The sequence below is a fragment of the Ruegeria sp. G10 genome, from assembly GCF_056533645.1.
In genome coordinates this window covers 55236-112906 of the sequence record NZ_JBQFOQ010000007.1, presented here as the reverse complement: position 1 = coordinate 112906, position 57671 = coordinate 55236, and the positions used below count along the sequence as shown (strand labels likewise).

Annotated in this window: 52 protein-coding genes, 3 tRNA genes and 2 pseudogenes (1 of these 57 only partly in view); 38 read left to right on the top strand and 19 right to left on the bottom strand. The window is 57.1% G+C overall.

The window, feature by feature from the left end; translation table 11 throughout:
* The first annotated feature begins 267 nt into the window (after window positions 1-267).
* The 3 genes from ACR0KM_RS13320 (at window position 268) to ACR0KM_RS13310 (ending at window position 4125) form a co-directional block, all read left to right on the top strand.
* Entirely contained in the window at window positions 268-2211 is a 1944-nt protein-coding gene (locus ACR0KM_RS13320) for an AMP-binding protein (RefSeq protein ID WP_480859273.1), read from the top strand.
* Window positions 2212-2290: 79 nt separating this feature from the next.
* Window positions 2291-3109, top strand: a complete 819-nt coding sequence (locus ACR0KM_RS13315; protein WP_480859105.1) for an ABC transporter ATP-binding protein — start codon at window positions 2291-2293, stop codon at window positions 3107-3109.
* A 29-nt stretch (window positions 3110-3138) separates the two neighbouring features.
* Window positions 3139-4125 (top strand): branched-chain amino acid ABC transporter permease, encoded by a 987-nt coding sequence (locus ACR0KM_RS13310; protein ID WP_480823916.1) that lies wholly within the window; start codon window positions 3139-3141, stop codon window positions 4123-4125.
* Between the two features lie 15 nt (window positions 4126-4140).
* Here ACR0KM_RS13310 and ACR0KM_RS13305 read toward each other — a convergent pair whose 3' ends face one another.
* Entirely contained in the window at window positions 4141-4479 is a 339-nt protein-coding gene (locus tag ACR0KM_RS13305; protein ID WP_480823918.1) for a hypothetical protein, read from the bottom strand.
* A gap of 108 nt (window positions 4480-4587) precedes the next feature.
* Between ACR0KM_RS13305 and ACR0KM_RS13300 the strand changes: the two genes are divergently transcribed.
* The 7 genes from ACR0KM_RS13300 to ACR0KM_RS13270 all read left to right on the top strand — a co-directional run bounded on the left by ACR0KM_RS13300 (window position 4588) and on the right by ACR0KM_RS13270 (window position 11649).
* On the top strand, window positions 4588-4845 hold the full coding sequence (locus ACR0KM_RS13300) for a hypothetical protein (RefSeq protein WP_480823920.1): 258 nt from the start codon (window positions 4588-4590) through the stop codon (window positions 4843-4845).
* 3 nt (window positions 4846-4848) lie between these two features.
* A complete protein-coding gene (locus ACR0KM_RS13295; RefSeq protein ID WP_480823922.1) occupies window positions 4849-5925 on the top strand; it encodes a branched-chain amino acid ABC transporter permease in 1077 nt (358 codons plus the stop codon).
* 73 nt (window positions 5926-5998) lie between these two features.
* The gene (locus ACR0KM_RS13290; protein ID WP_480823924.1) at window positions 5999-7282 is read left to right on the top strand and encodes an ABC transporter substrate-binding protein; all 1284 of its coding nucleotides are present in this window, start codon (window positions 5999-6001) and stop codon (window positions 7280-7282) included.
* Between the two features lie 107 nt (window positions 7283-7389).
* Window positions 7390-8223: an ABC transporter ATP-binding protein gene (locus tag ACR0KM_RS13285; RefSeq protein WP_170470807.1), complete on the top strand. Its 834-nt coding sequence runs from the start codon at window positions 7390-7392 to the stop codon at window positions 8221-8223.
* Window positions 8224-8242: 19 nt separating this feature from the next.
* Window positions 8243-9460 (top strand): phenylacetate--CoA ligase family protein, encoded by a 1218-nt coding sequence (locus tag ACR0KM_RS13280; protein WP_480823926.1) that lies wholly within the window; start codon window positions 8243-8245, stop codon window positions 9458-9460.
* A 93-nt stretch (window positions 9461-9553) separates the two neighbouring features.
* Window positions 9554-11218 (top strand): ABC transporter permease, encoded by a 1665-nt coding sequence (locus tag ACR0KM_RS13275; RefSeq protein ID WP_480859107.1) that lies wholly within the window; start codon window positions 9554-9556, stop codon window positions 11216-11218.
* Window positions 11219-11298: 80 nt separating this feature from the next.
* Window positions 11299-11649, top strand: a complete 351-nt coding sequence (locus ACR0KM_RS13270) for a DUF2794 domain-containing protein (RefSeq protein ID WP_480533634.1) — start codon at window positions 11299-11301, stop codon at window positions 11647-11649.
* Here the strand turns inward: ACR0KM_RS13270 and ACR0KM_RS13265 are convergent.
* The 3 genes from ACR0KM_RS13265 to ACR0KM_RS13255 form a co-directional block, all read right to left on the bottom strand.
* A complete protein-coding gene (locus tag ACR0KM_RS13265) occupies window positions 11646-12383 on the bottom strand; it encodes a C40 family peptidase (protein ID WP_480859109.1) in 738 nt (245 codons plus the stop codon). The two genes, ACR0KM_RS13270 and ACR0KM_RS13265, sit on opposite strands and share 4 nt — an antisense overlap.
* Window positions 12380-13762 carry a leucyl aminopeptidase family protein gene (locus ACR0KM_RS13260; protein WP_480859111.1) on the bottom strand — a complete coding sequence of 461 codons (1383 nt, stop codon included), beginning with the start codon at window positions 13760-13762 and terminating at the stop codon, window positions 12380-12382. Before ACR0KM_RS13260 ends, ACR0KM_RS13265 begins: the two co-directional genes overlap by 4 nt.
* Window positions 13763-13827: 65 nt before the next feature.
* Complete coding sequence (locus tag ACR0KM_RS13255) at window positions 13828-14217, bottom strand: hypothetical protein (protein WP_480859274.1); 390 nt, start codon at window positions 14215-14217, stop codon at window positions 13828-13830.
* 143 nt (window positions 14218-14360) lie between these two features.
* Here ACR0KM_RS13255 and ACR0KM_RS13250 point away from each other — a divergent pair, with 143 nt between their 5' ends.
* Window positions 14361-15011 (top strand): carbonic anhydrase, encoded by a 651-nt coding sequence (locus ACR0KM_RS13250; RefSeq protein WP_480823935.1) that lies wholly within the window; start codon window positions 14361-14363, stop codon window positions 15009-15011.
* A gap of 100 nt (window positions 15012-15111) precedes the next feature.
* Here the strand turns inward: ACR0KM_RS13250 and ACR0KM_RS13245 are convergent, their stop codons facing one another.
* The 4 genes from ACR0KM_RS13245 to ACR0KM_RS13230 all read right to left on the bottom strand — a co-directional run bounded on the left by ACR0KM_RS13245 (window position 15112) and on the right by ACR0KM_RS13230 (window position 19481).
* On the bottom strand, window positions 15112-15924 hold the full coding sequence (locus tag ACR0KM_RS13245; RefSeq protein ID WP_480859113.1) for a DUF2189 domain-containing protein: 813 nt from the start codon (window positions 15922-15924) through the stop codon (window positions 15112-15114).
* A 197-nt stretch (window positions 15925-16121) separates the two neighbouring features.
* A complete protein-coding gene (locus ACR0KM_RS13240) occupies window positions 16122-17144 on the bottom strand; it encodes an aspartate-semialdehyde dehydrogenase (RefSeq protein ID WP_480859114.1) in 1023 nt (340 codons plus the stop codon).
* A 113-nt stretch (window positions 17145-17257) separates the two neighbouring features.
* Window positions 17258-18292, bottom strand: coding sequence for a glycosyltransferase family 4 protein (locus ACR0KM_RS13235; protein ID WP_480859116.1), 1035 nt, complete (start codon window positions 18290-18292; stop codon window positions 17258-17260).
* Between the two features lie 16 nt (window positions 18293-18308).
* On the bottom strand, window positions 18309-19481 hold the full coding sequence (locus tag ACR0KM_RS13230) for an MFS transporter (protein ID WP_480859117.1): 1173 nt from the start codon (window positions 19479-19481) through the stop codon (window positions 18309-18311).
* A gap of 144 nt (window positions 19482-19625) precedes the next feature.
* Between ACR0KM_RS13230 and ACR0KM_RS13225 the strand changes: the two genes are divergently transcribed.
* From ACR0KM_RS13225 to ACR0KM_RS13215, 3 genes are all read left to right on the top strand, one after another.
* Complete coding sequence (locus ACR0KM_RS13225; protein WP_480859119.1) at window positions 19626-20768, top strand: DUF3095 domain-containing protein; 1143 nt, start codon at window positions 19626-19628, stop codon at window positions 20766-20768.
* 141 nt (window positions 20769-20909) lie between these two features.
* On the top strand, window positions 20910-21344 hold the full coding sequence (gene hpaR, locus ACR0KM_RS13220) for a homoprotocatechuate degradation operon regulator HpaR (protein WP_480859121.1): 435 nt from the start codon (window positions 20910-20912) through the stop codon (window positions 21342-21344).
* A 164-nt stretch (window positions 21345-21508) separates the two neighbouring features.
* Window positions 21509-22399, top strand: a complete 891-nt coding sequence (locus ACR0KM_RS13215) for a helix-turn-helix transcriptional regulator (protein WP_480859123.1) — start codon at window positions 21509-21511, stop codon at window positions 22397-22399.
* Window positions 22400-22408: 9 nt separating this feature from the next.
* Here the strand turns inward: ACR0KM_RS13215 and ACR0KM_RS13210 are convergent, their stop codons facing one another.
* Both ACR0KM_RS13210 and ACR0KM_RS13205 read right to left on the bottom strand, forming a co-directional pair.
* On the bottom strand, window positions 22409-23620 hold the full coding sequence (locus ACR0KM_RS13210) for a winged helix-turn-helix domain-containing protein (RefSeq protein ID WP_480859126.1): 1212 nt from the start codon (window positions 23618-23620) through the stop codon (window positions 22409-22411).
* Between the two features lie 6 nt (window positions 23621-23626).
* Entirely contained in the window at window positions 23627-24652 is a 1026-nt protein-coding gene (locus tag ACR0KM_RS13205; protein WP_480823952.1) for a LacI family DNA-binding transcriptional regulator, read from the bottom strand.
* A gap of 115 nt (window positions 24653-24767) precedes the next feature.
* Here ACR0KM_RS13205 and ACR0KM_RS13200 point away from each other — a divergent pair.
* A tRNA-Arg gene (locus ACR0KM_RS13200) sits at window positions 24768-24844 on the top strand.
* A gap of 151 nt (window positions 24845-24995) precedes the next feature.
* Window positions 24996-26483 (top strand): ArnT family glycosyltransferase, encoded by a 1488-nt coding sequence (locus tag ACR0KM_RS13195; protein WP_480823980.1) that lies wholly within the window; start codon window positions 24996-24998, stop codon window positions 26481-26483.
* 28 nt (window positions 26484-26511) lie between these two features.
* Here the strand turns inward: ACR0KM_RS13195 and ACR0KM_RS13190 are convergent, their stop codons facing one another.
* Window positions 26512-28002, bottom strand: a complete 1491-nt coding sequence (locus tag ACR0KM_RS13190; protein WP_480859128.1) for an ArnT family glycosyltransferase — start codon at window positions 28000-28002, stop codon at window positions 26512-26514.
* 117 nt (window positions 28003-28119) lie between these two features.
* Here ACR0KM_RS13190 and ACR0KM_RS13185 point away from each other — a divergent pair, with 117 nt between their 5' ends.
* The 4 genes from ACR0KM_RS13185 to ACR0KM_RS13170 all read left to right on the top strand — a co-directional run bounded on the left by ACR0KM_RS13185 (window position 28120) and on the right by ACR0KM_RS13170 (window position 31813).
* The gene (locus tag ACR0KM_RS13185) at window positions 28120-28881 is read left to right on the top strand and encodes a glycosyltransferase family 2 protein (protein WP_480859130.1); all 762 of its coding nucleotides are present in this window, start codon (window positions 28120-28122) and stop codon (window positions 28879-28881) included.
* A complete protein-coding gene (locus ACR0KM_RS13180) occupies window positions 28878-29180 on the top strand; it encodes a lipid-A-disaccharide synthase N-terminal domain-containing protein (protein WP_480859132.1) in 303 nt (100 codons plus the stop codon). The genes ACR0KM_RS13185 and ACR0KM_RS13180 overlap by 4 nt, the downstream gene beginning before the upstream one ends.
* A 149-nt stretch (window positions 29181-29329) precedes the next feature.
* Complete coding sequence (locus ACR0KM_RS13175) at window positions 29330-29965, top strand: GNAT family N-acetyltransferase (protein WP_480823988.1); 636 nt, start codon at window positions 29330-29332, stop codon at window positions 29963-29965.
* A gap of 78 nt (window positions 29966-30043) precedes the next feature.
* Complete coding sequence (locus ACR0KM_RS13170) at window positions 30044-31813, top strand: adenylate/guanylate cyclase domain-containing protein (RefSeq protein ID WP_480865507.1); 1770 nt, start codon at window positions 30044-30046, stop codon at window positions 31811-31813.
* A 56-nt stretch (window positions 31814-31869) separates the two neighbouring features.
* Here ACR0KM_RS13170 and ACR0KM_RS13165 read toward each other — a convergent pair whose 3' ends face one another.
* From ACR0KM_RS13165 to ACR0KM_RS13150, 4 genes are all read right to left on the bottom strand, one after another.
* Entirely contained in the window at window positions 31870-32808 is a 939-nt protein-coding gene (locus ACR0KM_RS13165) for a pentapeptide repeat-containing protein (RefSeq protein WP_480859134.1), read from the bottom strand.
* Window positions 32809-32946: 138 nt separating this feature from the next.
* The gene (locus ACR0KM_RS13160) at window positions 32947-34257 is read right to left on the bottom strand and encodes a gluzincin family metallopeptidase (RefSeq protein ID WP_480859135.1); all 1311 of its coding nucleotides are present in this window, start codon (window positions 34255-34257) and stop codon (window positions 32947-32949) included.
* A gap of 12 nt (window positions 34258-34269) precedes the next feature.
* On the bottom strand, window positions 34270-35574 hold the full coding sequence (locus ACR0KM_RS13155; protein ID WP_480859137.1) for a TfuA-like protein: 1305 nt from the start codon (window positions 35572-35574) through the stop codon (window positions 34270-34272).
* Complete coding sequence (locus ACR0KM_RS13150) at window positions 35571-36764, bottom strand: YcaO-like family protein (RefSeq protein WP_480859138.1); 1194 nt, start codon at window positions 36762-36764, stop codon at window positions 35571-35573. Before ACR0KM_RS13150 ends, ACR0KM_RS13155 begins: the two co-directional genes overlap by 4 nt.
* A gap of 159 nt (window positions 36765-36923) precedes the next feature.
* Between ACR0KM_RS13150 and ACR0KM_RS13145 the strand changes: the two genes are divergently transcribed.
* From ACR0KM_RS13145 to rfbA, 17 genes and pseudogenes are all read left to right on the top strand, one after another.
* Window positions 36924-36999, top strand: a tRNA-Thr gene (locus ACR0KM_RS13145).
* 330 nt (window positions 37000-37329) lie between these two features.
* Window positions 37330-37845: pseudogene (locus ACR0KM_RS13140) on the top strand (tyrosine-type recombinase/integrase); the annotation flags it as partial.
* A gap of 31 nt (window positions 37846-37876) precedes the next feature.
* On the top strand, window positions 37877-38170 hold the full coding sequence (locus tag ACR0KM_RS13135; RefSeq protein ID WP_480859140.1) for a hypothetical protein: 294 nt from the start codon (window positions 37877-37879) through the stop codon (window positions 38168-38170).
* Complete coding sequence (locus tag ACR0KM_RS13130; protein ID WP_480859142.1) at window positions 38158-38841, top strand: hypothetical protein; 684 nt, start codon at window positions 38158-38160, stop codon at window positions 38839-38841. The genes ACR0KM_RS13135 and ACR0KM_RS13130 overlap by 13 nt, the downstream gene beginning before the upstream one ends.
* Before the next feature lie 374 nt (window positions 38842-39215).
* Entirely contained in the window at window positions 39216-39575 is a 360-nt protein-coding gene (locus tag ACR0KM_RS13125; RefSeq protein ID WP_480859144.1) for a helix-turn-helix transcriptional regulator, read from the top strand.
* Between the two features lie 456 nt (window positions 39576-40031).
* Entirely contained in the window at window positions 40032-40874 is an 843-nt protein-coding gene (locus ACR0KM_RS13120) for a tyrosine-type recombinase/integrase (RefSeq protein ID WP_480859147.1), read from the top strand.
* Window positions 40875-41048: 174 nt separating this feature from the next.
* Window positions 41049-41255, top strand: coding sequence for a hypothetical protein (locus ACR0KM_RS13115; protein WP_480859149.1), 207 nt, complete (start codon window positions 41049-41051; stop codon window positions 41253-41255).
* Window positions 41256-41847: 592 nt separating this feature from the next.
* Window positions 41848-44094 (top strand): N-acetylneuraminate synthase family protein, encoded by a 2247-nt coding sequence (locus ACR0KM_RS13110; RefSeq protein WP_480859151.1) that lies wholly within the window; start codon window positions 41848-41850, stop codon window positions 44092-44094.
* Window positions 44091-44834, top strand: a complete 744-nt coding sequence (locus ACR0KM_RS13105) for an acylneuraminate cytidylyltransferase family protein (RefSeq protein WP_480859154.1) — start codon at window positions 44091-44093, stop codon at window positions 44832-44834. Before ACR0KM_RS13110 ends, ACR0KM_RS13105 begins: the two co-directional genes overlap by 4 nt.
* 31 nt (window positions 44835-44865) lie before the next feature.
* Window positions 44866-45972: a polysaccharide pyruvyl transferase family protein gene (locus ACR0KM_RS13100; protein ID WP_480859156.1), complete on the top strand. Its 1107-nt coding sequence runs from the start codon at window positions 44866-44868 to the stop codon at window positions 45970-45972.
* Window positions 45973-45990: 18 nt separating this feature from the next.
* Window positions 45991-46866 (top strand): class I SAM-dependent methyltransferase, encoded by an 876-nt coding sequence (locus ACR0KM_RS13095; RefSeq protein ID WP_480859158.1) that lies wholly within the window; start codon window positions 45991-45993, stop codon window positions 46864-46866.
* Between the two features lie 150 nt (window positions 46867-47016).
* Window positions 47017-48354 (top strand): polysaccharide pyruvyl transferase family protein, encoded by a 1338-nt coding sequence (locus tag ACR0KM_RS13090; protein WP_480859160.1) that lies wholly within the window; start codon window positions 47017-47019, stop codon window positions 48352-48354.
* A 25-nt stretch (window positions 48355-48379) separates the two neighbouring features.
* On the top strand, window positions 48380-49690 hold the full coding sequence (locus tag ACR0KM_RS13085; RefSeq protein WP_480859162.1) for a surface carbohydrate biosynthesis protein: 1311 nt from the start codon (window positions 48380-48382) through the stop codon (window positions 49688-49690).
* A 480-nt stretch (window positions 49691-50170) separates the two neighbouring features.
* Window positions 50171-50740, top strand: coding sequence for a dTDP-4-dehydrorhamnose 3,5-epimerase (rfbC, locus tag ACR0KM_RS13080; protein WP_480859163.1), 570 nt, complete (start codon window positions 50171-50173; stop codon window positions 50738-50740).
* On the top strand, window positions 50737-51777 hold the full coding sequence (gene rfbB, locus ACR0KM_RS13075; protein WP_480859165.1) for a dTDP-glucose 4,6-dehydratase: 1041 nt from the start codon (window positions 50737-50739) through the stop codon (window positions 51775-51777). The genes rfbC and rfbB overlap by 4 nt, the downstream gene beginning before the upstream one ends.
* 12 nt (window positions 51778-51789) lie before the next feature.
* Complete coding sequence (locus ACR0KM_RS13070) at window positions 51790-52452, top strand: SDR family oxidoreductase (RefSeq protein WP_480859167.1); 663 nt, start codon at window positions 51790-51792, stop codon at window positions 52450-52452.
* A gap of 19 nt (window positions 52453-52471) precedes the next feature.
* Window positions 52472-53338 (top strand): glucose-1-phosphate thymidylyltransferase RfbA, encoded by an 867-nt coding sequence (gene rfbA / locus ACR0KM_RS13065; protein WP_480859169.1) that lies wholly within the window; start codon window positions 52472-52474, stop codon window positions 53336-53338.
* Window positions 53339-53529: 191 nt separating this feature from the next.
* Here the strand turns inward: rfbA and ACR0KM_RS13060 are convergent, their stop codons facing one another.
* The 4 genes and pseudogenes from ACR0KM_RS13060 to ACR0KM_RS13045 all read right to left on the bottom strand — a co-directional run bounded on the left by ACR0KM_RS13060 (window position 53530) and on the right by ACR0KM_RS13045 (window position 57014).
* Complete coding sequence (locus ACR0KM_RS13060; RefSeq protein ID WP_480859171.1) at window positions 53530-54426, bottom strand: glycosyltransferase family 2 protein; 897 nt, start codon at window positions 54424-54426, stop codon at window positions 53530-53532.
* Window positions 54426-55556: a glycosyltransferase domain-containing protein gene (locus ACR0KM_RS13055; protein WP_480859173.1), complete on the bottom strand. Its 1131-nt coding sequence runs from the start codon at window positions 55554-55556 to the stop codon at window positions 54426-54428. Before ACR0KM_RS13055 ends, ACR0KM_RS13060 begins: the two co-directional genes overlap by 1 nt.
* Window positions 55557-55949: 393 nt before the next feature.
* Window positions 55950-56528: pseudogene (locus tag ACR0KM_RS13050) on the bottom strand (transposase).
* Between the two features lie 400 nt (window positions 56529-56928).
* A tRNA-Leu gene (locus ACR0KM_RS13045) sits at window positions 56929-57014 on the bottom strand.
* Window positions 57015-57192: 178 nt separating this feature from the next.
* Here ACR0KM_RS13045 and ACR0KM_RS13040 point away from each other — a divergent pair.
* Window positions 57193-57671: the beginning of a pyridoxal-phosphate dependent enzyme gene (locus ACR0KM_RS13040; protein ID WP_480859175.1), read on the top strand. The gene runs 553 nt beyond the window's last position; only the first 479 of its 1032 coding nucleotides appear in the window; it begins with the start codon at window positions 57193-57195; its stop codon lies beyond the right edge, outside the window.

Sequence of the window (57671 nt, the reverse complement as noted above, 5' to 3'; positions counted from 1 at the left end):
ATAGCGAGAGTGAGAAGGTAAAGGTGCAATTTGGCCTTTTTGCCGACTTTTGTACATTTCGTACAAAACGAAACATCCACCTTCCCGCCCTGTTACAATTCGTAAGAATTGAGAAAACATCAGGCAAAACTTGACGCTGATCGTGCTGGTGCTCCTAATCGGGGCATTGGCGTTCGGGCCTGACCCGGACCCGCCATTTCCGGCTTTGAGGAGAGCCGGGTGGGGAGGAGAGAAAGATTGGCTCAGACGCAGTCGGGCGCTGAAGGGATGCAGTCCCTTCCGGCGCTGCTACACCGCAATGTGGCTCAGTTCGGGGATGCCCCGGCTTATCGGGAAAAGGAATTCGGGATCTGGCAATGCTGGTCCTGGGCGGAGACCGCCAAGGAAATCCGCGCGATTGCGCTTGGGTTTCTGGAGCTGGGCGTTGAGAAGGGTGACCACATCGCCGTCATAGGCCGCAACCGTCCGGCGCATTACTGGTCGATGGTGGCCGCGCAGATGGTGGGCGCGGTTCCGGTGCCTCTGTATCAGGACTCGGTTGCCGAAGAGATGGCCTATGTGCTTGAACATTGCGGCGCGAAATACGTGGTCTGCGGTGATCAGGAGCAGGTCGACAAGGTCATCGAGATTCAGGAAAACCTGCATCAGGTCAAACATATCCTCTATACGGATAAGCGCGGGATGCGGAAATACGACCATTCCCAGATGAACGCGCTTGAGGACATCATGGCCGAAGGCAGCGCCGGGCACGCGAGGTTCGATGCCGAGCTGGATAAGCGCATTGCCGCGATCACCTATGACGATACATGCGTGATGCTTTACACTTCGGGGACCACAGGCAAACCCAAGGGCGTGGTCCTGTCGAACCGGAATGTCATTGAAAGCGCCAAGAACTCGGCCGAGTTCGATCATCTGACCCGGAACGAAGACATTCTGTCCTACCTGCCGATGGCTTGGGTGGGCGATTTCATCTTCTCCATCGGTCAGGCCTATTGGTGTGGCTTCTGCGTGAACTGCCCCGAGAGCGCCGACACGATGATGACCGACCTGCGTGAGATCGGGCCGACCTATTTCTTCGCCCCGCCGCGCGTGTTTGAAAGCCAGCTGACCAATGTGATGATCCGGATGGAGGATGCGGGCAAGCTGAAGCAACGCATGTTCCGTCACTTCATGGATCATGCCAAGAAAGTCGGTGGTCTGTTGCTGGACGGCAAGCCGGTGGGCTTTGGCGATAAGCTGAAATATGCGCTGGGCAACCTGCTGGTTTACGGACCGCTCAAGGATACGCTGGGTTATGGCCGGTTCCGCGTGGGCTATACCGCGGGTGAGGCGATTGGGCCGGAAATCTTTGATTTCTATCGCTCTTTGGGCATCAACCTGAAGCAGCTTTACGGTCAGACCGAGGCGACCGTGTTCATCACCGTGCAGCCCGATGGCGAAGTGCGTGCGGATACGGTTGGTGTTCCTGCGCCGGATGTCGAGTTGAAGATCGATGACAAGGGCGAGATTCACTACCGCTCACCCGGGGTGTTCGTCGAGTACTACAACAACCCGGACTCGACGGCTTCGACCAAGGATGCTGAGGGTTGGGTGGCCACCGGGGATGCGGGGTTTATCGAGGAAGGCTCGGGCCATTTGCGGATCATCGACCGCGCCAAGGATGTAGGCAAAATGGCTGACGGGTCGATGTTCGCGCCGAAATATGTCGAGAACAAGCTGAAATTCTATCCTGACATTCTAGAGGTTGTGCTGTTCGGGAATGGCAAGGATCGCTGCGTGGCCTTCATCAATATCGACCTGACGGCGGTCGGAAACTGGGCGGAGCGCAACAACGTGGCTTACGCGTCCTATCAGGAACTGGCGGGCCATCCGCGTGTGTTAGAGACGATTAAGGCCCACGTGGAAGAGGTGAACAAGTCGGTTGCGGCGGATGAGATGTTGTCGGGCTGTCAGGTGCATCGCTTTGTGGTTCTGCACAAGGAACTGGATGCCGATGATGGCGAGATGACCCGGACACGCAAGGTGCGGCGTGGCTTTGTCGAGGACAAATTCCACGACATTATCGCCGCACTTTATGATGGGTCCTCAAGCGTTTCGACGACGACCGAAGTGACCTATGAGGATGGGCGCAAGGGGTCGATTTCCGCAACGCTTGAGATCGTTGATGCGCCAGTTGTGTCGGTCGCGCAGCACAAGGTTGCGGCGGAATGATGGGCCGTTCGAGCGCCGCTCGACCTGCGGTCATCGCCCCGCCCGCCGTCCCGTTTTTGCGTAAGTCTGGGAGAGGCTGATGCTGGATAATTCCGAAGGATATGTCACCGAAGACGGCCGCAAGATCGGCGGAGTGGTGATGGAGATGAAGAACATCACCCTGCGATTTGGCGGCGTGGTGGCGATCAAGGATATCTCGTTTGATATTCGCGAGGGCGAAATCCGCGCCATTATCGGGCCGAACGGGGCGGGCAAGTCCTCAATGCTGAATGTGATCTCGGGGTTTTATGTCCCTCAGGAGGGGGAGGTTTGGTTCCACGGCTCCAAGCGCCCTCCGATGCGGCCGTTTGAAGTGGCACAGCAGGGGATTGCGCGGACCTTCCAGAACATCGCCCTGTTCGAAGGCATGAGCGTTCTGGACAACGTCATGACCGGACGCCTGAGCTTTATGAAGACAAATATTCTTCAGCAGGCGTGGTGGAAGGGGAAGGCCGAGGCGGAAGAGACCGAGAATCGTGAGGCGGTCGAGAAGATCATAGACTTCCTTGAGATTCAGCACATCCGGAAAACGCCTGTGTCGCGCCTGCCTTACGGTTTGAAAAAGCGGGTCGAACTGGCGCGCGCTCTGGCGGCGGAGCCGAAGCTGCTGCTACTGGATGAACCGATGGCGGGCATGAACGTCGAAGAGAAAGAGGACATGAGCCGCTTTATCCTCGATGTGAATGACGAATTTGGCACCACGATTGCTCTGATCGAGCACGACATGGGCGTGGTGATGGATCTGAGCGACCGGGTCGTCGTGATGGATTACGGCAAGAAAATTGGTGATGGCACGCCGGATGAGGTGCGCAACAACCAAGAGGTCATCGACGCCTATCTGGGAGTCAGCCATGACTGATCGCCAAATGGAAATCTGGGGAGGCACCAATGCCTGAACAACTCGTATTTGCGATGGAGGTCATCCTCAACGGTCTCATGGCCGGGGTGCTTTATGCGCTGGTCGCGCTAGGCTTTGTGCTGATCTACAAGGCCTCGGGGATTTTCAATTATGCCCAAGGGGTTATGGCGCTTTTTGCGGCGATGACGCTGGTCGGGATCATGAACGGGCAGGTGCCTTTTGCGCATCTGATCAACGCGATATTCGGGACGCATGTCCATTACTTCGGTTGGAACATACCTGCGGTCTTTGCGATCATTTTAACCATGGTCGTCATGGTGTTTCTGGCCTGGGCGGTGCAACGGTTCGTGATGCGCCATCTGGTGGGCCAAGAACCGATCATCCTGTTCATGGCCACCATTGGTCTGGCTTACTTCCTTGAAGGCGTGGCCGACCTGATGTGGGGATCCGAGATCAAGACGCTGGATGTGGGTCTGCCGCAGGGGATCAACCTATGGATCGACGAGACCACCTTTAACATCTTCGACTACGGCTTCTTCATCGACAATCTGGATATCGTCGCCACGGTCATCGCGGCGCTTCTGGTGGCCGCGCTGGTGGCATTCAGCCAGTACACCAAACAGGGTCGGGCGATGCGCGCGGTGGCGGATGACCATCAGGCGGCGCTGTCGGTGGGGATTTCGCTGAACTTCATCTGGGTCATGGTCTGGTCGGTCGCGGGGTTCGTGGCCTTGGTCGCGGGGATCATGTGGGGCACCAAGTCGGGCGTCCAGTTCTCGCTGAGCCTGATCGCGCTGAAGGCGCTGCCGGTGCTGATGCTGGGTGGATTTACCTCGATCCCCGGGGCGATTGTCGGCGGGCTGATCATCGGCGTGGGTGAGAAACTGTTCGAGTTTGCCCTGGGCCCCGCGCTGGGTGGCGCGACCGAGAACTGGTTCGCCTATGTGCTGGCACTGATCTTTCTTGTGTTCCGGCCGCAAGGCCTGTTCGGCGAAAAGATCATCGAGAGGGTGTAGCGTGGTGTTGGTCTATCAGAACAGATCGCCGATCCAGTCCAGCAGCCATAGTACCGGCAGGATGAAGACTGCGCAGATCAGTATTGGCACAGCCAGTGCTAAAGGCAGCAGCAGATACGCTATCGCCGCCAACCCGGCCAGCCCGGCGAGGGACAGCATGAGATTGGCGAAGACGCCCGCAATGATCCAGCCGAACAATCCACGGTTGGGGTCGCCCGCGCGAGGACGAGCCTCGGAGGTTGCCGACGCCCGGCTCAGCAAAGCCTGTTTTGCAAGCTTCGCATCATCGTCACTGATGGTCCCTGCAGCGCGGCGGGTTTCCAGATCTTCAAGCTCTTTGGCAAGTGTATTCATCGCAAGCTCCTGTCCGAATGGTCGGATCATACCGCGAAAAGGGGCAGAATATCGCCAATTCTGCGGCGTTTCGCAGAGGCGTGCTCTGCCAGTCACAGGGTGTACGGCATGACCAAACTCATCGCGATTATCAACGTTATTGCATGGGCGGGATTCTGGGCCTTTGGCTATATCGCGCTTACTTCGGATGACCTGAGCGAGGGCCAGCTGGTGATCGCCGCGATCCTGGCTTTTGCCGGGCTGATCATGGGTATCCTTGCCTACATGAAATTGGTGCGCGCCTCTGAGGCCACCGGATACGCCAAAGGGTCCAATCAGCTGGATGCCGCAGCCCGCAACCGGGCGCAGGAAGAATGGGGAAAGTAAGACATGTTCTATCGTGAGGCCGGGGATTTCAAAACCTCGTACATAGCTGACAGCCAGACTTTCCCGATCAAGTTCGACCGGTATCGATACTATGTTGTGCTGGCGGTGGCGTTTGGGATCATCCCGTTCATCATCAACGACTACTGGGCCAACGCGCTGCTGCTGCCCTTTCTGATCTACGCCATCGCGGCGATCGGGCTGAACATTCTGGTGGGCTATTGCGGGCAGGTCTCGCTGGGCACCGGTGGGTTCATGGCCGTAGGCGCATATGCTTGCTACAAACTGATGACCGCCTTCCCGGATGTCAGCATGTTCATCCACGTCCTGCTTGCGGGGGGCATTACGGCGCTGGTGGGTGTGATCTTTGGCCTGCCAAGCCTCAGGATCAAGGGCTTCTATCTGGCTGTTGCTACACTGGCGGCGCAGTTCTTTCTTGTTTGGCTCTTCAATCGGGTATCGTGGTTCTACAATTATTCCGCCTCCGGTCAGATCAACGCGCCGGAACGGGATGTGTTTGGAATTATCATCACCGGCCCGAATGCTCCGGCGTGGGCGGCCTATCTGTTCTGCCTCGTCTTTCTGACCCTCAGCGCAATCATCGCGCGCAATCTGACGCGCGGCACCACAGGCCGGACCTGGATGGCGATCCGCGATATGGACATCGCGGCCGAGATCATCGGGGTGAACCCGTTGAAGGCGAAACTGACTGCCTTCGCCGTCAGCTCGTTCTTCGTGGGCATCGCTGGCGCGCTGTTCTTCGCGGTCTATCTGGGTGCCGTCGAGGTGGGTGAGGTCTTTGGCATCCAGAAATCATTCCTGGTATTGTTCATGGTCATTATCGGCGGGTTAGGGTCTATATTCGGATCCTTTGCAGGGGCCGCTTTCCTTGTGCTGTTGCCTGTCGTGCTGAAACTGATCGGCGTGGACCTGCTGGGCTGGCCGACGGATATCGTGGCGCACCTGAACCTCGTGATCGTGGGGGCGCTGATCATCATGTTCCTGATCCTCGAACCGCACGGGCTGGCGCAGCTGTGGCGTGTGGCAAAAGAGAAACTCAGACTGTGGCCGTTCCCGCACTAAGGGGCTGGTCCAAGCACAAGGCGGGCGGAAAGCCCGAAATCACCATCGGATCAATCAAGGGAGGAGACACCCGATGAACAAGAAACTGGCAACCCTGGCGCTGGGCGCCGTGATGGCCGCAGGTCCGGTCATGGCGGACCTCGTGTTCCCGTCGCTCAGCTACCGGACGGGCCCCTACGCGGCAGGCGGAATTCCGTTTGCAGACGGTTACGCCGACTACTTTACCCTTTTGAATGAACGGGATGGTGGCATCGGCGGTGTTCCGGCGCGCGTGATCGAATGTGAAACCGGCTACAATACGGAAAAAGGGGTGGAATGCTATGAATCGACCAAGGGCGAAGGCGCTCTGGTCTATCAGCCGCTGTCGACCGGGATCACCTATCAGTTGATCCCCAAAGTGACCGCAGATGGCATCCCGCTGCACACAATGGGCTATGGCCGGACTTCGGCCGCGAACGGCAAAGTGTTCAGCCACGTGTTCAACTATCCGGCCAATTACTGGAACGGCGCGTCGGGCGCGATCAACTATCTGCTGGATCAAAATGGTGGAGATCTGGGCGGCAAGAAGATCGCACTGGTCTATCACAACTCGGCCTACGGCAAAGAGCCGATCCGGACTTTGGAAACGCTGGCTGAGAAACACGGCTATGATCTGACTTTGCTGCCTGTTGACCATCCCGGTCAGGAGCAGAAATCGCAATGGCTGCAAATCCGCCGCGAAAAGCCTGACTATGTGATCATGTGGGGCTGGGGTGTGATGAACCAGGTCGCGGTGCAGGAGGCGGCCAACATCCGCTTCCCCATGGAGAACTTCATCGGGGTCTGGTGGTCCGGCGCTGAGTTCGACGTTGAGCCTGCTGGTGAAAAAGCCACCGGCTACAAGGCGCTGACCTTCACGGGTCTCGGCAAAGACTACCCGGTCTATGACGATCTGCAGAAATACGTTGTGGATGCAGGCAAGGCCGCAGGTGCAGGTGACCAGCTGGGTTCGGTTCAGTACAACCGCGGGCTCTATGCCGCGATGCTGGCGGCCGAGGCGGTGAAAACCGCGCAGGAGATGCATGGCACAGCCGAAATCGACGCGTCGATGATGCGCGATGGCATGGAAGCGCTTGAGATCACCAACGCAAAGATGGAAGGGCTGGGCATGGCTGGCTTCGGACCCGAATTCTCGGTTTCCTGTGAGAACCACGGCGGTCCGGGCCTTGTTGGCGTTGTCCAATGGGATGCCGCTGCGGGCACCTGGAATCCGGTGCAGGATTTCAAACCGACCGATGCGGAAGTGATCAATGCACTGATCGAAGAAGACTCGGGCGCTTACGCGGCTGAGAACAACATTTCTCAGCGCTGCGAGTAAGCAACCCCGGCGCCTCGGTTAACCGGGCGCCTCGACAACCGGAGCGGCGGTTCTGCTGCCGCTCCTCACGAATAGCCCCGGATGGGCAGGCATGAGGACACGCGCTGATGCTGGATGCGGCACAAACCACTGACGTGCAGGCGGAAACCCTGCTTGAAGTCAACAATATCGAGGTGATCTACAACCACGTGATCCTCGTGCTGAAAGGCGTCAGCCTGACCGTGCCCAAGGGCGGTATTACCGCCTTGCTGGGCGGCAATGGTGCGGGCAAGACGACGACGCTGAAGGCGGTGTCGAACCTGCTGCACTCGGAACGGGGTGAGGTCACCAAGGGCTCGATCAAGTATCGCGGTCAAAGCGTGCACGAAAGCGATCCTGCCGATCTGGTGGAAAAGGGCGTCATTCAGGTGATGGAGGGCCGCCACTGTTTCGAACACCTTACGGTCGAAGAAAACCTGCTCACCGGTGCCTACACCCGCAAGGATGGCAATGCCGCGATCCAAAGCGATCTGGAGCTGGTTTACAATTACTTCCCGCGTCTGAAAGAGCGCCGCAAAAGCCAGGCGGGCTATACCTCGGGTGGGGAACAGCAGATGGTGGCCATGGGCCGGGCGCTGATGTCGCGGCCTGAAACCATCCTGCTGGACGAACCCTCGATGGGTCTGGCCCCGCAGCTGGTCGAAGAGATTTTCGGCATCGTGAAGGACTTGAACGAGAAAGAAGGCGTATCCTTCCTGCTGGCCGAGCAGAACACAAATGTGGCTCTGAGATTTGCGCATTACGGCTATATTCTGGAATCGGGCCGTGTGGTGATGGATGGCCCCGCCGCCGAATTACGCGAGAACCCGGACGTTAAGGAATTTTACCTCGGCATGTCGGATGAAGGCCGCAAAAGCTTTCGCGATGTGCGCTCATACCGCCGCCGCAAGAGATGGCTGTAAGCGGATGGAGGATCTTTCGATGACCTATTTCGACAAGCTTGAAACCCGATCCGCAGACGAACGCGCCGCCGATCACGCGCGCGTCTTGCCGACCCAGATTGCCCGCGCGCAATCTGCCCCCGGCTATGCGAAGATCCTTGCGGGGATAGATGCGAGTGCGGTGACCAGCGCCGAGGCTTTGGCCAAATTGCCGGTGCTGCGCAAATCCGATCTGACGCAGGCACAGGGCACGCGGCCTCCATTCGGTGGGTTCACGGTCAAGCCTGCGCGGCATTTCCAGCATGTGTTCCAGTCGCCGGGCCCGATTTACGAACCGGGCAGCACCGATCACGACTGGTGGCGCATGGGGCGGTTCCTGAACGCCGCCGGAGTGGGCCCCGGCGATATCGTGCAGAACTGCTTTGGCTATCACCTGACCCCGGCGGGGATGATCTTTGAAAGCGGCGCGCAGGCCGTTGGCGCGGCTGTGCTGCCCGCAGGCACCGGCCAGACCGAGCTGCAGGTGACCGCCGCCCGCGATGTGGGCTGTTCCGCCTATGCGGGCACACCAGATTACCTGAAAATCATCCTCGACAAGGCGGATGAGATGGGCGTTGCCCTGCAATTCTCAAAGGCTGTGGTTGGCGGTGGTGCTCTGTTCCCGTCGCTGCGACAGGACTATGCGGATCGTGGCATATCGTGTCTGCAGTGTTACGCCACCGCCGATCTGGGCAACATCGCCTATGAAAGCCCCGCGATGGAAGGGATGATCCTCGACGAACACGTCATCGTCGAGATCGTCACCCCCGGCACTGGCACCCCCGTGGCCCCAGGAGAGGTGGGTGAGGTTGTGGTGACCACGCTCAACCCCGATTACCCGCTGATCCGCTTCGCCACCGGTGATCTGTCAGCGATCATGCCGGGCGAATCCCCCTGTGGTCGGACCAACACGCGCATCAAAGGCTGGATGGGTCGTGCTGATCAAACCACCAAGATCAAAGGCATGTTTGTCCGCCCCGAACAGGTGGCCGCGCTGGTCGACAAGCATGACGAGATCGTCAAGGCGCGCGTCATCGCCGCCCGACAGGGTGAGATGGACACAATGACCGTCCAGATCGAAAGCCCCGGCGGGAATGACGGGGCCTATGCCAAATCGGTGGTCGAGGTGTTGAAACTCAAAGGCGCGATCGAAGTCGTGGCGCCCGGCTCTCTGCCCAAGGACGGGTTGGTGATCGAGGATCAGCGCGTCTACGAATAACGATCTGCCGCAGAATTGTTGGCCCGCCCACTGGTGTTTCTTAGCATTTTGGTCGATTAAAGGCAGACCCTGCGGGATTCTCAGTCGGACGCCATGGCCGAAGTCGAATATTCAGAACACGGAACGCGTAATCGCGGTGCCCTGGGCACGCGATTGGTTGGTGGCATCGCCTATGCCGTGGCCGGTGCCTGCCTGCTGCCGATGGTGGCTGTTGTTCTGGCGGCGGTGACCGGTGGAACCGACACGATTTCCCATTTGTTAGAGACTGTTCTGCCCGGCTATGCGCTGACCACCGCAATCCTTGTGGTGTTGGTCGCCGCAGGGACGTTTTCGATCGGGGTGGGCGCGGCGTGGCTGGTCACGATGACCCGCTTCCCGGGCGTACGCGTGCTGGAAATCGCGTTGGTTCTGCCGCTGGCTTTCCCGGCCTATGTGCTGGCCTATGCCTATACGTTTATTCTGGATCACCCCGGCATCGTGCAAACCACGCTACGCGAGGTCACCGGTTGGGGGCCACGTGACTATTGGTTCCCCGAGATACGCTCGACCGAGGGCGCGGCGGTTATGCTGATCCTCGTGCTCTATCCATATGTCTATCTGCTGGCACGCGCGGCGTTCCTGCAACAAAGCGCCACTGCGTTTCTGGCCGCCCGGGCGCTGGGCAATGGTCCGTGGCACGCGTTCTGGCGCGTGTCGCTGCCCATGGCCCGCCCCGCAATTGCCGGAGGTGTCCTGCTGGCGGTGATGGAGACCATCGCTGATTTCGGCACTGTTGCCTATTTCGGTGTTCAGACCTTTGCCACCGGTATCTATACCAGCTGGTTTTCGATGGCCGACCGCGCAGCCGCTGCGCAGCTGGCCCTGTGTCTTCTAGGGTTCGCGCTGGTCATGGCGGTGACCGAACGCACGCAGCGCGGCAAGGCGAAATACTATCAGGCAGGCAAACGCCACGCGGTACTGCCAGCGGCGCAGTTGAAAGGATGGCAATCGCTTGCGGCGTTTCTGCTCTGCGCCATTCCGGTCCTGTTCGGGTTTCTGCTGCCCGTGGTGATCCTTGTGCAGATGGGGCTGGAATCCGAGCAAAACCTGCTGTCGCGCCGCTATATCGGGTTCATCCAGAATTCACTGACGCTGGCCGGGACGGCTGCGGTGATTACCGTCTGCGCAGCCGTTTCGGTCGGGTTTTTCCAGCGTTTGCGCCCCGGGCGCGGCTCGGCCTCAGCGGCCTATCTGGCGCGGCTGGGCTATGCGGTACCGGGTGGCGTGATCGCGGTGGGGCTGATCGTGCCCTTTGCCGGGTTCGACAATGCTCTGGACGCGTGGATGCGCCAGACCTTTGACATTTCAACCGGGCTGCTGGTCACCGGCTCGATCTGGTTGCTGATCGCGGCCTATATGGTGCGGTTTCTGGCCGCCGCGCTCAGCGCTTATGAGGGTGGACAAAGCACGGTGCACGCAAACATGGATGCCGCCGCGCGGTCGCTGGGGCAGACGCCCCTTGGCACGTTGCGTCGCGTGCATCTGCCGATCCTGACACCCTCGCTACTAACCGCGTTGCTGATCGTCTTTGTCGATGTGATGAAGGAACTGCCTGCGACGCTGATCATGCGGCCTTTCAATTTCGACACGCTGGCGGTGCAAGCCTATCGTCTGGCCTCGGACGAACGGCTTGAAGGTGCTGCGGTGCCATCGCTGGTCATTCTGGCCGTGGGGCTGCTGCCGGTGATCCTGATCTGTCGTCAGGTCGGGCGCCGGTAACTGCGCACGGCGCTTCAAAAATACCACACTGGGTTTGAGCCGGGCTTGATTCAGACGCGATTTCCGGCAAGGCTTGTTCCATGAACATGCAGCCTCCCAGCCGGTTCGGGTCCGGCTCTGCCCAGATGCCAGTCGCGTTTGACCGGCGCGAGATGTCTCATATCCTGTCAGTCTATGGCCGAATGGTCGCCGCCGGAGAGTGGCGTGATTACGGGATTTCGAACCTGCGCGACATGGCGGTGTTTTCGATCTTCCGCCGTACGGCGGAACACCCGATCTATCGCGTCGAGAAACACCCCCGCCTGCGGTTGCGTCAGGGGATGTATTCTGTGGTCGGGATGGATGGCCGGATCCTGAAACGCGGCCATGACCTGCGTGCTGTACTCAGGGTGCTGGAGCGCAAACTGATCCGCTCGGTCGACCTTGATTAGAGTCGTTTATGTGATGTGACCGGTCCATCGCCTTGCTGCGCGATACGGGCGATTGCCTGATCCATCGGCTCAAGCGCGACGGCCATGTGATAGGCGTTGGCGTGCAGCAGCAGGTTCTCGGCGGCGACCCAGGCGACATGGCCTTTCCAGAACAGCAGGTCCCCGCGTTGCGCCGGTGTGCCCGGCGCGACGAGTTCGCCGACCTCGCGTTCCTGATCGCCGCTGTCTCCGGGGCAGGGGATGCCACAGGCCAGCAGGGCAGCCTGCACCAGACCCGAGCAATCCAGCCCGAACCGGCTGTTGCCGCCCCACAGATAGGGCGTGCCCAGAAACAGCTGCGCCGCCGCGACCGGGTCGGTCAGGCGCGAATAGGCGGGCACCGCGTGGACCCCGGGGATAAAGCCCAGCGCAGTTTCCAGAAACCCCTCTTCTTCTGACAGCGCCCTGATTTTACTGCCGAAACTCAATGATATCTGATCGGCGCTTTTCATATCCGGCGCGGCATAGGCATGGGTTGAGGCGGCGACGATCCAATGGGTCTGCGGCTCGACCGGGCCCAGATGGTCCGAGACAACCCAGCCGGTGTAGCCGTCCTTGTCGGAGGTGATGCGACTCCACCCGTCTTGGTCTTCGGTGACCGTGACGGTGTCTCCGAACAGCAATTGCCGGTCACGCGGGCCGTCGGGCTGGCGCAGTAGATCGACGACCGGGCGGACAATCCGCGCTGCGCTCATAGGTTCAGTATCTCGGGCAGCGCGGCCAGCAGGGCGCGCGGGCCTTGGCCCAGACCGCCCTTGCTGCGCCCCGGTTCTTTGCTGCGCTGCCAGGCATAGATGTCGAAATGCATGTATCGGCTTTCACCGGCAAAACGACGCAGGAACAGCGCGGCGGTGATCGAACCCGCAAAACCACCCGCCGGCGCATTGTCCAGATCGGCAATCCCCGGTTCGATCAGCGCTTCATAGGGGTCATGAAACGGCATTCGCCAGACCGGATCAGCAACGGCGCGTCCCGCGCGGGTCAGAGCGTCGGCGGCCCCGTCATCATCGGTATAGAATGGCGCCAGATCAGCCCCGACAGCCACCCGCGCGGCACCCGTCAGCGTCGCCATCGAGATCACCAAGTCCGGTTCGCCCTCATCCGCAAGCGCCAGCGCATCAGCCAGCACCAAACGCCCTTCGGCATCGGTGTTGTTGATCTCGACCGTCAGACCGTTGCGGGCGGTCAGGATGTCTCCGGGCCGGAAGGCGTTGCCCGCCACCGCGTTTTCCACTGCCGGGATCAGCACGCGCAGTTGAACATTCAGGCCCAGCTTCATGATCATCTGCGCCAGCCCCAGTACATTTGCCGCGCCGCCCATGTCCTTTTTCATCAGACCCATCGACGCGCCGGGTTTCAGGTTCAGCCCGCCGGTGTCGAAACAGACGCCTTTGCCCACCAGCGTCAGCTTTGGCCCGCTGTTGTCCCAGTTCAGTTCGATCAGACGCGGTGCCTGAGCGGCGGCGCGTCCGACCGTGTGGATCATCGGAAAGTTCTGATCCAGCAGGGCGTCGCCCGTGGTCACGGAACAGCGCGCGCCGCATTCTTCGGCCAGAGATTCGGCGGCGATTTGCAATTGCTCGGGCCCCATATCCGCAGCCGGGGTGTTCACCAGATGCCGGATCAGTAACTCGGCATTGGCCAGCGTCTCGATCCGCGTCGCGTCGATGCCGTCGGGTGCGACCAGCCGCGCTTTGGCTGCATTGCCGGTGGCGTAACGATCGAAGACATAGCCTGTCATCAGCCATCCGAAACACTCGGCCTCAAGCATTTCGTCGGAAACGCCCGATGCGATGCGATAGGTGCCTGCGGGCAACGCTTCGGCGGCTGCGGCCAGCGGGAAGCGTTTGCGCGCGCGTTTGGCTGCGCTGCCAAAGCCCGCCAGTGCAAATTCCGGCGTGCCGTCGGCTTTGGGTATGACCAGGACCTGCCCTAAAGCAGCCGAGAATCCGCTGGTTGCGACCCAGTTTTGCACCCGCTCGGGCTGATCCGACAGCCAGTCGTCAAGCGCGGATTGCTCAAGAACATAAAGCGGCAGCGCAGGTGTTTCGGGCGGGGCGAAGGACAGGGTCATGGGCGTCTCGGGCTGGTTCTGATCGCACCCAGACTAGCCGCCTGCGACCCGCCCGCAACCCCCCTTCAGACCGAAAGATCCTGCTGATCCCAGACCGCCGTCAAAGAGCGTTCGCCGACCCGGATCAGACGCCCCAATGTCGCCCCGGTGGCCACCGCGTCGCCGCGATCGACCGCATGGGCCACATCGCTTGCCACCCGCGCCAGCACCGTCATCCCGATCTGATCTGCAATCGCCACCAGAGATCGCGCGCATTTGCGCAACCCCGACCAATCGCGTTGCCGCCAGAAGCGTTCGCAATTCGAAAGGCGCACCGCCAGCTCCTCGACCGTGCGGCACAGCACGTCCAGCGCATTGGTGTCCCCCAGCTGATGATACAGGCTGCTGAGCCGGTCCGGGTCCAGCCGCACGGATTCTTTCTGTTCAAGCGTGATAATCTTGTCCACCACATTCACCCTCGTGTTCATGCCCCCACGGCACGGGGTCACTCTGGCATCACATACCTTTGCAATTCCTTGCGCTGCATCGGGATAATGTCTCGAATTTTGCGCGAATTCAGGTTAGAGAGCGGATCAGTCAAGACCACAGGAACATCAGAATGAAATTTGCCAAACCTTTGCCGAGCTATCTGGTCAAACGGTATCATGGCTGGAAAGCGACGACTTACTCGGAAAATCAGGTTTGGTATCGAAGACTTGCAACCGAGGGCCAGCGTCCGCGTGCGATGGTGATCTCGTGCTGTGACAGCCGTGTGCATGTGACGTCGATGTTCGGGGCCGATCAGGGTGATTTCTTTATCCACCGTAACATTGCAAACCTTGTGCCGCCCTATCTGCCGGACGGCGATCACCATGGTACCAGCGCAGCCATCGAATACGCTGTCACCGCATTGAAGGTGGCGCATCTGATCGTTCTGGGTCATTCGCAGTGCGGCGGAGTACAGGGTTGTATCGATATGTGCAAAGGACAGGCCCCGCAGCTGGAAGCCAAAGAAAGCTTTGTCGGGCGCTGGATGGAGATCCTGAAGCCAAAATTCGATCTGGTTGCTGATATCGAAGACGGTGCCGATCAGGCACGTCAGTTTGAACGCTTTGCGGTGGTTGCCTCGATGGAAAACCTGATGACCTTCCCGTTTGTGTCTTCTGCTGTCGAGGAAGGGTCCCTTAGCCTGCATGGGCTATGGACTGATATCGGCGAAGGCGGGTTGGAGTGCTACGACCCGCACGAGAACAAATTCGTCACCGTTTGATCTGGCCCGCTGCCGCTTGGTCGGTATGCAATCCGTCTTAGGCGATCTGTGAACCGCATTTGTGCTGCCCTGATTGCCTTGGCCGGGTTGGGCGATCAGGTTACATATCCGTTGGCGACACCGCCCTTTGATAGAGGTGCCAGGTGGTGTGGCCAAGGATCGGCAGGGTGAAGATCAAGCCCAAAAACGCGGGTATCAACGACACAAGCATCGTGATCGAGATGATCGCCGCCCAGCTGAGCATAACGACCGGGTTTTCCGAAACTACGCGAAGGGATGTCAGCATGGCCGAGACAAAATTGGTTTCGCGATCGAGCAGCATGGGCATGGCAACGACCGTCACCGAAAACAGCACAGCCGACAGAAATGCGCCAATACAGGTACCGACTGCAAGAAAGGTCCAACCCTGCGGCGTGAAAAACACAACGTTCAGGAAACCGCCGAAATCCGAGAAAGAGGCGTTCTGCAGGATGATCGCCAGCCACAGGCGGACCTGATAGGTCCAGACCCAGAAAATGAACAGGGTGACAAAGGCCATCCAGCCCATCTCGCGTTTGCGTTGATTTGCCATCACGCCCAGAATGTCTGACCAGCCGAACGGTTCGTTATTTTGCAGCCGTCGCGAGATTTCATACAGCCCAGCCGCTGCGAAAGGTGCGACCAGAGGAAAACCGACGGCGGCTGGAATGATCATCCAGATCTTGCCCAGCCAAACCAGACACCAGACAAACAGAATCCCGAACAGCGCATAAAACAGGCCGAAAAAACCGCTCATGACGGGGCGTGCCAGAAAGTCTGCAAACCCGGCTTTCAGCGATGCGGTAATATCGTCAGCGGTCAGAGTGTTGATCTTGGGCATGGCCTGTGGTGTCAGATTGCCCGGCGGTGTGGGCCCTGCGGTCTTGGACGTCATTGCACGTTCCTCCCCAACCATGGAAAGGCGTTGTTGCGTCCGCCCATAGCTCGTGCTTTGAGACCGACATCCCTTCCCTGCACACAAGTTTGCACGAGGTCAGACACTGGGGCAAGTGGCGGGACCGTCCCCTGAATACAAGAAACCCCGCGGACAGTGTCGCGGGGTTTGCCTGATCCAGGGTTTCAAGGCGGGTACTAACCCTTTTTCAAAACCTCACGGCCCAGCAGTTCGGCGATCTGTACCGCGTTCAGGGCAGCACCCTTGCGCAGGTTGTCCGAAACACACCACAGGTTCAGGCCGTTCTCGATGGTCGAGTCCTGACGGATACGGCTGATGAAAGTCGCGAAATCGCCCGCGCATTCGATGGGCGAGACGTAGCCACCCGGTTCACGCTTGTCGATCACCATGATGCCCGGAGCCTCGCGCAGGATGTCGCGGGCCTCGTCCTCGTCCAGGAATTCCTCGAACTCGATATTCACGGCCTCGGAATGGCCGACGAAGACCGGTACGCGGACGCAGGTTGCGGTGACCTTGATCGACGGATCGACGATCTTTTTGGTCTCGACAACCATCTTCCACTCTTCCTTGGTCGAACCGTCTTCCATGAAGACGTCGATCTGCGGAATGACGTTGAAGGCGATCTGCTTCTGGAATTTCTTCGGCTCCACCTCGGTGGTGGGGTTGTAAACCGCTTTGGTCTGATCCCAAAGCTCATCCATGCCCTCTTTGCCAGCGCCCGAGACCGACTGATAGGTCGAGACAACCACACGCTTGATCTTGGCGCGGTCATGCAGCGGCTTCAGCGCGACAACCATCTGCGCGGTCGAGCAGTTGGGGTTGGCGATGATGTTCTTGTTCTTGTAGTCGTGGATCGTCTGCGGGTTACATTCCGGCACGATCAGCGGGATATCGGGGTCATAGCGATAGAGCGAGCTGTTATCGATCACCACACAACCCGCCGCGGCCGCCTTGGGCGCGTAGACCTTGGTTGCGTCCGAGCCGATGGCAAACAGCGCCATGTCCCAGCCGGTGAAGTCAAAGGTGTCGATGTCCTGGGTTGTCAGTGTCTTGTCGCCAAAGCTTACTTCGGTCCCCAGCGAACGACGGCTTGCCAGCACGGCAAGTTCATCAACCGGGAACTGGCGTTCCGCCAGAATGTTCAGCATTTCGCGGCCCACGTTACCCGTGGCGCCGGCGACAACGACGCGATAGCCCATTTCATGTCTCCAAAGTTAAGGACGCGCGTTCATAGCCGCGTTGCGGCCAAGAAAAAAGAGGGGTTTCGGCTTATTTGACCCCGTCACACCGATTTGACGCAGTTCGGCACCGTTCATGGTTGTTTCAGCAAGGATCGATAAACCTCAACGATCGCCTGGGCCTCGCCTTCGATTCGGAAATTCTGCTCGACATGGGTGCGGGCAGCCTGACCGGCAGTGGCCAGCGCGATGCGGTCCTGCAGCATATCCTCCAGCGCAGCGGCCAGCGCCGGGGCGTTGTCTTTTTCGACCAATCGCCCCGTCTCGCCATCCTTGATTTGCGCGCTGAACGCGCCGACCCCATGGCAGGCAATCGCAGGCACGCCCGAGGCCATCGCCTCAAGCGGGGTCAGGCCAAACCCTTCGTGCCGCGCGGGGGCTACGAACAGATCAAGCGCGCGGTAGGTCTCGACAATCTCGTCCCATGGTCGCTCGCCCAGAAAATGCACACGGTCACCAAGGCCTGCGTCTTGCAGCTTTTGCTCCTGCTCGGCCTGAAACGCCTCGAATTCCTTGGTGGCGCGCCCGGTGAAGATTACATGCGCGTCGGGGTGATGGGGCAGGACCTTTAGGGCGGCGTCGACCAGCAAATCGACGCCTTTCTGGGGGCGGATGCGGCCAAAGCAGCCGATCAGAAGGCCATCGGGCAGGCCAAGCTTCTGGCGCAGGATGTGCTTGTCCTCGGCGGGGTGGAACAGTTCGGTATTCACCCCATGCATGATGACGGTCGCGGGATGTTCCAGAAACGAGGCCGCCTGCGGGGTCGTTGCAATCAGCGCGTCCATCTTACGGATCAGCCCTTTGGTGAACCCGGAATGATCCCGTTGCGCGGCAGAGGTAAACAGAAGTTTGTAGTTGCGCCGAAACACCGTGCGCAGGATCAGCCCCATCAGCATCTCGGTATTACGCCGCGCATGCCAGACCCGTTTGCGATTGGGCAGAAACAGTAGCTTCCAGAGCCTAATATGGGGCAAATCACTTGGCAGGCCGGGGCCGGTGGCGCAGATGCCGATCATCTTTTCCTGTATCGGCAGCAGCCGGATCACCGTGGTTGTGACGCCCGACAGGGAATGCTTCAGATTGGGTGCGATGACCTCAATATCCTGCACGGGCTTCTCCAATCCCTCAGTCCACGCTGTCCCGACTGAATAGATAGATCACGCAACCAATGGCAAGGGTGGCAGCGAAAAAGCCGAAGATCGCGGTATAGGGCGCGGCGGGACTGATCCCGGCACTCGCCGCATGGATGCGTCCGGTGGCAAACTGCGCCAACCCAACGCCGCCGATACCGAAGAGGTTCAGCAGCGTGACCCCCCGGCCCACCAGATGCGCCGGAATGAACGCGCGCCCATGGGCCATGATGACCGGAAAGCTGGCCCCCAGAAATCCGATCACCGCCAGCAGCAGGACCGACACCCAGACGCCGCCGTCGATCCACAGACACAGCAGTCCCAACGCAGCGGCTCCCAGGGCATTGCCGCCGAAGATCACCCATTTGCGGGTTCCCAGAATGCGGTCCAAAGGCCCATACGAGAACGTGCCCGCGATCATCGCAGCCCCCATGATCAGTGTCGCCTGCCCGATCTGCGTGGTGCTAAGGTCAAAGACATCGCGCAGATACGGCCCGGCCCAAAGCCCCCGAAGCGCGGCCGAGGGCGCATAGGCCACCAGCATCAGCGGCAGAATCGCCCACAAGGCGGGTTCTTTCAGAAGATCCAGCACCGACCCCCTGTGTTCGGTTTCGACTCGTTTTGGGTCATGCACCGTCAGCCAGATCCCTGCCGCTACCACGCCCGAGATGATCGCAAGCCCCGCCAGCGTCGCGCGCCACCCCATCAGCTCGACCGCCAGCGCGGTGGGGTACGAGGCGACCAGATTGCCCACCGACCCCACACCCAGCATCACTGCGGCAAGTGTGGCGAATTTGGCAGGCGGGAACTCTCGGGCGAAAATATAGTAAGATGCCATCAGAACGGGCGAACAGCCGACCCCGATCAGCGCCATGGCCAATGCCACATGGAATGGCGTAGTGGCCAGCGCAAACAAAGCCGCCCCGCCCCCGCCGCCGATCAACAATAGCACGGCCGAGCTGCGCCGGGGCCCAACGCGGTCCAAAGCCCAGCCCACCGGGATTTGCATCGCGGCAAAGACCAGAAACCAAAGGCCCGAGGCAAAGGCGAGGTCTTCGGGCGTAGCCCCGATATCGCGGCCCAGATCGGTGGTCAGCACGGCCAGAAAGGCGCGGAAAAACTGGCTGAGAACATAGGCCAGACACAATACAACTAAACCTGCCTGCATCTTTTGTCCTTTTGCCCAATGCCGTGCTGCGATGCTTGGCACGTCAAGCAGGTCTACACAAGCGTGCGAGACAGTCCGATAAGGGCAGACATCGTTCAAATTCGGGCTATCATCTACTCAGTTTTAGGATTTTCAGAGAGCGTCATGACCCCCTCAGACTCTGTGTTTTATGACTCTGTTCCCATTTCAGACGATTTTCTGAAACTCAGCGACCCCGCGCAGTTCACAGCTTTGCCAGATGGCTGGGTTCTGGGGGTTGCGGATATCGTGGATTCGACGGCTGAGATCGCGCGCGGGCGCTACAAAACCGTCAATATGGTCGGCGCCGCGGTGATTTCGGGCATGATCAATGCGCTGAACGGCCGCGTCTTCCCGTATGTCTTCGGCGGGGACGGGGCCGGGTTCGCGGTGCCGGGCGGTGACGCCGATGCCGCGCGCCAGACTCTGGCAGCTTTGCAAAGCTGGGCCGAGGCCGAATTCGCCATCACGCTGCGTGCTGCTTTGGTCCCGGTCTCAGATATCCGCGACGCGGGGCGCGATCTGCGTGTTGCGCGCTATGCCCCCTCGACCGGTGTCGACTATGCGATGTTCTCGGGCGGTGGTCTGGCCTGGGCCGAAGCGCAGATGAAATCGGGACAATTCACCATTCAACCTGCCGGGCCGGATGCCATACCTGATCTGACCGGTCTTTCATGTCGCTGGTCCAACAGTCCGGCGCGGCATGGTCAGATCGTATCCTTGGTGATTCAGCCAGAAACAGAGTCTGATGAGGCGGATTTTGCCGCGCTGACCCAATCCGTGCTATCGGTCGCAGAACGGTTGGAACGCGCAGGTCATCCGGTGCCCCCAAAGGGACCACCGATGAGCTTCCCTCCGCCCGGCGTGGACATTGATGCGCATGTTTCACGCGGTACGCGCAATCTGCTGCTCCAGAAGATATGGCTGATGATCGGAAACATGATGATCGCGCTGCTGTTCAAAAGCGGGGCGCGGCTGGGGCAGTTCGAACCCAAACACTACAAGGAGATGGTCAGCCGCAACGCCGATTTCCGCAAATTCGATGACGGGCTGAAAATGACGCTGGATTGCGACCCGGCCACGCTGGAACAGATCACCCGGATGCTGGAAGAGGCGCGGGCGCAAGGCAAGATCCGCTATGGCCTGCACGCGCAGCAAGAGGCGATGATGACCTGCTTTGTTCCTTCGGCCACGCGTGATGATCATGTGCATTTTGTCGATGGGGCCTCGGGCGGCTATGCGCAGGCCGCTGCCGCGATGCGAACCTGACGCCCAGGCGCGATCACGCGGCTCAGAAACACGATCCGATCCGGACCCGTGCGCATCCTGTTTTTGGGTGTGTTCAGCCTATGAAAACCCGGCAAATCAACGGCCTATTGCGAAATAATCATCGTTGCGGCAAAATTCACCATGGCTGATAACTTACCCTTAACGTCCCGCTCTTTGCCGATTGCGCTGCTGCGCGCACGGGAAAAAGTGATGGGGCCGATACGTGGCGTACTGGCTGATGCAGGTGTGACCGAGCAGCAATGGCGCGTTTTGCGCGTGCTGCAGGAGGAAGGCCCGCAAGAGCCCACTCTGATCGCAGAGCGGGCGTGTTTGCTATTGCCCAGCCTGACGCGAATTCTGAAGAAACTGGAAGATAAGAGACTGATCGTCAGGCGGCAGGACCTGAGGGATCGCCGCCGTCAGATCGTTGAAATCAGCGATGATGGTCGCGCAATCATACAAGCCAACCTAACCGCAATCCTTGAGCAGGCCGTGCATACCCGATCTCGGTTGGGTGCAGAGCGGCATGAAATGCTGCTGAATCTTCTGGGTGAACTGTACGAACTTGATCCTTGATAGTGGAGCCCAAGATAGGCTCTGATAAAGGTATTTTTGCTTTATTTTGCCGCCCACAGTAGGTCACGCTTGCTTTCATAGCGGCCCTCGGCGTTGAAATCCGTTGCTCCAGCCGCTGTGGCGTCGTAGCTTGTGCATTATAGTACACAATCCGTTTGACAGACATGGACGCCTCCACGCCGCCGAATTCGTCGAAAGAGACAGACACGCAGGACCTGAGCGCCCGAGTTGGCGCGCGCGTTCGCCGCGCCCGCCAAATGCGGGGTATATCGCGCCGGGTTCTGTCCGAAAGCTCGGATGTTTCGCCGCGTTATCTGGCCCAGCTCGAAGCGGGTGCAGGCAATATCTCGATCGGGCTATTGCAACGTGTAGCTCAGGCGCTTGACTACAAGGTCGAGTGGCTGATCGGTGAGGATGACCCCTGGGACTCGGACGCCTTGCAGGTCGCGGAGCTTTACCGGCAAGCCAGCCGCGACGTCAAAGATGCGGTGCGAGCTGCGTTGCGACCGCCGTCAGGTCCTGATGAACGCGCGAAACGTATCTGCCTGATCGGACTGCGTGGGGCTGGAAAATCGACACTGGGTGCACTGCTTGGGGCGCGGCTTGATCTGCCATTCGTCGAGCTGACGGCGCATATCGAAGCGATGGCGGGCATGCCCTTGCCCGAAGTCATGGCCTTTTACGGTCAGGATGGATATCGCAACCTTGAAGCGCAGGCATTGGAGCGTGTCGTTGCCGCGCATGATCAACTGGTTCTGGCCGTTGCCGGTGGCATCGTGGCCGAACCGTCGACCTATGCCAATCTTCTGAACCGGTTTCACACCATCTGGTTGCGGGCGTCACCGTCAGAGCACATGGATCGTGTGCGTGCACAGGGGGATGAACGCCCCATGGCGGGCAATCCCGAGGCAATGGAGCAGCTCAAGAACATCCTGGCCAGCCGAGAGACGCTCTATAGCCGCGCGGACGCGCAGGTTGATACGTCTGGGCAGTCGGTAGAGGCCACGCTGACAACGCTGTTGGACGTGGTCGCGCAACAGCGGTTTCTGGCCTGATATCAGTCTCTATCTTGGGTCTTTTAGCCAATTGGCGGTGAATTCCACATCCTTGAGACCGGCGAACCGACACACCCGATCCAGTTCGGTCTGCAGGCGGCGCGTGCGTGCTTCTGACCAACGCACCTTGCGTTCAGGCCATACTGCCCGGACCTCCAGAACGTCGCGCTCGCGTTGTGCTTTCATGTCGATCCGACCGATCATCCGGTCACCTTCCAACAGCGGAAAAACGTAGTAACCATAAAGCCGTTTGGGCTCGGGGACAAAAACCTCGATCCGGTAATAAAATCCGAACAGTCGCTCGGCACGGTTCCGGTCGCGCAACATCGGATCAAATGGGCTGAGCACGCGAATCCGGCCAGGGGCGGGTCCCAGAGAAGCGGCCTCATTACGCAGATCGGGCCGGGCAAAGACCTTTCGGTCCCTGCCATCTGCGCAATGAATGATAATCTCCTCAATATCACCCTTTATTAGAGCCTGTTGGCACCAGTTTCGCGCCTCGGCAGCGCTGACTGTATCCCAGAAGGCCGCCAATTCGCCAGAGGTCGCAAACCCCAACCGATCCAGCGCGGCGTTGCACAGCCAGTCCACCGTCACCTCGGTATCGCAAGCGCCGCTGGGACACAGATGCGCGTCGATCACACGTTCAGTCAGGTCATAGCGTTTCTGAAACCCGTCGCGCCCGACAACCGCCAGCGCGCCCGACCGCCAGAGATATTCCAACGCCGTCTTGGACGGGTGCCAGTCCCACCACCCGCCCGAGCCCTTTTTTTCATCCTTGCCGACATCGGACGAACTCACCGGGCCGTGGTCGCGGATATGCTGCAGAACGGTTGTGAACTTCTGCTCAAACCCATCCCGCCGCCAGTTTTTCCAGCGCGCCTTCAGCATGTCGGCATCGCGCAGAAACCGCAGGTGCCAGTGGCGGTAGAACTCTATCGGGATCACCGCGGCGTCATGTGTCCAGTGCTCGAACAGCGCCCGGTCATGTTCATAAAGCCGTTTGAGGTTGCGCGCGCGATAGCTGGGTCTGCGCGCATAGAGGATCATGTCATGGGCGCGCGCGACGGTGTTGATACTATCGAGCTGGACAAAGCCCAGACGATGGATCAGCTGCAACAAATCCTTGCCCTTAGCGCCACCCACGGGTTGTTCCAACAATGCGTGCCGGTCCATGAACAGCGCGCGCGCCGCGCGGTTGTCCAGACGTTGCAGAGCCATCGCGCGTCAGCGCCGTTTCAGCGTATCGCCATAGCTGATCTTGGGGGTCAGTGTGACGCGGGTCTCAACATCTGAGTCCGGGTCGGCCAGTTGTGCGGCGATGATCTGCGCTGCGGTCTGTCCAATCTCGGTCCGACAGGCGTCCATCGTGGCCAGCTTGCGCGGCAACCCCTGCAGAAGTTCTACATTGTTGAATCCGGCCAGACCGATCTGACCTGGCACATCGATGCCCTGATCCAGCAAATACAGCAGACCACCTGCGCCGATCATATCATTGGAATAATACAGAAAATCAAGTTCAGGCGAGCGTTCCAGCATCGCCTGCGTCATCTCGCGCCCTTTGGCAAGCGCGGAGCCGCCCGAGTAAAATTCACGATCCTCGATCTCGACCCCGTGCTTGCCCAGCACCTCGGTGAAGCCTTCGAACCGTTTGCGCGCGCGGTGATCCAGCGGCATCTTGGTGCCCATGAACCCGATATGTTCATAACCGGCCTTCAGGATCGCCTGCGCCATCTCGCGCCCGGCGCGGCGGTGCGAGATGCCCACCATCGCGTCCACAGGTTTGCCGTCGGTATCCATGATCTCGACCACCGGAATACCGGCTGAATCCAGCATGGCGCGCGCCGCCTCGGTGTGTTCCAGCCCGGCAATGATCACACCCGAAGGCCGCCACGAGAGCATCTCGTACAGCACTTTCTCCTCTTTCTCGGGCAGATAGTCGGTGACGCCAACCACCGGCTGCAACTCGGTATCCTCAAGCACCTGATTGATACCGGTCAGCACCTCGGGGAAGACCATGTTTGACAGCGAAGGGATGATCACCGCCACAAGGTTCACCCGGCTGGACGCCAGCGCGCCGGCGATCTTGTTGGGTACATATCCCAGCTCTTTTGCGGCCGCCAGAACGCGGGTCCTGGTCGCGTCCGAGACATCACCGCGATTGCGCAGCACCCGGCTGACCGTCATTTCCGACACTCCGGACGCTTCTGACACATCACGAAGGGTAAGCGGGCGTTTAGTTTCTGTTGTCACCGGGGATACCTGCATAGTTTGTTTCCGCGATGGTAGCGTGAACAGGGCAATCTGTTCAACACCTGTGCAAAGCCGATGACAAGCCGAAAAATCCCGGCTAGAGAAGACGATGCGCGGCCCCGTGGCTCAACTGGATAGAGCAGCCCCCTCCTAAGGGGCAGGTTGCAGGTTCGAATCCTGCCGGGGTCGCCAGTGGTGTGGCGGGATTGCCAGAGATCAAATCATTGAATGTAGGCATAAGTTGAAGAGCCACCTGTTCCCGAATACAGAGCCGAGCATTGACGCGTCCCGACCTCAGGTTGTTTGGAGGCGATTTTTCTCTGAACCCAAAAGTTGAATTGACATGCTTCCATCAGTTCACAATGTGCCGCCGCGCTTTTTCTATTATGCCACGGCTATTCTCATCTGCGCGATTTGGGCGTGGTATCTAGTCGATCTTGGTGCCGGTCATATTTGGCGCTTTGATGAATTCTATACCTATGACCGCAGCACTGGATTTGCGCGCAACGGTGACTGGCTGGCGGTGTACTCCAACAATGAACCCAGCCTGAAGAAACCGCCGCTGCAATACTGGATGTCGGGTCTGCTGATCGAGGCTGGTGTTTCGGATATGCTGGCCTTGCGATTGCCGTCCATCGTCTTTGCGCTGGGCGCACTGATCGCTACAGCATGCCTTACGCGTGTCATGTTGCCGGAGTTGCCGCTGGCCATGCCGCTGTCGGTTCTGCTGCTGGCAAGTTCTCTGGAATTCTGGCGCTATGCCAGTTCGGCTATGCTGGACGCGGGGGCTGCGTTCTTTACCACGCTGGGATTTGCCGCGATGTTTGCGGCGTTCGAACGCCCCAGATACTGGCCTCTTTTTGGCATCGTGGCCGTGCTGGCGGCCTTGCAAAAAAGCCCGACACCACTGGCCTTTCTGGCGCTTGCGATGCTGGCGCTGGTCCTTACGCGTCAATGGCAGACTACGCCGCCAAAGGAGATCTGGCGTGACACACGATTCCGGAAAACGATACTGATCTCGCTTCTTTTGTCCTTTGCCTGGCCGATCGCGCAGGAGATACGGTTCGCGTTCGAAGGATCGCTGGATGGTAGCGTCAAGCGGCAGATGATTGACCGGTTTGCGCCCTCGATTTCGGCACGTGATCTCGCCGGAATGTCCGGTTTGATCTTCGGCAACGAGATTTGGCTACGCGCCGCCGGGTTTCTGGGCATCTGCGCGCTGCCGTTCATCCGGAAGCAACCGCGATTGTTCGCCGCCACGGGCATCGCTGTGTTCTTTGTAGTGATGATGTGGGCGGCGTCGGGGCGCGTTTATGCGCGCTATACACTGCTGATTCTTCCGCTTCTGATGGTCGGCGCTGCAGGTTTTGCCGCCTCACTTGGCCGTTTTCGGTGGATTGCGATTTGCGCTTTACTGGCATTGGCTTTTGTGTCCGGAGGCCCGTTCAAAGATCGTTCAAGAATCCAACCCGGAACAAGTAACTATCGCTTTGAAATGCCGATGTCCGATGTTCTGAAGCCGCTCGGTCATGCGCTGAAGCCGGACGAAGCGTTGGTTATATGCGGTCTCGACAAATCGCGGCCCAGGGTGCCGCCCGGAGCGGCCTCCGCCTATGCATCAAACGGGCAGCGATTTGTCTATCTGTCGCGGATGGAGCTCGCGTCAGAGCTGCGAAAAAGTGGACTTTCTGACCGTCCCTTGCGCGGGTTCTGCCATACCGAGGAATTGGCGCGGATTGCCCCAGAGCTGATCACGCTCAGAACGACCCCATCACCCGTGGCAGGTTTCGTGTATTGGACCGCTTCGGCACATCGAAGCGCCGGCAACTAAAGAGCGCTGTGCATGCTGCGCCCTGGGTCTAGTCTTCGGCCAGCCCCTCGGCTGTCCAGTATACGAATTCCGTGCCATCGACCGGTTGTCGTTCAACACCGGTCAGGTCGCTTGCGAACTGATTCAGTTCCTTAGCGCGGCAGACCCCACGCAGCGGGCCGTTTGTGTAGCCAAAGCGCTCAAGATAGCGGCGCAAATCGGAGCGCCGCATATAGACGAAGGGCCGGTCCGGTGAGGCATAGACCGACGCGGCACCCAAGGGCATGCGGCGTCGGTTGTCGAAGCCGCAGATCACCAGCGTTTCGTCAGGTTGAACCAGGGTTTGCAGGGGCACGAACAAGTCTTGCAGGTCAATGCCGAATTGTTCGACGGCTGTGGGATCGCTGTAGGCGGACGAACGCTTCAAAGGCCCTTCTTCTGACAGGCACAGAACGGCTACCAGCAATGCGCGCACCCAGAGCCGTTTCGAGATCAACATGATCGCGCCAGCAGCCCCGACCATCAGCATGGGCAGGATCAACAGCGTATACCGGTCATAGACGCTGCCCGAGGCCATCCACATTGCGAGAAAGAAAAACACCGCGATGCCGGTGGTTGCCAGCAGGCGGGGGCGCCCGAATTTGAATGGAATGAAGAACAAGCCAATCAAGCCGACCAGCCGCAATCCGGGTGCATTGCCCAGAATGATCTCGGAGAGTTTTTTCAGGCTGCGATCTGAAACGCTGGGCGCGAAACGGTCCAGCATTTCGGTGCGCACGCTGCCCTGAAACTCGGCCCCGAAGCCGAACCGCACGTACTGGAACAGGGGCCAGAGGAAGGCCAGCAGCACACAGGCGGCCATAGACCACAGGAATGTCCGGTTCTTCCAGATTTCGCTTGTGGGGCGGTCCTGCCAGCGTTGCGTCAGGATCAGCGTCAGCAACGCAAGCGCCAGAAAGACCAGTGGTGTGGGGCTTTTCTGCATTCCGGCCAGAAAAACGACTGCGGCAAACCAAGGCCATAGGCGGGGGCGTTCAAAGGCGGCCAGCATTGTCGCGACGCCCAAGGTGGAAAAGAACATCGCGCCATTGTCCAGCATCGCGGATGTGGCGTGGCTCCAGAAATTCTTGGAACTGGCGACCAGAAGGACCGCCGGCAGCATCAACCAGGGCTGATCCGGCAGCATGACGCGCGCCAGCCATGCGGTTGCGATCAGAGTGCCCAGAGCAAACAGCATCGAAGGCAGATGCAGGGCAGTCATATGTGACCAGCCCGTCTCGATCATGCCGGCCGTCATCCAGTATTGCAGGGGTGGTTTTTTCAGGCTGGGTTCGTTCTGAGAGAAAACGGTGAACCAGTCGTTGTTGCGTGCAAAGCCGAGGCTGCGGTCATAGGTGAAGAACTCGTCAATCTTGGACAACCCGTCTTGGCCCAGCCCGATCATGTACCAGCACCACAATATCGCGATGACGGTACCCGTCACAACGTAAGGCGCCAAAGGTTGGTTCAGAATACGATCTGATGCCGATTTGTCGCTCACCGGGGCAGCCTTTCGATTTGTTGCGCTGAAACCTGCTTTGCGGCGGACTGGCTACTTGAATTTAAGCGCCTGATCAATCACAAGCCGTGATGACTGAATCGAGATCATTTTTCCGTTATGCCAACTGAGACCCAGCCCCAATCCGATGACCGACCCGCCGTGTCGGTCGTGATCCCCATGCACAATGAGGAAGGTGCCGTCGCAGATTTGCTGCAGGGCATTTGTGATGCAGCAGCGGATCTGGCCGGGTTTGAGATTGTCGCGGTGGATGATGGATCGACCGATGGAACCTTTGCGGCGCTGCAGGCGTTTCAGCAGACTTGCCCGCAATTGCGCATCCTGCAGCATGCGCCCGCCGGGGGGCAAAGTGCTGCGGTGCATTCCGGGGTCCAGGCCGCGAAGGCCGATATCTGCTGTACGCTTGATGGGGATGGCCAGAACCCACCGGAAGAGCTGCCCAAGATCTGGGCACCGCTGTTGGCGGATGACAGTGGCGCGATCGGGCTTGTGGCCGGACAGCGGCTGGGACGCAAAGATACAATGTCCAAGAAACTGGCCTCGCGCGCGGCGAATGCGCTGCGTGGTTGGATGCTGAAGGACGGGACCCGCGATACGGGCTGCGGGTTCAAAGGGTTCCGCAGGCAAGCCTTTCTGAACCTGCCCTATTTCGATCATATGCACCGGTATCTGCCTGCCCTGTTCAAAGCTTATGGCTGGCAGATCGCGCTGGTTGACGTGGCACATCAGCAGCGCCTGTCGGGGCAATCCAAATACACCAATTTCGGCCGCGCGATGGTCGGCATCTGGGACCTGTTCGGCGTTGTCTGGCTGATGCGCCGTGCCAAATCCGTCTCGGCAAAAGAAGCGAGCCGCTCGTGATAGAAACGATTCTCAAAATCCTGCATGTGGACAGCCCGACCGAGGCCCTGTGGGTTTGCATCGGTCTGGGCGGCCAGCTGATGTTCAGCGCGCGTTTCATCGTGCAGTGGATCACTTCGGAACGAGCCAAGAAATCGGTTATCCCGATGGCATTCTGGTATCTGTCCATCGGCGGTGGGCTGATCCTGCTAAGCTATGCGATCTACCGCCGCGATCCGGTCTTTATCCTCGGGCAGTCGATGGGCTTGTCGATCTATCTGCGCAACATCTTCCTGATCCGCGCAGAAAAGCGATCCTGATGCGCGCGGACACCCCGGACGACGCGGCGTTGCTCAGCGGGTCTCGGCCTATCTGAATCCTTGTGTGAACAAGACGTTTCTTGTTTTCGAATCATTTGTGCTAGGATCGCGCGAATAGATTTTTACATTTGTATTCGGAGGCTTCGCCTTTGTCAGATCCTTCACCCCGGTTATTCCGGCTGCGCCCGTTGGAAAAAGCGGATCTTGAAACGGTTACGCACTGGTTTCAGGATGTGCGTGACCTTGCGCTGTTTGACCGAACCTCGCGTATTCCGCTGAATCTGCAGCAGACCGAGCAGATATGGGAGGACGCGCTGTGCACTTCGCGCGATTGCGGCAAATGCTGGTTCATCATCGAATCCGACGGTGGCGACTCTGTGGGCATGATCGGGCTCGAGGCGATGTCGCAAGTCAATCGCGATGCGGTAATCCCGGTGTTTATCGACAAATCGGTGCGCCGGCATGGGGTCGCGGTCCGTTCCATTGCGCTGTTGCTGGATTTTGCGTTTCGGCAGCTGGGGCTGAACCGGATCACCTCGTATTACCGCGCCGACAACCATAGCAGCCGGGATCTGATCAGCCAGGTCGGATGCCAGATCGAGGGCACGATGCGGCAGGCCTGGTTTGCGGACGGGCAGTTTCACGACATGGTGGTGGTTGGTATGTTACAGCAGGATTGGGCGACGCAGCGACAGGAACTGGCCCAAAAGCTTGGCCCGGATACAGTGGTCAGTTTTAACGCACCTGAATGGAGCTGGCCGCCTCCAAAAGATCACAAAGGCTGAATTCGCACGCATTTTGAGGTAGATTTTGCTACAACATCTCCGTCGGCTTCGACGAGACAACCCATTCGAGTATTATCAGTGAGCATACCCGGTTCGGACCCATCAATCAGACAAAGGCTTGGCGCTGTGCTGTTTGCCGATGTGGTCGGCTATGCTCGTTTGATGAGCGAGAACGAGATGGATACGTATAACGCGTTGAAATCTTTGCTGTCTCAGCTTGAGGTGATTTGCCAGAACTATCATGGGCGAGTTATCGAGGTGCGCGGCGACGGCATTCTGGCGCTTTTTGAAACGGCGACCAGTGCGGTTGAATTCAGTGTTGAACTGCATCGGATCGCAGCACAGCACAACCAAACCCGTTCGGCGCGCGATCAAATCAAGTTCCGCGCAGGTGTCCATATGGGTGAGGTGCTGCAGGATGAGCGCGGCATCCACGGCGATAACGTCAACATCGCGGCCCGCTTGCAGGAAATTGCGGAACCTGAACGCGTCTATGTCAGCGCGGCAGTCTACGAACAAATTCGAAATCGCCTGCGCTATGGCTACGAATTTCTCGGGCCCAAGCAGCTTAAGAACATCATGTCGCCGGTGGCGACTTATTGTGTGCGCAGCGAGGTCGAGGGCGCGACGATGGCTGCAACATTGCGCCCCGAGATGCAGCTTGAGGTTCTGGAACGACCCGACATCCCCTCGGTCGCGGTGTTGCCTTTTGTCAGTCAGGGCGGTGGCGAGGATGACAGTTGGGTCGCCGAAGGGCTGACCGATGACATCATCATGAACTTGTCCAAGTTTCGGAACTTGTTTGTCATCGCGCGTAACTCGTCCTTCTTTTTCAAGACGCAATCCATGTCTCCGCACGAGGCGGCCCGCCGGCTGAACGTGCGCTATGTGGCGCGCGGCAGCGTGCGCCGATCCTCAAGCCGCATTCGTGTCACCGCCGAACTGCTGGACGCCAATACCGAGCGCACCATCTGGGGCGAGCGGTTCGACCGCAAGCTGGATGATATCTTCGACATTCTGGATGATGTGACCGAATGCATCGTTGCGGCCATGGCAGTGATGATCGAGTCGCATGAAAAGCAGCGCATGGTGCAGACGGTACCATCTGACCTGCAGGCTTATGGCTCGGTGCTGCAGGGTCAGCATCACATCTTCAAATACACCCGCAATGACAATCGCAAGGCGCAGCATTGTTATGAATCGGCGCTGGAGCGGGATGGTGGTTATGCCCGCGCGGCGGCGGCGCTGTCGCGAACGCTCAATATCGACTGGCGTTATTCCTGGACCGAGGACCCGAACAGCGCGCTGGACAAGGCCCTGATGCTTGCGCTGCGCGCGGTTGAGCTGGACCCGACCGATGCCCGCGGGTTCGGAGAGCTGGGCTATGTTCAGCTGTACCGCAAAGAACATGATGCGGCCATTGAATCCTACAAGCGTGCGCTTCAGCTTAACCCCAATGATGCGGATATGCATTCGGACTATGCTGATGCGCTGGCCCATTCCGGTGACAATGAAACGGCGATCCAGCATCTGCAGCAGGCGATGCGGTTGAACCCGTATTTCCCGGATCAGTATCTGTGGCATCTGGGTGGGGCCTACTACAACCTCAAGCGCTATGATGATGTCATCAGCTCGGTCAACAAGATGAACAACCCGACCGAAGGGCAGCGTATGCTGGCCGCCAGCCACGCACAGTTGGGCAATATGGACATGGCCCGCCAGATTGCCGAAAAGCATCGCGCGGCGCATCCCAATTTCTCATTGTCGCGCTGGGCGAAGGTTCTGCCTGACCGGCTTGAGGATGACACCCAGCATTTTGTCGAAGGCCTCAAGAAAGCCGGGTTCTAAACGACAAAAAAGGGCGCGTGATCCCCGCGCCCCTTTTTGTTTGGTTCGATGCGAGGTTACTCGCCCCGCGCTTTGGCCCCAGAGACCTTTGCTCCGCTGACTTTGGCACCGCTGACCTTGGCGCCGCTGACTTTGGCTCCAGAGACTTTCGCACCGCTGACCTTGGCGCCGCTGACCTTGGCCCCCGACATCATCGGTGCGTCATATTCGAAATAAACGTCCAGAAGCACTTCTTCTATCTGACCTGCAGCGATGTCCATCCGGATGGTGTAATCGGCCTGATCGTAGTTCCAAACCCGAATATCATTGGCCATCTGGTAATCCGCAGCCGCAACACCCGAGACTGACGGGTTCATCGGTGCGCGTGCGGTCTGCCGAGTGGTATCAGGAAGCTTGTCTCCCGGATCTGCAGGCTCGGCTTGCAGATTGAATCCATAAGGCAGGTTGCCACCCGTAGCGCTGTCACCGGCCCCATGGACAAGGAAAATCGTGGGTTCCGGCATCTCGTAATAAGTGCCGTCATACGCGAAGCCATAAATTCGGGCCAGCCGGGCATCGCCTCCGAACTGGTCCCCGATGAAGTTGTTGACGCCACGACCCTTTCTGCGATCATCCTGTTCGATGAACAGCTGCTTGCTGTGGCTGTTCGCAGTCTGCTGCCAGAACGTGTGCTTGAAAACGCGGCCCCGACGCACGTAGACGTATGACTCAAACGAGACTTTCTTACGTTTGTCCAGTTTCAGTTTGTCGTCGTCATTTGCGTCTTTGACGATCTTGTAGATTCCGGATTTGTTGTTCGCGCTGTCGCCAACTTGCACAAGAATCCGATCATCTTCCCGGACGGCCACACCATCGATCTTGGTGACCTCTGCCGAGAAATCAAAATCTGTCGCCACCTCAATTGCCAGTCGAACCGATTTCTGTCGCAGTTTAAGATCGCTTAACTCTCGCCCAAACAATAATACCTCGGAAAAACTGAGTAAGGACTCAGACATATCACTTTCTCCCTATCGGGGGTTGGCAGGGCCTTTGACCTCGCCTGTCCCGGTTTGCGCGTTTAACCGCGCCTCGATTGTCAAAACTATCACCCCGTGCGCATAAGTTGCCATAAAACCGGGGCAAAAACAAAGACTTTAAGGTTCTTTAGGCTCGGGCGACAAGGTGCGGACGGATGCGGCGTGGCTGGACCCGCCCGGTTTTGTCAGGCGCGGGCCGGGTCGCGTCAATCCGATGTCGCGCATACGGAAGTTGCCTTCGATGATCTGGCGGAACGCACCGCCGGTGATTTCGTGGTCAACCATGACCAGTGCGCGCTCTACGCCGAAGTAACTCAGCATGTCGGGGTCGAGCTTTTCCCACGCATCAGCAAGATAAGAGCCCAGCAAATCCCGCGCCTCGATCAGCGCCACGCGGAAGCCTTCGGGATCGGCGGCGTAGGCTTCGTCGAACAGGTCCTGCATGATGGCGTTGTATTCATCGCTGCCTTCCAACTCGTCTGACAGCTCCTCCATTTCCGGATTGATGACGTCATGGGCGACCAGCCGTTCGTGGTAGATATCCACCAGAATATCGAACATCGCGCCGGTCAGGGGTTCTGACAGGGCATGTTCGCTGGACCAGCCATGTGAGAACTCCGAGAGCGTCCGGTCATTGGCGGCGATACGGATCTGCGCGTTCTGCGACAGTTCGGCAAAACGGCTGAGGCGGTTATAGGTGTAAAGATTGCCGCGGGTGTTCTTCAGCACCTCATCCACGACCGAGCCGAAATGCAGCGAGGCCAGCAGCGCCACCATATCCGCGGCAGATTCATGAAAGCCGTAATATTCACCCGTCGCATCCTCTTCGGACGGAAGGCCGATGACGCTGTAGATGATCGCATGTCCGATCTCATGCGCGACCACGTCAAAGTTCAGGCTATAGGGGCGGTATTCGTCCCCATGCTCACGGGTGCCGCCGGTTTCCAGAAAGCCCCAGCCAATATGCGCGTTGTCGAGACCGGGCAGCAGCGACAGTTCCAGCCGGTCGAAATCACGCGCGAAGTGCCAGGGGATCGAACGGCCGAAATACCCCTCCCACACATCCATGGTGAAATGCGCCGCGCCAAACAGATGGGCCGCTTCAAAGGCCGGATCGTCGGGATCGATATGGATGAAATTGCCGAACTCATCAGGTTCGGGCGGCGGCAGGATATAGCCATCCCAGGCGGGCAGATACATCTCGGGGCCGTCCTCGCCCTCGATCATCGCGCCATAAGGGATTGTCTTGTCGATCGGATACATCGCATACATGCGCGGCCCCGAAGGACCGGGCCCGATCGTACCCTGCGGGGCCGAGATCTCGACCAGTTCGGGCTTGGAATTCGGCTCTAAATAGGGTGATTGCGGATACAGCAGGAACCGCGTGCCCGGAGTTTCACTTTCCGAGTAGTCGGGCCAGATCGTCAATGTCCCCTCCCGTTATTGTCCCGGTTCACCTTCGGCGTGGCAAAACATGAATTCGGCTTCAATCAGATCAAGAAACGCGTCGCGCCCTGAAAGTCCCAGCGCGATTGCATGGGATTCAAGATCATCCGGTACCGCTTGGTCAAGACGTGTTTCAAAATACCAGATCAGCGACTGGGTTCTGTTTCCCCGATCCAGCCCGGCGATCTGGTCCGCTTTGCGCTGCGCCCGGTCGCGCAGTGCGCTGTAATGGCCGTCGTGGCGCAGTTCGGCCAGAAGGGCCGCATCCAGATCTTCCGCGCGCGCTGCGATCGCCGCTTCGGTATGGGCGCGGTCGACCAGCAGCGTCTCGTATTGCGCAAGGGTCAGGTCATTGTCCTGCAGCCATTCCATCAGATCAGCGTGGCGCGTCAGCCGGCCCCCGAGACGGTGTGCGGTCATGAGTTTTCGCAAGGTGTCGCGATCCGGCTGGTGATCCATCCGCTGCGCTTCATCGCGCGCCAACAGGTGCAGCGCTGCACGGTCGCGTAACCGGGTAAAAAGCTCGGGCTGCAGCCGCAACTCGTCTACCAATGCACGTGCGTCGGTATCGTGCGGGCTGGGTTCGGCATCGACCCGTGCCTGCAGGTCACGCCAGGCCAGGGTCCGTTCCACGCGCGGCGGTGCGGCGGCCCCAGTGTCGGCGGCCAGATATTGCGCCATCTGCCCAAGCATCTGTCGGGCGTCGTCACCCTTGGCATCGACCTGCCCGGCGGGCAGCCAATTTTGAAAATCTTCCAGACCCGTGGCGGTGTCTGCTGTTGCAATGACCGTGTCCCAAACGCGATCCCGATAGTGCAGCGCCTTCGCCGCATCCAGCAATGTCAGCGCATCCGTGTCTGATAGAACCTTGGCCGCCTGCGCCTTCGCCAGCGTCGCGCGGATCGAGACCATCGGCTCGCTCAGCGGCATGAAACCAAGTTCGGCGGGGCCATGCAGAACCGCCACTTCGTCATCATCTGTTATTGTGCCGTTCAGATAATCCTGAAACACCTGCCCGACGCCGATCATCCCGAAATCGGCCAGTTCTGCGGCGCGCAACGCACCCATGCTGGCGCTGCCAAATACCGGGATGCCTTGTTCGAGCGCCCACAGGATTTCCTTGTGCCAGACCGAGGGCACCCCGTCGAAATACCCATCGATGATCCCAATCGCCCGAGGCCCGTCGCGCGCCACGCGGTACACATCGCCTTGCTGGACCGGGGGCAGGATGGTGGCGTCCAGATGCTCTTGCACGGTCTCTGCCCGCAACGTGGGTCCGACGAAGACAACCACGCTCATCCCGTCACCGCCCGGGCCCGAGGGCCGGCAACATAGTCGGGGTCATCATGCGGGGCCTCCAGCCCCGGAATGACGGCGCGGATAACGGCAATGTCGATCTCGGGCCGGGACAGGTCGACCGTCACCACCTGATCCATCCCGGCCGCCGACAGCCGGGCCAGCAGCAGGTCGAGGTCTTCGGTGAATGACCCGGTGACATGCGACGGACAGTCGGTGAACCGCTGCGTCGCTGCCGCACCATCGATCAGCTCACGAATGTAGCGGCTGCGCCATGTGCGGGCCTCGTCCGAGAACTCCTCGGGGTCCAGATCATCGCGTGCGCCCGAGATATAGGTCAGTCTTGTTTGTGCCGCCTCGGTCAGCGCGCGCAGCAGCGCAATCGCGCGGTCGGGATGACAACCATCACCGATGCCGATATGGCCATTGGCCTCTCCGCCCTCGCAAATCACACAGCGAAAACTGGCGATCCCGATATCCGAAGTTGTATCCCAGATCCCCAGATCAAGCCCCGCTGCCGCGATCTGATCCATGGCCTGACGGCACCGCCGATCATCCACCGTGCCCGGATCAATGCGCGGGGTTGTACTCCGATGATGCCATAGTGTTGTCGCATCCCGCTCGATCAACTCGCAAATCGCGTGGCAACTGGCCTCAACCGCATCATTGCCCGAAGCAAGACCATTCGTCGTGCGCGGAAACGCCCGGTGCCCGGCAACCGGAGAGGTCGTATAATCCGTATCCACCATCTCATATGGCACCCAGCAGGCGGCGTCTGCGTTCAGATCACGGCCCTGCACCCAGAGCATCGCCCTATGCGGCTCAAACTGCCCACCCGTAACGCGGGGCAGGCGGTCGACATTCACCACGTGATCATGCGCCAGGTCGGAATAGCCGCAAAGCCGCAATGGCAGTTCGATCCGTTCGGCATGCCACGATTCGACGGCTTCCATCACGCCCGAGGCCCGCGCCGCGCTCAGCGACAGCCCCTTGCCCAGCGACACGGCAACCGAGCGCGAGTTGGGTCGCGTGACCATCACCGTCGGCAATCCAATACGATCCAATCCCGTCAGATTGGCGATCCGCGTGATCCCCATCTGTTTCAGGAAGGGTTCCACGATCGCAAGGGTCTGTTCCGGATCGCGCAGGCGATGGGTATCCAGCACATAGGTCTTCTGCGAAATCCCGGACATTCAAATGACCTTGTCAAATAACTGATAATCAAACTGAACCCGCAGGTTCTGCTGAGCTTTGGTGCAGGATGGTAGAGGAATGGCGAGCGGTCAACCATGGCCCCTTTGTGATCTGCCCCTTGCAAGGGTCGCAACCTGCGGCTAAACGGTCTGTCGCATGCCTCAATAGCTCAGCTGGTAGAGCAGGTCCTTCGTAAGGACAAGGTCGGGGGTTCGAGTCCCTCTTGAGGCACCACATAATCATCCAGTTGCGCCCGATCTAAGCCGATAGTAGCTCGGGGAATAAACCGATCACTCAAATATCGGCACGGGATACTCTGGCTCCGCTGCAGAAGATGTAGAAAAGGGGCGATCACGAAAGCGCTGTGCTGATGCGGTCTGCTGCCGGGGTGTCTTTCGCTATGCCATCGCACTGGGACTGGCGGACAATGATCCGACCTATGGTTTGCAGGATGCCCTGAACCGCTCTCAAGGTGCAGCGCCGTGCGGCAATCACTGACCCGGTGCAGGTCGGTGCTTTGCTCCGGGCCATCGATGGGTTACCGGCCAAAGCACTACGCGCCTCGCGTTGCAACTACTCGCATTGACTGCTCTGCGCCCCGGGGAATTACGAATGGCTGAGTGGGACGAGATTGATGAAGTCAAATTGGCGTGGACCGTCCCTGCGTATCGCGCCAAGATGCGGCGACCTCACACGATAACGCTGTCCCGCCAAACCTTCGATCACTTGAAGGAATTGCGCGACCTGATGGGTTGGGGCAAGTTACTCTTTCCATCGGTACGTTCATCCAAACGCTGCATGAGCGACAATACTTTGAATGCTGCACTGCGCCGCATGGGTTTTGAGAAGGACAAGATGACGGCACATGGCTTTCGGGCGATGTTTTCCACTCTGGCCAATGAATCCGGCCGCTGGCATCCGGGCGCTATTAAGCGAGCCCTTGCCCATGTGGAAAAGAACGAAATCCGCCGGGCATACGCACGCAGCGCACACTGGGATAAGCGAGTTGAGTTGGCACAATGGTGGGCAGATCAGCTTGATAAGATGAAGAAGGAAAAGCTGGGACATGATAGAATGTGAACAGGCCCCGGTACAACCTGCTGAACGACTGATGCAGGCCTGGATCTGTCAGAACAGTTGGTCTCTTGAAGAAGCCATCTTGTTGGCGCTGGGCATCTCGCCAGAAGATGCTGGAACCACACGGGTGCTGGATGACCATAGTGCGCTATTGACCAGAGCGAAGCGGTCAGGTGAACGATTTGGCGCACCCGAGTTCTGGCTTTGGTGGGCAGAGCGCAACAATAACCATTCCATACGGATTGGTGGCTTGCCGTCACGCCGGAAGGCCGGATCGCATTTGATGGCCAGCATTTTGCGCATCGCAGACGGGAAATGTTCTCCGTGAAGTACGCCAGACAGGAAAGACGTCTGATCGGGGAGTGGGCTAGAAAACCCTATTGGTCAGCCCGCGAGGCAATCGATTTGTCACTGAACTTCAAACCATTCACGACAGATGGCTGGCGCGGGAACGCCCCGGAAACCGGGGAGACGATCCGTGAGCGTGACGACAGGTTTCTGATTTTGGAAAGGGCGTTGGAGATTAAGGAGTTCCGTGAGAAGGCGCCTGCCAAGGACTATCTGCACTGGCTGGCGAAACGGGGGTATTATTTGTCCCCTGCATGGCGGCGTGCTGTGGGGATGCCGGGTCACAACAATCGGCGCCCGGATAAGGTGGTGGAGAATACAGAAACCGTCGCAGAGAACGAGAAACTTCGAGATATGCTGCGGGTAAAAGATGAGCGCCTGTCTGATCCGGAAGCAAAGCTGGAGGCCTCATCCCCTGCCGAAGAAAGCCGAGCTCAAAAGTCGGCGAAAACAACGCGGATCGCAACGCTTCAAAAGGCCCTCATTGCCTGCGCCGTGGATGGCCATAGCTATACGCCCATTAAAAAACGCTCTGATGTACCGAAACAGATTGCGGACAAAGCTGCTGAACTTGGTTGCGGAGTAGACCAGCAAACGGTTCGTAAGCTTCTAATGGAGGCCAGTGAATTGCACGTCAACAGTGACTATTGAAGTGGTTGAGCCCTTAAAAATATGAATCACATCGTGGATTCACGATCGAGTTTCGTGAATCCACACTGCATAAGATCGGACCTCGTCAGCCTAAAGCCACCTTTAACAAACATAGATGGCTTACGATGCGTTTTGACGATGTTCCCGACGACGCGCTGCTACGCGAAAAGCAGATTCTGCATCCCCACGGTCCCGTACCTGTTTCCCGTTCGACGTAGTGGGCGGGCGTCCGCGCTGGGCGCTTGTCCCAGCCAGTTCGCCTCGGGCCTCGTGCCACAGCTTGGCGCGTTGGTGACATCCGCGAACTCTTGCGGGAGGGCGGATGATGCACCAGTTCCTGAACTTTTCTTTTCCCCAAAACCGGGCATCTCAGAATGGAGGTGCCGATGGTTAAATACAGGCACGCTTCCGCAATGGGGGATCTGTTCGCAGCTCCCTCCACTGCCGTATCGCACCCGTCCGAACGTGTCACGGACAAGGGCGAGGCGCAGGTTCAGAATCAGTCGCAATCAAACCCGCCTGTTCTGACGTCAGTGCAGTTCGCTGCATTGGAAGCAAAAGAGGCTAAAAACCTCGGCGAAGACGAGCGCTATCTCAAAGACGTTGAAGTGGCCAAACGCTTCGGCATCGCCCGCCAAACGGTCTGGAAACACGTGGAGCTTGGTGTTCTGCCAGCACCGATCAAGCGCCCCGAGCAGCAGTCGCTGGCGCCTGTCCAGCCTGCTCGCGCTTGAGGAAAAACTGGCTGAAGCATCGCACCAAACCAAAAAGAAAAGTCGCAAATCGGGGCGCGTGATATGACGAAGGCCCACTACAAAGTGAAGGTCTGCCAGGACCAGGTCTATTCAGTGTAAGAGCTTTGCAAAACCTACAACGTTCGCCGCAATGCCATCACCGACTGGATGAAATCCGGACTGCGGAAATCGGACGATCAGCGCCCTTTTGTTTTTCGTGGGGCTGAGCTGCAACGCTACCACAGTGGCCAGAAACGCAAATCGCTGGCTAAACTGAAGCCAGGTGAGTTCAATTGCTTGAGCTGCGGCAGCGAAGGTTAACCTGCTCCTCAGTCGATCTCGGTCAGGACAACTTCCAGCAGTCGGTACATGGCAGTGGGTGTCTGCGGTGCCTGCGATGCCCGGGTAACAAAGCTACTGAAAGCGACATAATACGACAGCATGAAAAAATGCCTCATGTCAGGTACCAGCCTCGCCCTGATAGACGAAAGCAATTGCGAGATCCCAGTTGATACCGGGAACAAACCCGACTTTTGCGAGACGGTTTGGTACCTGACAAACGATCGGATCGTGCATGAGTGGCGAACCTATGCTGGACGCTATGAGGTTTCGACCATACGTGCCCATCTGCGCAGCATCCGCATGTTGGAGGATTGCACGGGTGGCAAAGCTTTCGATAAAGTCACGCCAAAAGGCGCCGCAGCTTTTCGTGATCATTTGGTGAAACTTGGCCAAACGCCCAAAGAGCATAGTGGATTGAGCAACTGCACCATCAGGCATCACGCGTCGCAGGTTCGCCAGTTCTTCGAATGGCTCCGCCTTCAGGAAGGCTACAAGCGATTGAGCCAGAACATCCTGCTTTGCCTCGAGCTTCCAAAGGCGGTACACACCAAAACCCTGCCTCGCGACTATCTGACGATTGAGCAGGCGGAAAAGATGCTGGAGAAGATGCCTGATCGCACGGTTGCAGAGCGCCGTGACCGCGCCATGGTGGCTTGTGCTTATACCAGTGGGTTACGCGCCGCTGCCCTCACGACATTGCAGCTGAAACACATTGATCTGGATAAAAAGGAACTGGTTCAGGACGCAACAGAAATGCGCGCGAAGAATGGAAAGAGCTTTCGCAGCGTCTTCTTCCCGCGCACTGAGGCCTTCCAAGAAATCCTCATCATCTGGCTTTCGGAGTTGGCTGCGTTGGGCTTCACTCAAGACGACGCCGTGTTCCCCGAGATCGTACATCTGAAACAACACGGTCCAGAGATCGGCGCGGTGCCCCGATGCAATCTTGCTCAGCCGTGAGCCGCGCGTTTGACTTTGCGACCTCGTTGATCGGCGCAAATACACACCACACTCCGTTCGCAATACGCTCAAGGTGCCGGGCGATGAGTTTTGCACCTCTCCAAAAGATCGCAAAGCCTGGTCCCTGAACCTTGGCCATACGGACGAAAAAATTTAGAAATCTGATATGGAAAAATGTCGGACCAGCAACGTCGTAGCATCGTCGAAGGGCTTTCTACTGGCAGCTTGCTAACCACCAAGGAAAACGCACTGGTGCTCGACTACTATGAAAGCCGTTTCGAGCGAGGTAGCGACGAGTACAACATGGCGAAACGGCTGGCCGAAAGGCGTGCAGCCGCACGGGATGGACATGAGGTGCTGGAACAGAGGACAATTTGGTAAATGCCTTCTTCGTTCGCGTTGGAAATATTCTGTCCTTTTATATCCGCAGATGATGATGGGTACCATGATCCGACTGGTCCAGACTGATTGTTAGTGATGGCGTGGATGCCCCGCCAAACGGCTTCGTAGTGTGCCAGAGTGATATTTTGTTGAATGTCACTTCGAAAGAGGGAGCGTCCGTGACAGAAGTCAGCACTGTTGGTGTCGACCTAGCAAAGAACGTGTTTCATATCCACGGTGCCCACACCGATGGGTCTATCGCCTTTCGGAAGAAAGTAAATCAAGCGCAGTTTCTCAGCTTTTTCTCCCAACAACTCGGTGTTTGGTCGCCAAGGAGGCCTGTCCTAGTGATCACCACCTGCCTAACGCCATCCACAGCTCCTCAAAACCGATATCAAACAACTTGGAAATGTCTTGGGCTACCTCTAAAGCGGGCTGGTAGCGACCGTGTTGCACGGGCGTATAGCTGTGCATGGCATTGTGATCAGGTTGCTGGCTTTTGGCAAGGTGGAGATTTGATAGACCTTCTCCCATGAATGTACTAAATCGACCCAGGCAAAGAACTAGGGGGCGAACGAATTTGAGAGGCGATATGAGATTTTCGCGCAATCTGGAGCAGCACATCGTGGTCGATACCGACCCCGTTCGCAAGGCTCTTGTAAAGATTAATCAAAACAAATCGCGCCAAGTGTTTGTCGTCACAGCATTGGGTATGTTGAAGGGGCTTTTGACAGACGGCGATTTTCGCCGCTGGATTGTCTCGCTACCCGAAATCTCCATAGATCGTCCCGTATTGGAGGTGATGAATAGTTCATGTGTCCGGGCTTCGGTTGGCGACAGCGCCTCCTATATTGAGAGCCTGTTCTCGCAAAAAATCACGTCAATCCCGCTAGTTGATAACAGCGGGCGCCTAGTTGCGATTGCCTGGAGCGACGTTGGCACGATGCGCATGGGCCAGCGCGATATCGGCGAGGGCTGCCCGGCGTTCGTGATCGCCGAGATTGGGAACAACCATAACGGTGATATGGATTTGGCCAAACATTTAGTGGATCTCGCCGTCCAAGCAGGGGCAGATTGTGCCAAATTCCAATTGCGGGATTTTACTTCACTTTATGGCGCGGCGGGGGCTAACAAGACTGGTGATCTCGGTGCCGAATACACTGACGATCTGCTGCGTAAATACCAGCTGGCACCTGATCAGATGTTCGAGCTCCTTGATTACTCGCGTGAGCAAGGCCTAATCCCACTTTGTACGCCTTGGGAGGAGGAAAGCCTGCGCCAACTCGACGACTACGGCGTACCAGGTTTCAAGATCTCTTCGGCGGATATGACCAACCATGCACTGCTGGCTGCGGCGGCGCAGACTGGTAAACCCTTGATCGTCTCCACCGGTATGTCATTTGAGCATGAGGTCAAGGATTCTGTCGGGCTGCTCAAGAGCAAGGGTGCGGAATTTGCCCTGCTGCATTGCAACTCAGCCTATCCAGCACCAATGCAAGATGTTAACCTGTCTTACCTGGCGCGCCTGAAGGAGATCAGTGGCGGAATCATCGGATATTCTGGTCATGAGCGTGGTTACGAGGCCTGTATTGCGGCGGTCGCCATGGGTGCAAAGATCATTGAAAAACACTTCACCGTTGACCGTACGTTGGAGGGCAATGACCACCGTGTGAGCCTTCTGCCGCAGGAATTTGCGGACATGGTTAAGGCCATTCGCAATGTTGAAGACGCCATAGGCAACAATGAGGCACGTAAGTTGTCTCAGGGTGAACGGCTCAATCGAGAGGTGCTCGCAAAATCCCTGATGGCAAAACGTAAGCTAAAGGCAGGCCACGTTATCACGCGAGCCGACATCGATGTTAAGAGTCCGGGACAAGGGCTTCAGCCTTCACGTCTCGAAGACCTGATTGGTGCCACTCTTGCGCGTGATGTTGAAACTGGTACGCCATTCTTTGAGACCGATATCGCGGGACAAGGAATCGCCCCAAGGGCCTACGCCTTTGACCGTCCCTGGGGTATTCCCGTGCGCTACCATGACCTTGCGGCACTGATTGCAGCCGCGCCTGTAGACTTCGTCGAAATCCACTTCAGCTACCGAGACCTTGATCTCGATATTAACGACTACGCCGCTGAACCGTTCGACTGCGGCCTCGCTGTGCATGCACCGGAACTTTTTGAAGGTGATCACATTATGGACTTGGCCTCTCCGGACGCGGCCTATCGTGCGCGCTCTATCGATGAATTGCGCCGCGTGGTTGATCAGACCCGCAAACTTAAACCGTTTTTTCCCAAGACTGAGCGCCCGGTGATCGTAATCAACGCCGGAGGTTTTAGCGCTGATACGTTCTTAACCAATGAGGACCGGCCTGAGATGTATTCGCGCGTGGCAAACGCGTTGGCTGCTGTCGACGCAGATGGTGTCGAAATCATTATCCAGACCATGCCACCGTACCCCTGGCACTTCGGTGGGCAGCGTTATCACAACCTCTTTGTACGCCCGGATGAGATTAAGGACTTTTGTGAGCGTTACGGCGTGCGGTTGTGCTACGATGTCTCGCATTCGAAATTGGCGTGTAATCAATTTCAACTGTCGCTTCAGGCTTTTACAGAAACAGTTGGACCCTACTCAGCACATCTGCACATCGTAGACGCGCGCGGGACCCGCGACGAGGGGTTGCAGATAGGGGAGGGCGAGATTGACTTTGTCGCGCTCGGACGTGCTCTCGCAGCAACCTGCCCAGAGGCCACATTCATTCCCGAGATATGGCAAGGCCATAAAAACGCGGGCAAAGGCTTTTGGATCGCGCTCGATCGCCTTGAAAAGGCCTTCGCGCTGTGAGCGAGACGACTGTGCCCTCCAATCGTGACATTCTCTGCGTGATCCCAGCGCGTGCGGGATCCAAGGGTATTCCGGGAAAGAACATCATAGAGTTTTCTGGCAAACCTCTCCTGGCTTGGACGATAGAGGCAGCTTTAGGAGCAGAGGCGGTCGGTCCCGTTATTGTATCGACTGAGAGCGAGGAAATTGCTGGTATAGCGAAAGAATGGGGCGCTGACGTACCGTTCTTGAGGCCGACGGAGCTTGCCCAGGACAATGTTCACGCTGTTCATACCGTGCTACATGCACTTAATTGGTATCAGGAGTCGAAGGGACATTTGCCGTTTGGGGTCATGATGCTGCTGCCAACGAGCCCGTTGCGTACCGTCCGGCATATCGAAGAAGCTGCGCAAATGTTCTTGACCCAGGATGCCCCAGCGGTGATTGGCGTTACGGAATTGGGTAAACATATGACCAACCTGCGCTACATGAATGGCCGTCTGCTGGAACGCATCGCTTCCGACGTATCGCCCAATCAGCAGCGTCAAGGCGTTGCATCGCTTTACGGAGTGACAGGCGCAATGTTTCTGGCGCGGAGCGACCTTTTGAAAGCTGAAGAAACCTTTCATTTACCCGGCGCTCTGGGTTTTCCCATGAGCGCGCTTAGTGCTATTGACGTCAACACGCCGGAAGACCTCGCACTCGCGCGCTGGGTCAAAAACGCTGGCTGGTCGGATCTGGTAATAATACCATCAGATTAGGACTGCGTTCCCAAGAGAGTAGAGATACATCATGCCAAGACTACTGCACATCGGCATTCACAACTCAAAGAACAAAAACGCGGGGGACACGGTGCTCTTCCCCGTCGTGCGTGCGTTGTTCGAAGATCGAGTGCCGGATTGCACTTGGGAATATCGCCAGCTTTGGGATCCTTTCACATCGAATGATGCTAAAGTGGCTAACGAAAACTATGACGGCATTGTTATCGGCGGCGGCGGGCTTTTGCTGCGAGATCAGGCTGGTAGCGACACTTCCAATAGTGGTTGGCAATGGAATAGCGAGATTGCTGCAGTCGAAGCGCTGCGTGTGCCGATCTATTTCTTTGCTGTGGGTTACAATCGGTTCCGCGGGCAGGAAGACTTTGATCCGGTTTTCGCCGAGCACATTGCGGCGACCCTGCGTGCGAGCAAGTTTTTCGGCTTGCGTAACCAAGGCTCGATCAACGCTGTCAAGTCTTATGTGCAGGCAGAGCTGGCGGAACGGATTTGCCTTCAGCAGTGTCCGACTACGGTGATCTGGCAATTGTATCCGGATGCCCGACAAATCGTTGAAACACGCCCCGCCAACACTAAGCCGATCTTGACCCTTAATACCGCCTTCGACCGCGAATCCCTGCGGTTTGGAAATACCAAAGTAGCCGCACTTGAGACTATCGCCCGGTCAATGAAAAGTGCCGAAGATAAAGGCTGGCAAATCCACCTGGTGGCACACAAGACCAAAGATCTCGAGGTCGCGCCTTACCTCGTTGATAAAGGTGTCACTTTTGACACATTTGACTTGACCGAAGCCGGCTACCGGGACGTGATCGACTACTATACCCAGCCTGACCTCGTGGTGGGTATGCGCGGCCATGCGCAGATGATCCCTTTTGGCATGCGCTGCCCGATCTTTTCGATCATCAGCCATAACAAGATGCGCTTTTTCCTGGATGATATTGGCCATCCGGAATGGGGTCACGATATCGGCGACCCTCAATTTTCCGAGACCCTCGATGCCTTTATCGATCAGGCGGCATGTAATCCGACGTCCTTGAGGCAGTCCGTAGCCGAAGCCCAGACTTTGTGTTGGGAGCGTTCCCTCGCAAATATGCAGACGATCGCCCGTTCTCTGGCGACTTAAATCGAAAGAGTCTCGACTATGAAACACCCTCTGATGGTGCAGTTGGAGCGCGGTAAATGTGTCTCGCAGGACAGATTGAAGCCGTTCTTCCCGCAAGTCCGCGACCACGATGACATCGCCGTTTTGATCGATCCCGTGACCCAAGTGATTGTTCTCTCGCGCTTCGATCACATCGATATCCAATACTACATTGACCGCAATGAGACCAATGGCACAATCGTACAGGACTTGGTTATCAAAACGCCGAAGATGGAGGACAATGCCCGCCGTAGTAAAGTCTTCAAACCCTATATCAAAGGCAAGCGCTGGCTCGATTTCGGCAGTGGACTAGGTGGCATGCTAGATGAGATGGCAGGTGCGGCTGAAAGTGCTGTTGGTCTTGAGCCCAACGAGGAACGCGCGCATTTTTGCCGTTCCAGGGGCCACGAAATCGTGGGAAGCATCGAAGACATCGCTGACAACTCGCTTGATTGCATCACGGTATTTCATACCTTCGAACATCTAACTGATCCAATTGGCACGGCTGAAGACCTTAGACGTAAGCTGCGCCCGGGTGGCACCCTTATCTGCGAAGTTCCGCACGCTCGTGACGTTCTGATCCATACCTATGATTGCGATGCGTTCAAGAAGTTCACTTTCTGGAGCGAGCATCTGGTACTGCATACGCGCCAGAGCCTTTCAAGCCTGCTGCGATGTGCAGGTTTCAGCAACATTGAAGTTAGTGGCCTGCAACGCTATCCGCTTGCCAATCATCTGTATTGGCTCGCAAAAGGCGCCCCCGGAGGTCAGGCGCACTGGAGTTTCTTAGTGTCCGAGACACTCGATCAAGAATACGAAGCCCAGCTTTCTAAAATAGACCGAACCGACACGATCTTTGCAGTTTGCCAAGCATAGTTCGCCAAAGTGAGCAGCATGTATGACTGCTGACGCTAAAGTATAACCCATTATGAAAAGCATATCGCTGACAGTTATCCTGTCAGTTCGCTTGAAGGCCAACGAACAACTAGGATACACATCCTCGCAAACCCGGACAAGAATTCGAGCATGACCACCTTAATCCACACTGGTACTTTTGACGTTGAAAACTACGGCGACTTGCTGTTTCCGGAAATCGTATTCCAACATTTTCCGCAAGCTAATATACGTCATGTCAGCCCAGCGGGATCACCTCAGATATGGGGAGACACGAGGCCGTGCCATGCGCTTATGGACATAGCTCGAGAGCCTGCGCATGCCGTGATAGTTGGCGGTGGTAATATCATCCATGCAAAGCGAACGCTTTTGTCGTCTTATCGCGCGGCAAACGCCGAACTGGTCGGTTACGCTGATCTGTGGGCGGTTGTTGCACTTGCAGCACCAGATGAAATGCCCGTGTTGTGGAACGCGCCCGGTGTTGCAGAACAATTCGCACCAGAAGTCTTGCCACTAGTACAGGAAGCCCTCCGTAAAACCCGGTATATTTCCGTTCGAGATGACGAGAGCCGCACCTATCTGTTGGAAGCAGTCCCCGAACTCGATGTCACTGTCGTGCCTGACAGTGCCTGGGATCTACCCTCCATTTTTAGTTCAGATCAGTTGGACAAGGCAAAGGTCGCGGCACTTACGCGGCTTGGTGCAAACCTAGAAGATCCTTATTTGGTGTTCCACCTAAACAAGCGTTACATTCGAAATATCCCGGTTACGCAGCTTTGTGAAGAAATAGACGGCCTGTGCGGGCATCTCTCACTTAGGCCTCTACTTATTGGGATTGGACCCTGTCACGACGATGACAAAACGGCAAACGAAATCGCGGCGCGATTGGCCACCAAACCAATTGTCATGGACCGCCCCAATAGTATTCGCGAAATCGCTGGTTTGATAGCAGGCTCAGAGGGCTATATCGGCTCCTCGATGCATGGCTATATCACCGCTGCGGCATTTGGTGTTCCTGCTTTGGTGATCGCATCAGGCAAACATAAGTTTCAGGGCGTGGTCCGATTAACTGGCGCTCCTGAGACTCTTCAAAACACGTGGACTGGCGCGCGTGAAAAATTTCTATCCTATGACACCGACGCTTTAAGCCAAAGGTTCAGAGAGGTTCAAGTCAAAGCGTCGCAAGAACTCTCCCAGCATTGGGCGACAATCAAAGCCATCGTGACTCAGGCGGAAAATCAAGCCTCTCCCACTGTGCTGAACTTAGAAAAGACATGGGAGGCGAGGGCCGGCGTTTTGTCGGCGCAACTGCGAGAAATAAATTCCCGCGCACCGAAATCTGGTAAGTCACCGAACGTCCCGACGCGTGTTTCACCTGATCACCTGCGTGACAAAAAGAAGCCTAAGAAGAAAAAACGCAAACCTGCCAAAAAGGGCTTCTTTGCTATGGCCAGATCCCTCTTCAAATGAGGGTTTTTAAAAGGACCGCGAGACGTTGAAAAAACGGATCTACCTTCCCATAGAAATTCAAAACCGAGAGCTCGATGTGCGGCTTGATCTAGCTGCAAAAATGCTCGCCAAAGACTGGGAAGTCATCCTAGGGCGGTTTAATGATGTTGTTAATCTTGCTCATCAGTTGGGAGGAGGAGTTATATTTTATAAAGCTCATAGCGACTCCGTTATCGAGAAAAAACTCATACCAGCAAAGAAGGTTGGGACGCGTCTCGTTTGCTTAGATGAAGAAGGTTTGATTTTCCCATCATCGCAGTGGTATTTGCGTCATCGCATCGGTACTGGTGAATTTCTTGACCAGATCGATGCAATCTTTACCTGGGGCCCGCTGCAACACAATATTCTTGCATCTACATTTCCCCAAATCTCGACCAAATTGCATATGACAGGCAATGCTCGCATCCACCCGTCGCCTCGCATCCAAGATCGAAAACGTGATGTTATTCTCATTAATACAAATTTCGGGCCCGCAAATTTGTCGAAGACCATTAGCGAGACCTATGTCGAAATGGTCGAGAAACAGAGAACGGAGACAGGGCTCGAAGATCGCCGTTTCCTCGAAAGCCGTCAGGAATACTATGGCGCTTTAATCGAGCAATACGTTGCCTTCATACGGGATTTGGCAACACAGAATAGTCAGCGCGGTAAACCATTTAAGATCGTTCTACGACCTCATCCGATCGAAGACATGCTGTTCTGGGAAGACGCTATGTTTGATTTTGATGTCAGGGTTGAAACTAAGCGACCCACGACAGCGTTTTTTCCATCCTGCCACTGCATGATCCATACGGGCTGCACCACTGCGATCGAAGGCTTCATGGCGGGCGTGCCCGTTTTGCGGTATAATCCAATTTATCCGCAGAACAACAATCAGGAATCTATTATCCCAAACGCCATTTCGCACGACATTACAAGTACTTCTCAAGTATTTGACGTCTGCCCAAACGAACCAGATGTAGCCGAAAGTCTTTCGGACTACATCTATTTTGGAGAAGACTCTCCCAATAAAATTCAGGCAGACATCATTGATGATCTAGATGTCACCATCGGAAAACCTGTGCCAAGCATGGGTTCAATTGATGCACTCTACGACCATCTGGATGTTTTGCAATCAAAGTGTATTGCCACCTATCCTCAGATGGCAAAGCGTTTCTTGGAATCCAAAACCTTCGCGAAACGGCGCGCGCAGCTTCACCGTTGGCCGTTATTGGCGAAACAAAATCTCAAGAATCGAACCCCTAGTCACTTGACTGTGAAGAAAGTAAAGCCTCAAGTCTTTCTTCTACAGAATTGATTTCCGTCCAGCTTGGTTTATCAGTCACTCAGTCGATGGAAGTGGAGTCTGCTCCGGTACGCTGGGCTTATTAGGCAACACAGGAAGGCTGACCATCCGTAAGCGTTGCGTGAAGCTTGAAGTTACCCATAAGTGGGTGGCGAATTGAATCAGACACAGACCTTGGTCTTGCCCGAATTGAGCTGGTCATGATTCGTCATGTGGCACCAAACGATTGAGGTGCGTGTATGGCGCGGAGTTGGGTAGAAACGGAAACGTCCGGGTGTGATCTGGGTGTCGCTCGGCCGAACCGGCGACTGGGAGCAGTACACAAGAGCCGGAAAAATCCAGCTTCTGCTGGTCCAAAGGTGAGGAGCAGTGCACCCTCATTGGGATAGTTTAGTCTATTGGACGTTACTTATACCCTTGGCGACACCGAGACACCTGATAGAAAATCGTTCTTGAAAATTAGCGTAAATTGCAAGGACGAAGCTAAAAGCTATGAAACTGGTGCCTCTTGCCATCCCGGATATTCGGATGATCACGCCGCACGCATTGGCGATGAACGTGGTTTTTTTGAAGAGACTTAATAACCAGATCAACGTTGCCCGCCACGGTATTAAAACAGTGTTTTTACAAGACAATCACTCGGTTTCGAAGGCTGTCGGAACGGTGCGAGGCTTGCATTTTCAAACGCCCCCACGCGCTCAAGCCAAGTTGGTGCGCTGCGGACGCGGGCGGCTGTTTGATGTTGCCGTTGATATTCGCAAGGGCTCTCCCAGTTTTGGTCAGTGTGTTGGGGCAGAGTTGAGTTTTGAGAATGGCCGAATGCTGTTGGTTCCTGCTGGGTTCGCCCATGGGTTCGTAACGCTCGAGCCGGTTACCGAGCTCGTCTGTAAATGTTCCGAAACCTATGCGCCAGAAACGGAGGGTGCGGTTCGCTGTGATGATCCCGATATTGGAGTTGAATGGCCGCTGTATGGGGCTGAACCGGGCCTATCAAATAAGGATAAGGTGGCACCGCTTTTGCGCGACCTAGACACCCCTTTTGCATTTGGGGCTGCCCAATGAAAATCCTTGTAACGGGCGGAGCAGGATTTATCGGCTCTGCTGTCATTCGACGGGCAATCTCTGACGGGCATGAGGTCGTCAATGTTGACGCTCTTACCTACGCGGCCTGCCTAGACAATGTGGCCCCGGTCGCGAACGCGCCGGGTTACAGCTTTGAGCAGGCTGATATCCGTGACGCTGATGCGATGGCTGCCATTCTGAACCAGCACAGCCCTGACGCGATCATGCATCTGGCTGCCGAAAGCCATGTTGACCGCTCAATCGACGGGCCCGCAGCGTTTATCGACACTAATGTGACGGGAACCTATGTGCTGCTTGAGGCCACGCGCGCCTATTGGACTGGAGCAGGACGGCCGGGAACATTCCGCTTTCATCATATTTCGACCGACGAGGTTTTTGGCTCGCTCGGTGAGACCGGGCTGTTCACCGAAGACAGTCCGTATCAACCCAATTCACCCTACTCGGCATCCAAGGCTGGGTCTGATCATCTGGTTCGCGCTTGGCGCGAAACCTATGGCCTGCCGACTGTTTTGACCAATTGTTCGAACAATTACGGCCCCTATCAGTTTCCCGAAAAGCTGATCCCAGTGGTGATTCTGAACGCCCTGGCGGGCAAACCCATTCCGATCTATGGGGCAGGGGACAATATTCGTGACTGGTTGCATGTGGATGACCACGCCGAGGCCCTTCTGTTGGTTTTGCAGCATGGTGAAACCGGGCGCAGCTACAATATTGGCGGCGAGAATGAGATGACCAACCTGGATTTGGTCAAAATGATCTGCGCCATTCTAGACCGGCTGAAACCGGCAGCAGCACCATACTCCAATCAGGTTATATTTGTCACCGATCGACCAGGACATGATCGCCGGTATGCGATCGACCCGACGCGCATCCGGACCGAACTGAACTGGCGCCCTTCCTACACCCCAGAAACCGGGTTGGAGCAGACGGTGCAGTGGTATCTGGACAACGGCGACTGGCTGCATGCCTTGCAAACGCGTAGTGGAGTGGGCCAGCGCCTGGGGACCGCAGGATGAAGGCACTGGTCTTTGGCCGCAACGGTCAAGTGGCGACCGAACTGCGTCGGCGCGCCCGGAGCGATGGCCCGGGCCGCGGCTAAGCGCGGCTTGCCGTTTCTTCATATCTCAACCGATTACGTCTTTGATGGGTCCGGCACGCACCGGTGGACAACACTAGATCCGACGGCGCCCTTGGGTGCTTACGGCCGCTCCAAACTGAACGGCGAAGCTCAGGTGGCGGGGGCAGGGGGCTGGCATGCTATCTTGCGCACGAGTTGGGTTTTTTCCGCCCATGGTAAGAATTTCGTCAAGACTATCCTGCGGTTGGCTCAAAACCGCGACCACCTGAAAATCGTGGCCGATCAGATCGGCGGACCGACCCCGGCGGCCGATATTGCCGACGCCCTTCTGGTCATAGCCAAAGCCGGGATCACCAAAGAAGGCGGGCTATTCCACTACTCTGGAAGGCCCGATACGAGCTGGGCCGGTTTTGCGTGCGAAATTGTTCAACAGGCTGGTTTGGATGTTCAGATTCAGGACATCAAAACCAGTGACTATCCAACCCCGGCCCCCAGACCCTTGAATTCAAGATTGGATTGCACGCGGCTGGCTGATATTTTCGACATTCCGCAGCCTGATTGGAAAACGGGTTTGGACCATGTTCTGACCGAGCTTGCAGAAGGCGGCGGCTGAAATTCTGAGAGGAACCTTTATGCAGCGCAAAGGCATTATTATGGCCGGAGGGTCTGGAACCCGGCTTTATCCAATCACGATGGCGATCTCAAAGCAGTTGCTGCCGATATACGACAAGCCGATGATCTTTTACCCCTTAAGCGTTCTGATGTTGTCGAATATCCGTGAGATCGCGATCATCACGACGCCTCAGGATCAGGACCAGTTTCAAAGATTGCTGGGGGACGGTAGCCAATACGGCCTGTCGCTGACATGGATTACGCAAGAAACGCCCGATGGGCTGGCGCAAGCCTATACTTTGGCCGAGGATTTCCTGAGCGGTGCGCCGTCTGCCATGATTCTGGGTGATAACATCTTCTTCGGCCACGGCCTGCCCGGCATTTTGCGCGAGGCGGACGCGAAGAATATGGGAGGCACGGTCTTTGCCTATCGCGTTTCCGATCCCGAACGTTACGGTGTCGTGGATTTTGAGGGCAAAAAGGCGCGCGCTATCATCGAAAAACCCAAGGTTCCACCCTCACATTATGCGGTGACCGGACTGTATTTTCTGGATGGCGACGCCCCCGCTCGCTCCCGTCAGGTGCAACCCTCGGCGCGCGGTGAGTTGGAGATCACAACCCTATTGGAAATGTATCTGAAAGAAGAGTTGCTGGAAGTTGAGAAAATGGGTCGCGGTTTTGCTTGGCTGGATACAGGCACCCATGGGTCCTTGTTGGATGCTGGCAACTTTGTGCGCACTCTGACCGACCGGCAAGGTATGCAAACCGGGAGCCTAGATGAAATCGCCTGGGCGAACGGCTGGATCGACGACGAAGCTCTGGCCAAGCGGGCACAATTGTACGCAAAATCCTCATACGGTAAGTATCTCGAAATATTGCTGGATTAAGTTAGAATGCCCCTTTGCGGAAGTCCCGAGGTACCTAACTAATTACGGGGGTATAATGGGCCCGGATTAAATTTTCGTTGTCGACGTTTTGGGCAAGTGAGACGAGTGCAAGGCCCCAAAACTGCTCGCGTGCCCAGCACGCATCGAGCGGCTTTTGAGCTCCGAGCAATGCGTGGCGCCTGACGTTGTTACTATGTTTCCAGTGTGCTGATCGTCCAGGCTTTCTCTTGAAATACATCTCTGGCAATCGAGCGAATTTCAAGCAGTATTGGATTTCGTTGCGTTCCTCGCACAGCGTTCTTTATTCGTTTCTCGCCATACAACGCACGTAATTGTGCTTGACCATTCGCTGTGAGTTGCTTCCTTTGTTCGGAGGAATAGCTTTTTGTTTTGGCATGATAAACGAAACAGTCTGTCGCCACGGCGCACAAAAATCCTGCCTCTTGAGCGCGTAGATTTAGATCGTTTTCCTCACCGTACCCCTTAGGAAACCGAACCTCATCGAAGAGGCCCACAGTTTCCAAAACAGTCCTTTTGATTGCAAGGCAGAACCCGTTGATTTGCTCGACGACCGGATACGTGAATTGAGCAGATATCTCAGCGCAGAACTTGTTAATTGATTGCAGTGTCTCAGTGTCAGATTTGACTAGGTTTGGAGACGCATTCGGACCTGGCATGTCAGGAATGGATTGCCATCCACCCGCATTCGAGAGCGGTCCCGCGATTCCAATACGCGGGTGTGCGTGCAGACAATTGTGTATCTTATTGATCCAATCACCCACAACGATCGTGTCGCTGTTCAAGAGAATGATTGTATCACGATCACTCTGCCTCAAACCTTCATTGGCGGCCTTGCAGAACCCGCTACCTTTGTCACGGCGGATCAAAAGTACATGGTCTAAGTTGTTAGACGCGAAAACTTCACAGAACTCCTTTGTTTGTGCTCCCGACCCATCGTCGACAATAATTAGGCGATCTTCGGGCCCGAGTGTAGGCAAGACGGATTCGAGGCAAATTTTCACATCGTCAAAGCTGTTGTGAACACAAACGATAACATCTGCAGGGGTCCTGCTTGTCGGGGTGTGCATTATTTTTTGTCCGATTTTGCGTAGTGTTTCATTCGGAAGAATTCGGCAGAACAATCAATAGTCTCAGTCAGCGGCGTAAACTTGATCTCGGGAACTTCCGCCATAGCCAGCGGAAGAGACAATTGGTCTCGCTTAGATCCCTTCGACAGCAAACCCCACCACTTAGCAAACATTTTCTGTACTGCGGAAGATGACGGTCTCAGAACCATTGCCATTGTCTCATACAGGTTGTCGGTTTTTTTTCTAGAGGGGTAATCGATGCGCGCAAGATGTTCAGCGAGTTCTATCGCATTCTCCTTACCCAACCTGGCACATGCCGCAGCTTCTGAAATTATGCTGCCGCGAGAAGAGTGCCTGAAAGTTGCAAAGTCGAATGCGGTGTCGCTAATGCCTGCGATCACAGCTTCAGGATCTCGACAAAGTAGTACGTTTCCATCCACCCAAATAACCCATTCGAAATCATGGAAAAAAACTGGAAGGCATAGCTTTACGAAGCGCGCCCTACGACGAGGATCGACATGATGATACGGCGAATGAACCTGTTGCCAGCCAGAAAGTGAGTCGAATTTCCTTTCCGAGAATACGAAAAACTCAGACGCGCTCTTCCACGCTGGATCAAACGGCATCAGACCATCGTAGTCGCCGAAGATGGCAGTGACGACAGCGATTTTCTTTCCATTTGAATTTGTAATTTTGAAGGGGTCCAAGGCTTGGCTGTCATCGGGAGACAACGCATGTTCCCCGCGGCAACCGATTTTTATCCCGCACCGGACCAGGTATTCCAAACCCCAAGCGGAAAGTGACTTCCTGTCTTCCCCCGCAAGAGCGCCGTTGGGTGCGAATGCAAACTTTCGTCCTTCATCGCGATAGTGATCGAAACAAGACTGTGATTGACTAAGGTTATGGGTTCGCGCGTACCAAATGGGATCTAAATTTGCCGATATTGCATCTGCTTCAGTTCGAAAATGACCGCCGGACGAAAGCTCGTCTTCGTTCAGATAACGCCCGAACTTACTGTATTCGTACGCACGTCTTGTTTCTCGATCTGCAAAGATAATTTTCAAAGACGTCGAGATTGAATCACCCTCGACTATTTGCAAGCGCCGACGAATTGATTTCGACAGTCCCATAATGCCTCCAAGATTTACTCCATGGTCCTATCCTTCGGCTGGCACAACAATCAACCCGGAATCTGTTGCAAACTTTTGACCACTGAACTTCGTAGCTTTGGCGCCTGTGCGATGAGCGGCACTATGAGGTTTTGTGTGGATGCCCTCGGTTTTGCAAGGAGGTTCTGATCAGTTTGAGCGCGATTGATTGCGGTCGTGTGTCAGGCCTCGTTTTGCGGCTTTTTACGCGCCGCGGGCCAAGACGGTCAGTTCGCTGATCGGTTCCAATTCGACTCCGCGCGCTCTTATTGCGCCCGACCTCTGTCTGGCTCTCCAATCAGGACTTGTTCAATCGACGTCCATTCTTCACAGTGCATTCCTCACACTCTGGCACCTGGGTTGGCGCCCAGAATTCTATGCCGTTATTTCTCTAGGTTGATACTTCTCTTCTTCGCTGATCATCGCCCATATCTGACGTGCCATTTTGTTGGCTAGTGCGATTGCGGCAACCATTTTTGGTTTGCGATCCAGCTTGTCTTGTACGCATGGCTCTGCGCGACTGCTTTGTCTCGCATATCCGGCAATTCGGCTCATCGCGCCCGTGATCAACATACGTCGAATACCACGCTGACCCATCTTACTTGTCTGGCCAAGGCGGGTTTTCCCGCCCGACGAATGTTGCTTGGGCACAAAGCGTCTTCCGTGATTGACTCAGCATCATCCGCATCATTTTTGTTCCGTTTGACGAGAGGCTTAATACAAAATGGCGGAACTAAACATACATCATGACTAATAGCCTGCAACTCACGCGCCCAGTAATGTGATGTCGAACATGCCTCCATCTTCATCAGGCAATTGGGGTGCTCCTCGCAGGAAGCCTTGAACTGCGCACGGGACAGTTTCTTGCGAAACAAGACCCGACCGTCCTGTCGCGCCGTGCAGCTGAAACACATTCTTTGCCAGATCAACTCCGATAATGATATCTTCGCTCATGGGTGCTCTCTTTCTCTTTAGTGGTTGATACATATCCACCATGGCACATTGCGATGCCGTTTCTGGAGAGGGCATCCACCCCATCCATTCCGGCCGGGTGCAGAATAAGGTGTTAAGCTCAGATCAGGGTTCTGGAGTCGAGTTTAGGCTTCATTTTCGGTAAGATAGCGGTAGATGGTGGTCTTGGAGCGGTTGCATTCAACCATGAGTATCTTTGATCTGAGTTCCGCTCGCACGTATGTCGCACAGTTCTACGATCTGATCATCAGTGTAGATATGTACGTACCCGCGAGACACTTTCTTTAAGGTTCCTTCTTGAGGCACCATTCCTTCAGAACTGGCCCGCAGAACCCGGATCGATCCGGGGTGTGTTCCCAATAACTCGGCTGCGCTTCAGAGGTGGTACGGGCGGTGGGACTCGAACCCACACGGCACTAAGGCCTTCGGATTTTAAGTCCGATATGTCTACCATTCCATCACGCCCGCAGACCTGCGCGCGCGGCAGGCAAAGCCGCGGCCAACAGGGCTGGCACACACTTACAGCCAACCAAATGGATTGAAAAGACGCTCATTCAGATGTGTCGCCACAACCCGGAAAGCGGGACACGCTTGACAGGGCTTCCTCGTTCCGATCACGTCGGCCTATCAAGACAAGGAGCGCGTGATGGAGACGGTCAGAAACCCCTTTCGAAATGGGTCGAAGCTGGCGGATCAGGCACCCTATCCGTCGATCGATACATCCGGGCTTGGGCGGCATCGCCTGTTTTGCCCCGATTTCACCCAGACGCCGCTGACGGAGGCAACCGCTCTGGCGCCGGTGGCGCAGCTCTGGGTCAAGGATGAGCGGCCTCGGATGGGGCTGGGCTCGTTCAAGGCGTTGGGTGCGGCTTATGTCATTGCCTGTCAGGCCAGCGAAGCACCCGAAGGCGATCTCAAAGGGCACACATATGTCACTGCCAGCGCGGGTAACCACGGGATGAGCATGGCGGCAGGCGCGCGGGTTTTTGGTGCTGATGCCGTGGTCTACATCGCAAAAACCGTACCCGAGAGCTTTGCGGACAGGTTGCGGGCCCAGGGGGCGCAGGTTGTGCGAGAAGGGGTCGATTATGCCGCCAGCATGGGGGCCGCCGCGCAGGCGGCGCA

Excerpts from the sequence above, each read along its gene's own strand:
- ACR0KM_RS13320 (WP_480859273.1), top strand. The coding sequence starts at position 268 with ATGCAGTCCCTTCCGGCGCTGCTACACCGCAATGTGGCTCAGTTCGGG.
- ACR0KM_RS13315 (WP_480859105.1), top strand. The coding sequence starts at position 2,291 with ATGCTGGATAATTCCGAAGGATATGTCACCGAAGACGGCCGCAAGATC.
- ACR0KM_RS13310 (WP_480823916.1), top strand. The coding sequence starts at position 3,139 with ATGCCTGAACAACTCGTATTTGCGATGGAGGTCATCCTCAACGGTCTC.
- ACR0KM_RS13305 (WP_480823918.1), bottom strand. The coding sequence starts at position 4,479 with ATGAATACACTTGCCAAAGAGCTTGAAGATCTGGAAACCCGCCGCGCT.
- ACR0KM_RS13300 (WP_480823920.1), top strand. The coding sequence starts at position 4,588 with ATGACCAAACTCATCGCGATTATCAACGTTATTGCATGGGCGGGATTC.
- ACR0KM_RS13295 (WP_480823922.1), top strand. The coding sequence starts at position 4,849 with ATGTTCTATCGTGAGGCCGGGGATTTCAAAACCTCGTACATAGCTGAC.
- ACR0KM_RS13290 (WP_480823924.1), top strand. The coding sequence starts at position 5,999 with ATGAACAAGAAACTGGCAACCCTGGCGCTGGGCGCCGTGATGGCCGCA.
- ACR0KM_RS13285 (WP_170470807.1), top strand. The coding sequence starts at position 7,390 with ATGCTGGATGCGGCACAAACCACTGACGTGCAGGCGGAAACCCTGCTT.
- ACR0KM_RS13280 (WP_480823926.1), top strand. The coding sequence starts at position 8,243 with ATGACCTATTTCGACAAGCTTGAAACCCGATCCGCAGACGAACGCGCC.
- ACR0KM_RS13275 (WP_480859107.1), top strand. The coding sequence starts at position 9,554 with ATGGCCGAAGTCGAATATTCAGAACACGGAACGCGTAATCGCGGTGCC.
- ACR0KM_RS13270 (WP_480533634.1), top strand. The coding sequence starts at position 11,299 with ATGAACATGCAGCCTCCCAGCCGGTTCGGGTCCGGCTCTGCCCAGATG.
- ACR0KM_RS13265 (WP_480859109.1), bottom strand. The coding sequence starts at position 12,383 with ATGAGCGCAGCGCGGATTGTCCGCCCGGTCGTCGATCTACTGCGCCAG.
- ACR0KM_RS13260 (WP_480859111.1), bottom strand. The coding sequence starts at position 13,762 with ATGACCCTGTCCTTCGCCCCGCCCGAAACACCTGCGCTGCCGCTTTAT.
- ACR0KM_RS13250 (WP_480823935.1), top strand. The coding sequence starts at position 14,361 with ATGAAATTTGCCAAACCTTTGCCGAGCTATCTGGTCAAACGGTATCAT.
- ACR0KM_RS13245 (WP_480859113.1), bottom strand. The coding sequence starts at position 15,924 with ATGACGTCCAAGACCGCAGGGCCCACACCGCCGGGCAATCTGACACCA.
- ACR0KM_RS13240 (WP_480859114.1), bottom strand. The coding sequence starts at position 17,144 with ATGGGCTATCGCGTCGTTGTCGCCGGCGCCACGGGTAACGTGGGCCGC.
- ACR0KM_RS13230 (WP_480859117.1), bottom strand. The coding sequence starts at position 19,481 with ATGCAGGCAGGTTTAGTTGTATTGTGTCTGGCCTATGTTCTCAGCCAG.
- ACR0KM_RS13225 (WP_480859119.1), top strand. The coding sequence starts at position 19,626 with ATGACCCCCTCAGACTCTGTGTTTTATGACTCTGTTCCCATTTCAGAC.
- hpaR (WP_480859121.1), top strand. The coding sequence starts at position 20,910 with ATGGCTGATAACTTACCCTTAACGTCCCGCTCTTTGCCGATTGCGCTG.
- ACR0KM_RS13215 (WP_480859123.1), top strand. The coding sequence starts at position 21,509 with ATGGACGCCTCCACGCCGCCGAATTCGTCGAAAGAGACAGACACGCAG.
- ACR0KM_RS13210 (WP_480859126.1), bottom strand. The coding sequence starts at position 23,620 with ATGGCTCTGCAACGTCTGGACAACCGCGCGGCGCGCGCGCTGTTCATG.
- ACR0KM_RS13195 (WP_480823980.1), top strand. The coding sequence starts at position 24,996 with ATGCTTCCATCAGTTCACAATGTGCCGCCGCGCTTTTTCTATTATGCC.
- ACR0KM_RS13185 (WP_480859130.1), top strand. The coding sequence starts at position 28,120 with ATGCCAACTGAGACCCAGCCCCAATCCGATGACCGACCCGCCGTGTCG.
- ACR0KM_RS13165 (WP_480859134.1), bottom strand. The coding sequence starts at position 32,808 with ATGTCTGAGTCCTTACTCAGTTTTTCCGAGGTATTATTGTTTGGGCGA.
- ACR0KM_RS13155 (WP_480859137.1), bottom strand. The coding sequence starts at position 35,574 with ATGAGCGTGGTTGTCTTCGTCGGACCCACGTTGCGGGCAGAGACCGTG.
- ACR0KM_RS13150 (WP_480859138.1), bottom strand. The coding sequence starts at position 36,764 with ATGTCCGGGATTTCGCAGAAGACCTATGTGCTGGATACCCATCGCCTG.
- ACR0KM_RS13135 (WP_480859140.1), top strand. The coding sequence starts at position 37,877 with ATGCAGGCCTGGATCTGTCAGAACAGTTGGTCTCTTGAAGAAGCCATC.
- ACR0KM_RS13130 (WP_480859142.1), top strand. The coding sequence starts at position 38,158 with ATGTTCTCCGTGAAGTACGCCAGACAGGAAAGACGTCTGATCGGGGAG.
- ACR0KM_RS13125 (WP_480859144.1), top strand. The coding sequence starts at position 39,216 with ATGGAGGTGCCGATGGTTAAATACAGGCACGCTTCCGCAATGGGGGAT.
- ACR0KM_RS13120 (WP_480859147.1), top strand. The coding sequence starts at position 40,032 with ATGTCAGGTACCAGCCTCGCCCTGATAGACGAAAGCAATTGCGAGATC.
- ACR0KM_RS13115 (WP_480859149.1), top strand. The coding sequence starts at position 41,049 with ATGTCGGACCAGCAACGTCGTAGCATCGTCGAAGGGCTTTCTACTGGC.
- ACR0KM_RS13110 (WP_480859151.1), top strand. The coding sequence starts at position 41,848 with ATGAGATTTTCGCGCAATCTGGAGCAGCACATCGTGGTCGATACCGAC.
- ACR0KM_RS13100 (WP_480859156.1), top strand. The coding sequence starts at position 44,866 with ATGCCAAGACTACTGCACATCGGCATTCACAACTCAAAGAACAAAAAC.
- ACR0KM_RS13095 (WP_480859158.1), top strand. The coding sequence starts at position 45,991 with ATGAAACACCCTCTGATGGTGCAGTTGGAGCGCGGTAAATGTGTCTCG.
- ACR0KM_RS13090 (WP_480859160.1), top strand. The coding sequence starts at position 47,017 with ATGACCACCTTAATCCACACTGGTACTTTTGACGTTGAAAACTACGGC.
- rfbC (WP_480859163.1), top strand. The coding sequence starts at position 50,171 with ATGAAACTGGTGCCTCTTGCCATCCCGGATATTCGGATGATCACGCCG.
- rfbB (WP_480859165.1), top strand. The coding sequence starts at position 50,737 with ATGAAAATCCTTGTAACGGGCGGAGCAGGATTTATCGGCTCTGCTGTC.
- rfbA (WP_480859169.1), top strand. The coding sequence starts at position 52,472 with ATGCAGCGCAAAGGCATTATTATGGCCGGAGGGTCTGGAACCCGGCTT.
- ACR0KM_RS13060 (WP_480859171.1), bottom strand. The coding sequence starts at position 54,426 with ATGCACACCCCGACAAGCAGGACCCCTGCAGATGTTATCGTTTGTGTT.
- ACR0KM_RS13055 (WP_480859173.1), bottom strand. The coding sequence starts at position 55,556 with ATGGGACTGTCGAAATCAATTCGTCGGCGCTTGCAAATAGTCGAGGGT.